General features: G+C 41.8%; 56 protein-coding genes, 2 riboswitches and 1 other annotated feature (1 of these 59 running past the window's edge). Of the genes, 35 read left to right on the forward strand and 21 right to left on the reverse strand.

Going from position 1 to position 57671, the window contains the following annotated elements; all coding sequences use genetic code 11:
- Nucleotides 1–76: 76 nt before the first annotated feature.
- The gene (locus ACFSMW_RS00210) at nt 77–349 is read right to left on the reverse strand and encodes a hypothetical protein (protein WP_390352013.1); all 273 of its coding nucleotides are present in this window, start codon (nt 347–349) and stop codon (nt 77–79) included.
- 152 nt (nt 350–501) lie between these two features.
- Here ACFSMW_RS00210 and hepT point away from each other — a divergent pair, with 152 nt between their 5' ends.
- The 3 genes from hepT (at nt 502) to ACFSMW_RS00225 (ending at nt 2570) form a co-directional block, all read left to right on the forward strand.
- Complete coding sequence (hepT, locus tag ACFSMW_RS00215) at nt 502–942, forward strand: type VII toxin-antitoxin system HepT family RNase toxin (protein WP_390352014.1); 441 nt, start codon at nt 502–504, stop codon at nt 940–942.
- A gap of 14 nt (nt 943–956) precedes the next feature.
- Entirely contained in the window at nt 957–1604 is a 648-nt protein-coding gene (locus tag ACFSMW_RS00220; RefSeq protein ID WP_390352016.1) for a helix-turn-helix transcriptional regulator, read from the forward strand.
- A 195-nt stretch (nt 1605–1799) separates the two neighbouring features.
- Nucleotides 1800–2570: a TIGR01457 family HAD-type hydrolase gene (locus tag ACFSMW_RS00225; protein ID WP_390352018.1), complete on the forward strand. Its 771-nt coding sequence runs from the start codon at nt 1800–1802 to the stop codon at nt 2568–2570.
- 37 nt (nt 2571–2607) lie between these two features.
- Here the strand turns inward: ACFSMW_RS00225 and ACFSMW_RS00230 are convergent, their stop codons facing one another.
- The gene (locus ACFSMW_RS00230; RefSeq protein ID WP_390352020.1) at nt 2608–3126 is read right to left on the reverse strand and encodes a phosphatidylglycerophosphatase A family protein; all 519 of its coding nucleotides are present in this window, start codon (nt 3124–3126) and stop codon (nt 2608–2610) included.
- Nucleotides 3127–3278: 152 nt separating this feature from the next.
- Here ACFSMW_RS00230 and ACFSMW_RS00235 point away from each other — a divergent pair, with 152 nt between their 5' ends.
- Nucleotides 3279–4250 carry a protein kinase family protein gene (locus ACFSMW_RS00235; protein WP_390352022.1) on the forward strand — a complete coding sequence of 324 codons (972 nt, stop codon included), beginning with the start codon at nt 3279–3281 and terminating at the stop codon, nt 4248–4250.
- A gap of 21 nt (nt 4251–4271) precedes the next feature.
- Complete coding sequence (locus tag ACFSMW_RS00240; RefSeq protein ID WP_390352024.1) at nt 4272–5237, forward strand: 2-hydroxyacid dehydrogenase; 966 nt, start codon at nt 4272–4274, stop codon at nt 5235–5237.
- A gap of 161 nt (nt 5238–5398) precedes the next feature.
- Here ACFSMW_RS00240 and ACFSMW_RS00245 read toward each other — a convergent pair whose 3' ends face one another.
- Nucleotides 5399–5623, reverse strand: a complete 225-nt coding sequence (locus tag ACFSMW_RS00245; RefSeq protein WP_390352026.1) for a NifU family protein — start codon at nt 5621–5623, stop codon at nt 5399–5401.
- A gap of 152 nt (nt 5624–5775) precedes the next feature.
- Between ACFSMW_RS00245 and ACFSMW_RS00250 the strand changes: the two genes are divergently transcribed.
- Together ACFSMW_RS00250 and ACFSMW_RS00255 are read left to right on the forward strand one after the other, a co-directional pair.
- On the forward strand, nt 5776–6114 hold the full coding sequence (locus ACFSMW_RS00250; RefSeq protein WP_390352028.1) for a YuzD family protein: 339 nt from the start codon (nt 5776–5778) through the stop codon (nt 6112–6114).
- Between the two features lie 191 nt (nt 6115–6305).
- Nucleotides 6306–6662, forward strand: coding sequence for a HesB/IscA family protein (locus ACFSMW_RS00255; RefSeq protein ID WP_390352029.1), 357 nt, complete (start codon nt 6306–6308; stop codon nt 6660–6662).
- Between the two features lie 79 nt (nt 6663–6741).
- On the opposite strand, the gene ACFSMW_RS00260 is transcribed toward ACFSMW_RS00255, so the two are convergent.
- On the reverse strand, nt 6742–7743 hold the full coding sequence (locus ACFSMW_RS00260) for an NAD(P)/FAD-dependent oxidoreductase (RefSeq protein ID WP_390352100.1): 1002 nt from the start codon (nt 7741–7743) through the stop codon (nt 6742–6744).
- A gap of 364 nt (nt 7744–8107) precedes the next feature.
- Between ACFSMW_RS00260 and ACFSMW_RS00265 the strand changes: the two genes are divergently transcribed.
- From ACFSMW_RS00265 to ACFSMW_RS00275, 3 genes are all read left to right on the forward strand, one after another.
- Nucleotides 8108–9328 (forward strand): NAD(P)/FAD-dependent oxidoreductase, encoded by a 1221-nt coding sequence (locus tag ACFSMW_RS00265; protein ID WP_390352031.1) that lies wholly within the window; start codon nt 8108–8110, stop codon nt 9326–9328.
- 78 nt (nt 9329–9406) lie between these two features.
- Complete coding sequence (locus tag ACFSMW_RS00270; protein ID WP_390352033.1) at nt 9407–9718, forward strand: YuiB family protein; 312 nt, start codon at nt 9407–9409, stop codon at nt 9716–9718.
- A gap of 259 nt (nt 9719–9977) precedes the next feature.
- Nucleotides 9978–10664 carry a 3D domain-containing protein gene (locus tag ACFSMW_RS00275; protein ID WP_390352035.1) on the forward strand — a complete coding sequence of 229 codons (687 nt, stop codon included), beginning with the start codon at nt 9978–9980 and terminating at the stop codon, nt 10662–10664.
- Between the two features lie 103 nt (nt 10665–10767).
- Here ACFSMW_RS00275 and ACFSMW_RS00280 read toward each other — a convergent pair whose 3' ends face one another.
- Entirely contained in the window at nt 10768–11364 is a 597-nt protein-coding gene (locus tag ACFSMW_RS00280) for a biotin transporter BioY (protein ID WP_390352036.1), read from the reverse strand.
- Between the two features lie 226 nt (nt 11365–11590).
- A complete protein-coding gene (deoD, locus tag ACFSMW_RS00285; protein WP_390352037.1) occupies nt 11591–12298 on the reverse strand; it encodes a purine-nucleoside phosphorylase in 708 nt (235 codons plus the stop codon).
- Between the two features lie 205 nt (nt 12299–12503).
- Here deoD and ACFSMW_RS00290 point away from each other — a divergent pair, with 205 nt between their 5' ends.
- The 3 genes from ACFSMW_RS00290 (at nt 12504) to ACFSMW_RS00300 (ending at nt 14625) form a co-directional block, all read left to right on the forward strand.
- The gene (locus ACFSMW_RS00290; protein ID WP_390352039.1) at nt 12504–12767 is read left to right on the forward strand and encodes a phosphocarrier protein HPr; all 264 of its coding nucleotides are present in this window, start codon (nt 12504–12506) and stop codon (nt 12765–12767) included.
- A gap of 172 nt (nt 12768–12939) precedes the next feature.
- On the forward strand, nt 12940–13431 hold the full coding sequence (locus ACFSMW_RS00295) for a cation:proton antiporter regulatory subunit (RefSeq protein WP_390352040.1): 492 nt from the start codon (nt 12940–12942) through the stop codon (nt 13429–13431).
- Between the two features lie 15 nt (nt 13432–13446).
- Nucleotides 13447–14625, forward strand: a complete 1179-nt coding sequence (locus tag ACFSMW_RS00300; RefSeq protein WP_390352042.1) for a cation:proton antiporter — start codon at nt 13447–13449, stop codon at nt 14623–14625.
- Between the two features lie 69 nt (nt 14626–14694).
- Here ACFSMW_RS00300 and kapB read toward each other — a convergent pair whose 3' ends face one another.
- Nucleotides 14695–15090: a kinase-associated lipoprotein KapB gene (kapB, locus tag ACFSMW_RS00305; RefSeq protein WP_390352044.1), complete on the reverse strand. Its 396-nt coding sequence runs from the start codon at nt 15088–15090 to the stop codon at nt 14695–14697.
- A 141-nt stretch (nt 15091–15231) separates the two neighbouring features.
- Between kapB and ACFSMW_RS00310 the strand changes: the two genes are divergently transcribed.
- Both ACFSMW_RS00310 and ACFSMW_RS00315 read left to right on the forward strand, forming a co-directional pair.
- Nucleotides 15232–15432, forward strand: coding sequence for a hypothetical protein (locus ACFSMW_RS00310; protein WP_390352046.1), 201 nt, complete (start codon nt 15232–15234; stop codon nt 15430–15432).
- Nucleotides 15433–15608: 176 nt separating this feature from the next.
- Complete coding sequence (locus tag ACFSMW_RS00315; RefSeq protein WP_390352048.1) at nt 15609–16130, forward strand: superoxide dismutase family protein; 522 nt, start codon at nt 15609–15611, stop codon at nt 16128–16130.
- Between the two features lie 54 nt (nt 16131–16184).
- Here the strand turns inward: ACFSMW_RS00315 and ACFSMW_RS00320 are convergent, their stop codons facing one another.
- The 4 genes from ACFSMW_RS00320 to ACFSMW_RS00335 form a co-directional block, all read right to left on the reverse strand.
- Nucleotides 16185–17369, reverse strand: a complete 1185-nt coding sequence (locus tag ACFSMW_RS00320) for a MalY/PatB family protein (RefSeq protein WP_390352049.1) — start codon at nt 17367–17369, stop codon at nt 16185–16187.
- Nucleotides 17370–17601: 232 nt separating this feature from the next.
- On the reverse strand, nt 17602–18951 hold the full coding sequence (locus ACFSMW_RS00325; protein WP_390352050.1) for a glucose-6-phosphate isomerase: 1350 nt from the start codon (nt 18949–18951) through the stop codon (nt 17602–17604).
- 275 nt (nt 18952–19226) lie between these two features.
- A complete protein-coding gene (yugI, locus tag ACFSMW_RS00330; protein ID WP_390352102.1) occupies nt 19227–19598 on the reverse strand; it encodes a S1 domain-containing post-transcriptional regulator GSP13 in 372 nt (123 codons plus the stop codon).
- An 82-nt stretch (nt 19599–19680) separates the two neighbouring features.
- The gene (locus ACFSMW_RS00335) at nt 19681–20700 is read right to left on the reverse strand and encodes a potassium channel family protein (protein WP_390352052.1); all 1020 of its coding nucleotides are present in this window, start codon (nt 20698–20700) and stop codon (nt 19681–19683) included.
- A 158-nt stretch (nt 20701–20858) separates the two neighbouring features.
- Here ACFSMW_RS00335 and ACFSMW_RS00340 point away from each other — a divergent pair, with 158 nt between their 5' ends.
- The 3 genes from ACFSMW_RS00340 to ACFSMW_RS00350 all read left to right on the forward strand — a co-directional run bounded on the left by ACFSMW_RS00340 (nt 20859) and on the right by ACFSMW_RS00350 (nt 27946).
- Nucleotides 20859–21917 (forward strand): M20/M25/M40 family metallo-hydrolase, encoded by a 1059-nt coding sequence (locus tag ACFSMW_RS00340; RefSeq protein ID WP_390352053.1) that lies wholly within the window; start codon nt 20859–20861, stop codon nt 21915–21917.
- Nucleotides 21918–22525: 608 nt separating this feature from the next.
- Complete coding sequence (locus tag ACFSMW_RS00345; protein ID WP_390352055.1) at nt 22526–26923, forward strand: S8 family serine peptidase; 4398 nt, start codon at nt 22526–22528, stop codon at nt 26921–26923.
- Between the two features lie 127 nt (nt 26924–27050).
- A riboswitch (FMN riboswitch) is annotated at nt 27051–27195 on the forward strand.
- A 163-nt stretch (nt 27196–27358) separates the two neighbouring features.
- Complete coding sequence (locus tag ACFSMW_RS00350; protein WP_390352057.1) at nt 27359–27946, forward strand: ECF transporter S component; 588 nt, start codon at nt 27359–27361, stop codon at nt 27944–27946.
- Between the two features lie 102 nt (nt 27947–28048).
- Here the strand turns inward: ACFSMW_RS00350 and ACFSMW_RS00355 are convergent, their stop codons facing one another.
- Genes ACFSMW_RS00355 through ACFSMW_RS00365 form a run of 3 tightly spaced genes read right to left on the reverse strand, consistent with a single transcriptional unit; the run spans nt 28049 to nt 29779 of the window.
- A complete protein-coding gene (locus ACFSMW_RS00355) occupies nt 28049–28408 on the reverse strand; it encodes a TraR/DksA family transcriptional regulator (RefSeq protein WP_390352058.1) in 360 nt (119 codons plus the stop codon).
- Between the two features lie 35 nt (nt 28409–28443).
- Nucleotides 28444–28830 carry a hotdog fold thioesterase gene (locus tag ACFSMW_RS00360; RefSeq protein WP_390352060.1) on the reverse strand — a complete coding sequence of 129 codons (387 nt, stop codon included), beginning with the start codon at nt 28828–28830 and terminating at the stop codon, nt 28444–28446.
- Nucleotides 28831–28840: 10 nt separating this feature from the next.
- Nucleotides 28841–29779 (reverse strand): 1,4-dihydroxy-2-naphthoate polyprenyltransferase, encoded by a 939-nt coding sequence (locus tag ACFSMW_RS00365; protein ID WP_390352062.1) that lies wholly within the window; start codon nt 29777–29779, stop codon nt 28841–28843.
- A 270-nt stretch (nt 29780–30049) separates the two neighbouring features.
- Between ACFSMW_RS00365 and ACFSMW_RS00370 the strand changes: the two genes are divergently transcribed.
- From ACFSMW_RS00370 to ytkD, 9 genes are all read left to right on the forward strand, one after another.
- Complete coding sequence (locus ACFSMW_RS00370) at nt 30050–31453, forward strand: isochorismate synthase (protein ID WP_390352064.1); 1404 nt, start codon at nt 30050–30052, stop codon at nt 31451–31453.
- Entirely contained in the window at nt 31450–33204 is a 1755-nt protein-coding gene (menD, locus tag ACFSMW_RS00375; RefSeq protein WP_390352066.1) for a 2-succinyl-5-enolpyruvyl-6-hydroxy-3-cyclohexene-1-carboxylic-acid synthase, read from the forward strand. The genes ACFSMW_RS00370 and menD overlap by 4 nt, the downstream gene beginning before the upstream one ends.
- Nucleotides 33201–34013 (forward strand): 2-succinyl-6-hydroxy-2,4-cyclohexadiene-1-carboxylate synthase, encoded by an 813-nt coding sequence (gene menH, locus ACFSMW_RS00380; protein ID WP_390352068.1) that lies wholly within the window; start codon nt 33201–33203, stop codon nt 34011–34013. Before menD ends, menH begins: the two co-directional genes overlap by 4 nt.
- 42 nt (nt 34014–34055) lie before the next feature.
- Nucleotides 34056–34874 carry a 1,4-dihydroxy-2-naphthoyl-CoA synthase gene (gene menB, locus ACFSMW_RS00385; protein ID WP_390352070.1) on the forward strand — a complete coding sequence of 273 codons (819 nt, stop codon included), beginning with the start codon at nt 34056–34058 and terminating at the stop codon, nt 34872–34874.
- 250 nt (nt 34875–35124) lie between these two features.
- Complete coding sequence (locus ACFSMW_RS00390) at nt 35125–36585, forward strand: o-succinylbenzoate--CoA ligase (RefSeq protein ID WP_390352071.1); 1461 nt, start codon at nt 35125–35127, stop codon at nt 36583–36585.
- Nucleotides 36586–36763: 178 nt separating this feature from the next.
- A complete protein-coding gene (locus tag ACFSMW_RS00395; RefSeq protein WP_390352072.1) occupies nt 36764–38335 on the forward strand; it encodes a mechanosensitive ion channel in 1572 nt (523 codons plus the stop codon).
- A gap of 145 nt (nt 38336–38480) precedes the next feature.
- Nucleotides 38481–38801, forward strand: a complete 321-nt coding sequence (locus tag ACFSMW_RS00400) for a hydrolase (protein ID WP_390352074.1) — start codon at nt 38481–38483, stop codon at nt 38799–38801.
- A 141-nt stretch (nt 38802–38942) separates the two neighbouring features.
- Nucleotides 38943–39503 (forward strand): hypothetical protein, encoded by a 561-nt coding sequence (locus tag ACFSMW_RS00405; protein WP_390352076.1) that lies wholly within the window; start codon nt 38943–38945, stop codon nt 39501–39503.
- A gap of 101 nt (nt 39504–39604) precedes the next feature.
- Complete coding sequence (gene ytkD / locus ACFSMW_RS00410; protein WP_390352104.1) at nt 39605–40072, forward strand: RNA deprotection pyrophosphohydrolase; 468 nt, start codon at nt 39605–39607, stop codon at nt 40070–40072.
- A gap of 131 nt (nt 40073–40203) precedes the next feature.
- On the opposite strand, the gene ACFSMW_RS00415 is transcribed toward ytkD, so the two are convergent.
- The 4 genes from ACFSMW_RS00415 to pckA all read right to left on the reverse strand — a co-directional run bounded on the left by ACFSMW_RS00415 (nt 40204) and on the right by pckA (nt 44814).
- Nucleotides 40204–40962: an ABC transporter permease gene (locus ACFSMW_RS00415; RefSeq protein ID WP_390352106.1), complete on the reverse strand. Its 759-nt coding sequence runs from the start codon at nt 40960–40962 to the stop codon at nt 40204–40206.
- 113 nt (nt 40963–41075) lie between these two features.
- Nucleotides 41076–41858, reverse strand: coding sequence for an ABC transporter ATP-binding protein (locus ACFSMW_RS00420; protein ID WP_390352078.1), 783 nt, complete (start codon nt 41856–41858; stop codon nt 41076–41078).
- A gap of 16 nt (nt 41859–41874) precedes the next feature.
- Entirely contained in the window at nt 41875–42894 is a 1020-nt protein-coding gene (locus tag ACFSMW_RS00425) for an ABC transporter substrate-binding protein (RefSeq protein WP_390352080.1), read from the reverse strand.
- Nucleotides 42895–43230: 336 nt separating this feature from the next.
- Nucleotides 43231–44814, reverse strand: coding sequence for a phosphoenolpyruvate carboxykinase (ATP) (pckA, locus tag ACFSMW_RS00430; RefSeq protein ID WP_390352108.1), 1584 nt, complete (start codon nt 44812–44814; stop codon nt 43231–43233).
- Nucleotides 44815–45124: 310 nt separating this feature from the next.
- Nucleotides 45125–45232, forward strand: a riboswitch (SAM riboswitch).
- Nucleotides 45233–45433: 201 nt separating this feature from the next.
- On the opposite strand from pckA, the gene metK reads away from it, so the two are divergent.
- A complete protein-coding gene (gene metK / locus ACFSMW_RS00435; protein WP_390352082.1) occupies nt 45434–46642 on the forward strand; it encodes a methionine adenosyltransferase in 1209 nt (402 codons plus the stop codon).
- Nucleotides 46643–47139: 497 nt separating this feature from the next.
- Complete coding sequence (gene asnB, locus ACFSMW_RS00440) at nt 47140–49050, forward strand: asparagine synthase (glutamine-hydrolyzing) (RefSeq protein WP_390352084.1); 1911 nt, start codon at nt 47140–47142, stop codon at nt 49048–49050.
- Between the two features lie 36 nt (nt 49051–49086).
- On the opposite strand, the gene ACFSMW_RS00445 is transcribed toward asnB, so the two are convergent.
- Both ACFSMW_RS00445 and ACFSMW_RS00450 read right to left on the reverse strand, forming a co-directional pair.
- Nucleotides 49087–49938 (reverse strand): C39 family peptidase, encoded by an 852-nt coding sequence (locus ACFSMW_RS00445; protein WP_390352085.1) that lies wholly within the window; start codon nt 49936–49938, stop codon nt 49087–49089.
- A 356-nt stretch (nt 49939–50294) separates the two neighbouring features.
- A complete protein-coding gene (locus ACFSMW_RS00450; protein WP_390352087.1) occupies nt 50295–50816 on the reverse strand; it encodes a gamma carbonic anhydrase in 522 nt (173 codons plus the stop codon).
- 126 nt (nt 50817–50942) lie between these two features.
- On the opposite strand from ACFSMW_RS00450, the gene ACFSMW_RS00455 reads away from it, so the two are divergent.
- Nucleotides 50943–52007, forward strand: a complete 1065-nt coding sequence (locus ACFSMW_RS00455) for a tetraprenyl-beta-curcumene synthase family protein (RefSeq protein ID WP_390352089.1) — start codon at nt 50943–50945, stop codon at nt 52005–52007.
- Nucleotides 52008–52035: 28 nt separating this feature from the next.
- Here the strand turns inward: ACFSMW_RS00455 and mnmM are convergent, their stop codons facing one another.
- Nucleotides 52036–52638 (reverse strand): tRNA 5-(aminomethyl)-2-thiouridylate-methyltransferase MnmM, encoded by a 603-nt coding sequence (gene mnmM, locus ACFSMW_RS00460; RefSeq protein ID WP_390352091.1) that lies wholly within the window; start codon nt 52636–52638, stop codon nt 52036–52038.
- 78 nt (nt 52639–52716) lie between these two features.
- On the opposite strand from mnmM, the gene ACFSMW_RS00465 reads away from it, so the two are divergent.
- The 5 genes from ACFSMW_RS00465 to leuS form a co-directional block, all read left to right on the forward strand.
- Entirely contained in the window at nt 52717–53442 is a 726-nt protein-coding gene (locus tag ACFSMW_RS00465; RefSeq protein WP_390352093.1) for a hypothetical protein, read from the forward strand.
- Nucleotides 53442–54182, forward strand: coding sequence for a hypothetical protein (locus ACFSMW_RS00470; RefSeq protein WP_390352094.1), 741 nt, complete (start codon nt 53442–53444; stop codon nt 54180–54182). The genes ACFSMW_RS00465 and ACFSMW_RS00470 overlap by 1 nt, the downstream gene beginning before the upstream one ends.
- Nucleotides 54183–54554 carry a GntR family transcriptional regulator gene (locus tag ACFSMW_RS00475; RefSeq protein ID WP_390352096.1) on the forward strand — a complete coding sequence of 124 codons (372 nt, stop codon included), beginning with the start codon at nt 54183–54185 and terminating at the stop codon, nt 54552–54554.
- Nucleotides 54551–55237, forward strand: coding sequence for an ATP-binding cassette domain-containing protein (locus ACFSMW_RS00480; RefSeq protein WP_390352097.1), 687 nt, complete (start codon nt 54551–54553; stop codon nt 55235–55237). Before ACFSMW_RS00475 ends, ACFSMW_RS00480 begins: the two co-directional genes overlap by 4 nt.
- 56 nt (nt 55238–55293) lie before the next feature.
- Nucleotides 55294–55558, forward strand: a binding site (T-box leader).
- Between the two features lie 47 nt (nt 55559–55605).
- Nucleotides 55606–57671, forward strand: partial view of a leucine--tRNA ligase gene (leuS, locus tag ACFSMW_RS00485; RefSeq protein ID WP_390352098.1) — the 5' portion only. It continues 346 nt past the right edge of the window; 2066 of the gene's 2412 nt are visible here — the first part of the coding sequence; the start codon lies at nt 55606–55608; the stop codon falls past the right edge of the window.

Below are 57671 nucleotides of genomic sequence, written 5' to 3' on the forward strand. Positions count from 1 at the left end.
GTCGAATACCGAACTCAATCCAGCCAATCAGCTGCATAATAAAACTCTAACTTTTAGGGGTAACCACCGAGTAGGGCTACTGCTCTTTTTCACTATCTTCATCGTGAATCGGATGCGCTCCAGGTGCTTGACGCGGCAGATCATCGTGTAAATCTTTATTGGGAAATGTAAATGCGCTGTCCCGATATTGGCCTTTCTGCCAAGGAGTTGATTTTCCTTCAACCGGTTTATCATCATTGATCGCTGAGCCAAGGGGACCATCTGGGAATTCTTCGGGAATCAACTGGTGTCTGAGCTTCTCCACATTTGAAAAATCCGCGTATGGTGTTCCGTCATCCTTCCTGTCCAAAGTCATCATCCTTTCTAAAATATACTGTAAATATAGTTTGCCGTATTATACCGGAATAATATAGGAAATTATTGGATGAGACGATTTGCAAACATTCATTTGCAGCTGGGATTATGGTATGATAGCAGAAGAAGCATGGGAGGTTGGAATCATTGTACTTTATTGAGCGAAAGAAGATTGAAGCTATACTTTCATATATGGAAGATCTGTTGTCTGAGTTGAAGAAGCCTGCGCAAGATAGCTTATGGGATAATATGGCTTTGGAGCGTATAACGCAGATGGTAATAGAGTCAATGATCGATACGGGAAATATGATGATAGATGGATTTATTATGCGGGATCCGGGCGGTTACGAAGACATTATCGACATATTGACCGATGAAAAGGTCATTGAAAAGACTCAGTGTGAGAGTTATAAACAGGTGATTGGTTTGCGAAAACTGCTTGTTAAGGATTACCTGGCAATCGATCATGAATATATGTATACCGTGTTGGAGACAAACATGGAAGCACTGAACCAATTCAGCGGAAATATTATTACTTATCTTGATAGTGAATTGGGTGTAGCCAATGCATTTACAAATGAAGCGTAAGAGGTGGGGGAGCCATGCAGCGAAAATCCACTAAACAGAAACTGATGGATGTGTTGAAAAAAGAAGAAAAAGCCTTGACATTAGAAGCAATTATGACACATTTTACCATATCTGATGCTGCTGTCAGAAAGCACCTGCATGAGCTGGAAAATCAGTCCATCGTTCGCAGGAATGCTGTCAAGCAGAAATTAGGGCGGCCCTTTTTCACTTATGAGCTGACAAAAAGAGGACATGGCATGTATCCGAACCAATACGAGCATCTGCCCGTAGAACTGCTTCAGGATTTGGAGGAGCTGCAAGGATCCCAGGCGGTAGATGCTTTATTGAAAAAGCGTATGGAACGTGAAAAAGACTTTTATGACAAAGCAATGACTGCTCACGAAGAAGCAGGCAGAATAGCAGAAATTGCTGAGCTGCTAAGTGAAAAAGGATACATGGTCGAGCTGGAAACAAGACATGGTGGTGAATATATCATGAAAAACTTCCATTGTCCCATTGCCAATCTTGCTGTCAATTACCAGCAGGTTTGCCACAATGAACAGGAAATGTATGCTGCGCTTTTTCCGGATTTCGACATTGTTTCCCATCAATGTATTACAGATGGCGACAGCCAATGTAAATGGATTTTTAAAAAGAAAGCTGCCCCACAGCTGATGCCTTGAGCGAAGACGGTGCAAGAGGCATCTCTTTTTTTGGGCGGTTTTACACTTTAAGTGCGAAGGAAAATCGATTTTATGAAATTTCAATAGTTTTCATGTGCTTTGGGGATATCACCATGGAGCAAGTTAGAAACTAGTCTAAGGAAACTTGAAAAGTACTTTGATGAATAGGTATTTGATAACAAAGGAGTTTTGAAGTTGGAGAAATATGAAGGATATTTAATTGACTTGGATGGGACGATGTTCCGTGGAGAAGAAGTGATTGTTGATGCGCCGCTTTTTATACAAAAGCTGGTTGATGAGCACATTCCATACTTATTCGTAACAAATAATTCTTCGAAAACACCTGCAGAAGTCGCTAAGAAGCTAAATGCGATGAATATCAAGGCGACTGAGGAGCATGTTTTCACAACAAGCATGGCTACAGCCAATTTTGTCAGGGAGCAAAAAGCAGGTGCCAGCTGTTATGTCATCGGGGAAGAGGGAATCAAAACGGCTGTGGAAGAAGCTGGTCTGCGGATGACTGATGAGGATTGTGATTTTGTTATCTTTGGCATAGACAGAGACATTACTTATGAAAAGCTTGCCAAAGGGTGTTTGGCGATACGCAACGGCGCTACCTTCATCTCCACAAACGGAGATGTTTCAATTCCTTCCGAGCGTGGTCTTCTTCCGGGAAATGGTGCTTTGACTGCCGTATTGAGCGTCAGTACGAACCAGCAGCCTATTTTTATTGGGAAACCCGAAAAAATTATTGTGGAACAAGCTCTTAAAGTGTTGGGAACGAAACGGAAAAAAACGCTGATGGTTGGGGATAATTATGATACGGACATTATGGCCGGGATCAATGCTGGTATTGATACGCTAATGGTCTTTACTGGGGTGACACCATTTCATGATTACGCTGTGTTAAAAGAAAAACCTACACATTATGTACATCATTTACAGGAATGGATGGAGCGGATATGAACGGAGGACAGCTGTCCTCCGTTTTTTACTGGTGATTTTAGTCTTCCATCTGAGTCAATGTATCGTCGGCATTGGAATGCGCCAGCCTGCTTGAGGCGGCAGCCGCAATCGCACCGACGATATCGTCCAGAAAGGTGTGTACTTCCCCTGTTGATTTGTCATTCAATTTTTTTAAAATCCCAGGCTTTTGTTTATCGATATATCCGTAATTCGTAAAACCGATCGAACCATACACATTCACAATGGAGAATGCGACGATCTCGTCGATGCCATATAAGCTTTCATCAATCTCGAGTGCTTCCTGAAGCGGCTGGTCCAATAACTTTTGTTCTGCGAGCCTGTCAAGCTGGATGCCTGTCAAAATGGCATTCTGCACTTCTCTCTTTGTCAATACTCGATCGACATTGTAAAGGCATTCTTCGATCGTCAAATTGTCGTGATAGGAAGCCTGCAGATAATAAACGAGCTCAGCAATATCATTCAGGGTCACACCACGTTCTTCCAGCCAATTTCTAGCTGTGATTTCCAACTCGCTCTTTTTGATTACTTTATCCATTATGTCTCACCCGTTTCCTTCAGATATTACTTTTAGAGTGTTGTTCAAAACAAAAAAACATATATCATTTTAGAGGACGTTTGAACATTCTCTTTTAGTTAATTTACACCATTTTATACATATATTAGTAGTAATAGCAAGGAGGGAAAGAAATGGAACATATTTTCCAGACGGAATATGGTATTACTGTAAGAAAAACGGATAGCTGGGATAATAAGGAAACGTTTACGGATGGTACATATCTTTATTTTTTCCTCCCTTCGAGTGGTGAAGGGGCCGTAGACATGGAACAGGCTACATTAGCCTATTATCTGCAGGAAAGACAATACGAGCAAACAGCACTGCCAATCCCGAAACAAGACGGGGGCTGGTATGTCACTATCGCTGGCAGGCAATGCCTTGTGATGCGGGTAAACACTCCAGCGAGAGACGCGATTCAAAAAATGGGGAGCACATTGGCATGTTTTCATCAGGCAAGTGAAGGATATTCTTTTATGCCACAGGAAATTTCCAGTTATGGCCAATGGGGAAATTTATGGACCAATAAACTGACCATGTTTGAACAACATGCAGAGAAGGCCGCACAGCAGTATCCGAGTGATTTTTACAGACTAGTGATGGACATTCTTCCTTATGTGATTGGCAGAAGCGAAAATGCAATTCAATATATGAAGGAGACTGAGTCTGATCCGAGATATCATCAGGGTGATCGTGGTGTAATCGGTTTTCGCCGATTTTCCGCAGATGCTTTTACACCGGTGATATGGCCGCATGAATTGGTATATGATCATCCTTGCCGGGATATTGCTGAATATCTGCGCACAAGCTTTCTTTACAGTTCAAATGACAGGGAATGTAGAGAGTTTTTGGAAGATTATCAGTCTGTTCGACGCTTATCAGTGTTCGGTATGCGGATGCTATATGCAAGATTGATATTTCCCGCTGATTTATTCGACTGCTTGGAAGAAGGATTGGCGGCCAAAGAAGAGAAGCTGTTCCCGTTTCGACAACTGGAATATCTGGTTGAAAAACAGGAGATGTATGAGAGAAAGCTGGCTGGTTTGTTCAGGATACTCGGTATCGATGAAGAACAGTTGCAGATCCCTGTGTTACACTGGTTATAGCTTCATTAGAGGAGGGATTGCATGAACAAACCTGTTATTTACATCAGCAGGAAGCTGCCGAAATCTTTACTTGAACCTTATTCAGATCGTTTCACTTTTCATATGTGGGATCAGGAAGATAAGCCTGTAGACAAGGAAGAGCTTTTAAAAGAAAGTAAAAAGGCCGATGGGTTGATCACGATGTTGACTGAAAAAATCGATGATCGTTTTTTGAGAGAGAATCCACAATTGAAAATCATTGCTAATCTGGCTGTCGGTTTTGATAACATTGACATCATGGCTGCAAAAAAGCATCATATAATTGTGACAAACACGCCGGACGTCTTAACAGAGACTACTGCCGATTTAACATTCGCTTTGCTGATGGCAACCGCAAGGAGAATGGTGGAAGCCAATGATTTGATCAAACAGGATGGCTGGGAGGTTTGGTCGCCATTCTTTTTGGCTGGCAGCGATGTGCATCATAAAACGATCGGCATTGTCGGGATGGGAAGGATTGGCGAAGCTGTTGCGAGAAGAGCGAGAGGTTTTGATATGCGTGTTCTTTATCATAACAGGAGCCGAAAGCCACAAGCGGAAAAAGATTTACCAGCAACCTATGTCAATTTTGATGAACTGCTAACGCAATCAGATTTTGTTGTTTCGCTTATACCGGCGACAGAACAGACCAAGGGTTTGTTCAACCATGACATTTTTTTAAAAATGAAAACAGAGGCTATCTTTATCAATGCATCCAGGGGAGCAGTTGTAAATGAGCTGGATTTGGCAAGCGCTCTTGAAAATGGTGTCATCAAGGGAGCTGGACTGGATGTCTTTTCCCGGGAGCCGATTGGCAGCGATCACACGCTGCTTGCATTGAAGAATGCTGTATGCCTGCCGCATATTGGTTCGGCAACCGTTCAAACGAGGAAGGATATGGTGCGTTTATGCCTGGATAACCTGGATAGCTACTTTTATGGCGACGGGCCGAAAACACCTGTCCAGTGAAGATAAGAAATAGGACAGCTAACGTTGCAAAGTGATTAACCTGCAAGGTAATTAATTGTACGCAAATGAGATGAAGAAAAAGTCCGCGAAATACCTCAAGAGGTTTTCGTGGACTTTTTGAAAAATATCGTCTTCACGGACCATTATTTCATTATGCTATATCAAAATACTTGTTCGATTTCTGTAATGCCAGGAACTTCCGCCATCAAAGCCCGTTCAATGCCCGCTTTCAATGTAATGGTGGAGCTGGGGCAGTTGCCGCAAGCGCCCATTAAGCGAAGCATGACCACACCGTTGTCGTCAACATCGATCAATTCAACGTCTCCGCCATCGCGAAGTAAAAAAGGGCGTAATTTGTTCAATACTTCCTGTACTTGATCCTGCATTTTGCACATTCCCCTTTCTTATATATCATTATAAAACGAAGTGGCAAAAAAATCTATTTTCCATCGCTTTTTTTATTAGCTGATTACTTTCATTTTATCTTTTATCAGCGATTTTGTAAAATGAAAGTAATCAACTAAGGGGGAGAAGCTGATTGAAAAACAATGATATTATCATTACTGTGTATGGTGCGCAACAAATATGTGCAAGCTGTGTTGGTGCACCCGGTTCCAAGGATACTTATGAATGGCTGCAAGCTGCGATTGCCAGAAAGTTTGTAGATGATGACTTTCAATTCGAGTATGTCGATATCGATCATCCGCCAGATAACGATCAGAAACAAAATTTTGTACAAAAGATTTGGGATGATGAATTGCTATATCCTGTTGTACTTGTTAACGAGGAGATAGTTGCTGAAGGGGTTACTATGCTAAAAAAGGTCTATCGGGCATTGGAAAGCCGCGGGGCGGTCATGCGGGAAACAGAAAAATGACCCAAGCGACTGAAGGTGTGGGTTATTCCGAAACATCTCATACTTTTTAAGCGTAAATGATACTTAAATAGACACTCATTATAAGTCTGGCGAATCACAATTCATCAACCTACACAATTCGTAACGGTTGCAAGCTGATTTACGGGTTTGTATACTGAATATGAAGAATAAATATCAAGGGAGGGATTGACGTGGTGATTTCTATTACAGACAATGCAAGCCGACAAATCCAAGAAATGATGAAAGAGGAAGATGGCGATGTCCGACTTCGCTTCGGTATTAAAGGTGGAGGCTGCAGCGGATTGTCCTATTCCCTGGGTTTTGATCAGGAAGTAAATGAAGAACTGGATATGATTGATGAAATAAATGAGGTCCCTGTGGTTATTTTCAAACAGGATATTCCGATTATAGAAGGTACGAAAATAGACTTCAAACAAAACATGATGGGCGGCGGCTTCAGTATCGAAAATCCAAATGCGATCGTTTCATGTGGCTGTGGTTCCTCATTTAGAGCGAAAAACCGTGAAGGCAGCCCGGAAAAATGCTGATAGACTAACCATTACATGAAAAAACCAACATTCCCCTTAGGTTGTTGGTTTTTTTCATGTATTTGAATTATTTTATTCCTTAAAACATACTTGTTGAATGTTTCGGCTGAACGCGGGCTTTCGGGTTGATGTACTGCATTGCATTGTTGATAGCAGTCGGCCCTTCACCAAAACCAGTAGCAATCAGATTCACCTTCCCAGGGTAAGTGCAAATATCACCTGCTGCATAGATACCGGGAATGTTGGTTTCCATTTTCGTATTCACAACAATGCTGTTTTTGTCAATTTCCAAGCCCCATTCCTTGATTGGGCCAAGAGTAGAAACAAATCCGTAATTACAAAGTACAGCATCAACGTCCATATCGATCTTCTTATCCCCTTTTACTTCTTCCAGGATGACTCTTTCAATTTTTTCTGAAGCGATAAAATCCGCAGGGACATATGGGGTCAGCACTTCGACGTTAGAGTTCATCAGCTGTTCCACACTGGACTCGTGTGCTCTAAAAGTGTCCCGGCGATGAACAAGGGATACTTTTTTGGCAATAGGTTCAAGCATCAACGCCCAGTCGACTGCTGAATCGCCGCCGCCAAGCAATACGACACGCTTGTCCCTGAATAAATTCATATCTTTGACATAATAGTGCAGATTGATATCTTCGTACTGATCACAAGTTCCAATTTTCAATCTACGAGGCTGAAACGCGCCATTTCCAGCCGTAATGATCATGGTTCTGGTATAGTGGATTTCCCCAGTATCAGCAGTCAGCTTCAGGATATTGTCTTCGAGCTGTTCCACACTGACAATGGATTGGCCCAAAAGGATTTCCGGATCAAACATTCTTGCCTGTTTTTCCAGGTTGTCCACTAATTCTTGCGCCCGTACTTTCGGAAAACCAGCTACGTCATATATATATTTTTCTGGATACAGCGCAGTCAACTGCCCGCCTGTATGAGGCAGACTTTCTATCACTTTGACACTGGCTTGCCGCAAACCGCCGTAAAAAGCGGTGAACATACCAGTTGGCCCTGCTCCGATAATTGTTACATCAACTATTTCATCAGACAACTTTGCAACCTCCATTTCATTCACACAGAATTAAACCATACCTATCGTATCACAAACCCCTTGCAGTTAGTAATGTTGTGCATATGTTTTATGAACACGCTGGTTTGATTTTATTTCGTTTACTGAAACAATTTATAGAAACAGAATGTTAAGGGTTGAAATTTGTGCCTTAAAACGATAATATAAAAAAGGATTTATATTACATTTTCATTACAAAATTGACTTTAAGAAACATGAAGGATTTAAGCACTCATGGAAAATAACAACCGATCGTCCTGCGGGCGTATAACTTCGTTGAAGGCATCCCAACAGAAGGATGCGTGATTTAATGAAACAATAAGTGAAACACATCACATATACAGAAAATTGGGGGGCCATCATGAATAAACAGCGAATTGTCATTCTGGGCGCCGGTTATGGCGGTCTGATGACAGCGATAGAACTGCAGAGAAATTTGAAAGATAATCCAGCTGAAATAACACTTGTTAACAAGCATCCGTACCATTATCAGACCACTTGGCTTCATGAAACGGCCGCAGGTACCATTCACCATGATCAAACAAGGATTGCAATCCGCGAAGTGATCAATAAACAGAGAATTCAATTCATGGAGGATACAGTCATTGCCATCAACCCGGAAGAAAAAAAGGTAAAGCTGAAGAACGGGGAGATTTGCTATGATACGCTTGTTATCGGCTTGGGATTTGAAGCAGAGACTTTCGGTATTCCAGGGCTGAAAGAAAATGCTTTTATGATAGGGACGTTAAATAAAGCCAGATTGCTTCGTGAGCACCTGGCATATAATTTTGCGCAATATCATAATGAGGAGAAAAAAGATCCTGCCCGTTTGAATATTGTGGTTGGCGGCGGAGGGTTCACAGGGATCGAGTTTCTTGGAGAGCTGGCCAACCGCATTCCTGAGTTATGCGAGGAATACGATATCGATAAGGTGAAAGTTCGTATGATTAGTATAGAATCTTCTCCAACCGTTTTGCCTGGGTTTGATCCGGATTTAGTGGAGTATGCGATGAATTCATTGGAAACCCGGGGGGTAGAGTTTGTAACCGGCGCATCGTTAAGGGAGTGTGGTCCAGACTATATCGTTTATGAAAAAGACGGGAGACCGATACATGTTCCTACCTTGACAACTATTTGGGCAGCGGGAGTCCGTGCCAATGCTATCGTAGAAGCAGCTGGTTTCCAGACAACTCGTGGAAAAATCGAGGTGACGCCTGAGCTGAGAGCACCAGGGTATGAGGACATTTTTGTGGTCGGGGACTGCGCTTCCATTATAAATCCGAAGACCAACCGGCCGTTTCCGCCAACCGCTCAGATGGCTATTCAGCAGGCTAAAATTATTTCAACGAACATTTTGAAAAGAATTGGCGGGGAAGGAAGCCTATCTGCTTTCGTACCGAAAGATCTTGGTACAGTCGCGTCTCTTGGCCACAATGATGCAATTGCCGTTCTGTTCAAAAATTGGAAAATGTTTGGATGGAAAGCAACTTTTATGAAAAAAATGATCGATAACAGATATCTTCTGAAGTTGGGCGGATTAAACTTGCTGTTCAAAAAAGGGAAATTCAATATATTCTATTAATCTTGGAAAAGGTTGCGTTCAATCTGTTTTCGTTTTATGATAAATGCAGGTACAAGCTCGTGAAGGGGAATCGTAAATTTGATACAGTTGGTAGTTTCCATATTATTGTATTTTGTCATTTTCTTCGGTATTGCTTTTATACTGAATATGCTGTTGCGCCAGACTTGGCTGATGGCTTTTCTTTATCCGATCATCATTATCATGATTATCGACGGCATGCCAACTACAGCTTATTTTAAAAATCCAGGAAACGCGTTTTCAAAGCTTGGGAGCGAGTTGCTGCATTTGACTGCAGCGGATATCACCATATTAATCTCCGGGTTTGTGGGCACGATTGTTTCGGGTATTGTGATCAGGCTGCTGCGAAAAAGCGGTTATCAAATGTTTTAAGATTGTTTATACATCAGTGCGTGGTTTTTTCCTGTGGGGGAGAAAGCCGCGTATTTTTATGGCTGGTTTTTCCATATAAGCATGTATCATTTTTAGACAGATGTACCCAACTAAACAAGCTGACGATTCACTTTGCAGCCAATTGCGTGATAGTAAAGTAGAATAAAAATAATCCGAAAAGTTTATTTTTATAAATGAATTGTGCATAAAAAGCTGTTTGATTGGGAATGATGACATCCAGAAAGGATGTTGTTAAGAAATGAGCAGTTTTTTTAAACGTACAAGTATGGTGTTATTATTTTTTTGTGCGATCTACACAACAGTTACCAGCATTTCTAATGTATCATTGGATGATTTTCGCGCATACGCCAAGGAACAGGGAGCGGATGGCTTGACTGATGAAATAGCACATGAACATGTGGATAGTCATGTAGCTTTAAAGAAAAAATCGTTGAATCATCTCGATTCTGGAACATTCTATATATCGAGCGAACAAATACAAGGACCAAAGACATTAGAAGAAGTAGTGAAAAGCGGGGAGCATCCGACGGAAAAAGTTATCGCAACAGGGTATACAGCTGGTGTGGAGTCGACTGGCAAATCACCGTCACATCCGGAATACGGTATCACTTATTCAGGTGTCAAAGTCAAAAGGGATTTGTATTCTACGATTGCGGCAGATTTAAATGTTTATCCGATTGGAACAATATTATTCATTCCAGGATATGGTTATGGCGTAGTTGCTGATAAAGGCGAGGCCATCCAGGGACATAAGATTGATTTGTACTATGATACTGTAGCTGACGTATTCAAAGAATGGGGCAAGAAGGAATTAGATGTGTATGTCATCAAAAAAGGTAATGGCAAATTGACAGAGCAACAGTTGCAAGATTTGAACGAAGATGATGCCATGCAAGTGTTTCGTGAACAGATTCACGGAAAATGATGGATGGGAGCCTTGCGTGGGCTCCCGTTTTACTTGGCAAGAATAATAGCATGATATCTTCCGCAATTTTAGATATCATCTTAGCTTCTAGAACTATAAGGTTTTAATGTTGACTTCTTCCCGGGGGTACAGCCGGGTTTAGTCGTTTGGACAATTGCAGCACGAATAAAGCTGCAAGAATAGCCAAACCGCCATCTTTAATCAGGAATGGGATCATGCCTGTCCAAGCAAGCTGGTAACTGATAGGTAGGTGAAGCCATGTATTCATTCCTATATACATATAAGTCACGCCAATACCATAGTTGAACAAAAGGCCAGCTACAGCACCAGCTATATATGTAGAAACCATTGGAACCTGCTTGATACGAGAAATCCAGCCAGAAAAGAAGGCAATAGCAATAAAAGAAAAAATAAATCCTCCGGTCGGCGAAATTAATGCCATCGGACCGGCGGAAAATCCAGCGAAGACAGGAACGCCTGCAGTACCGATCAGAACATAGGCAATCATGGCGATACTTCCAAGTTTCTTTCCTAGCATCAACCCTGCGGCAATGGCAAAAAAGGTCTGCAATGAAAGTGGTACAGCGGTACCGCCAATAGGAACAGCGAGCATTGGAAACCATGCAGTGATATTCGCACCGATAGCCATCAGACAAACAAAAACAGAACCTATCGTAATTTCATATGTATGTAATTTCATAAGATCCCCCTCTTCAATTTAAGAATAGCGCAAAGATCGATCTATTGTCAACTCGTTATTTTATGAGTTGACAATAAAGGTTCTTATGTAATTATTTGGCAGTTTGTGTGACAAAGCATGCCAGCCTTATTCCGATATTTGTGGAAAAGTACGAGAATTCAAGGGGCTTGAAATAAATATTATTCTTGTAAAAGACCGGCAATACCATGCCGGCCTGAAAAAATATCTATTTGATTGCAGCTTCCAGGGCAACTTCAATCATCTCGTTGAAAGTTGTTTGTCTTTCCTGGGACGATGTTTCTTCGCCAGTCAAAAGGTGATCAGAAACAGTAAGGATGGATAAAGCCTGACGGCCGTGTTTTGCAGCCAATGTATAGAGAGCTGTCGTTTCCATTTCAATAGCCAGTACTTTATACGCAGCAAGGAGTTCATGCACTGCTTCGGCATTATCCCGGTAAAACGTATCACTTGTGAAAACATTGCCGACACGCAAGTGCAGCCCTTTTGCATCTCCAACTTCATAGGCTTTTTTCAATAAGTCGAAATCTGCAAGCGGAGCGTAATCAATCCCATTGAAAATCAATTGATTAGTACGCGAATCTGTTGTCGCTCCCTGGGCCAGGATGACGTCCCGTACTTCGACATCTTTTTGGATGGCACCGCAAGTGCCTACACGGATAAGCTTTTCTACGTCATAGCTTTGCATCAGTTCATTTGCATAAATGGAAATGGAAGGGACGCCCATGCCTGTTCCTTGAACAGAGACGCGTTCACCTTTGTACGTTCCGGTGAAACCGTACATGCCGCGTACTTCGTTATAACATGTTGCGCTTTCAAGGAATGTTTCAGCAATGAATTTCGCCCGAAGCGGATCCCCTGGAAGCAGGATTTTATCAGCTATTTCGCCAGCTTTTGCACCAATATGTACACTCATTATGTTTCCTCCTGTATTGGCAATATGCCAATATATATTTTTAATATACTCCAACTTTAACATGAGATGGATATTTTGTCTTTTTTGGTTCATTTTACACGAATAATAGTATATAATATGTTTATGTTTGAACATAAAACATACATAGTCGATCTGCTCTTGCTGGGCAGTATTACGACTGAATATAATGGAAGGATGAACATACATGACGGAAAAAACTTTTACAATCACTGCAGACACAGGTGTGCACGCACGCCCTGCTACATTGCTGGTAAACAAAGCTGGTCAATTCCAGTCAGAAGTTGAAATTTCTTACAATGGAAAAAAAGTGAATTTGAAATCCATTATGGGTGTCATGTCTCTTGGTATTCCTAAAGGGGCGCAAGTTACTGTCAGTGCTGAAGGCAGTGACGAAGCGGATGCGATCAAAGGTGTCGAAGAAGTCATTAAAGAACATCTTGGTGAATAAGCATATACTGCTGTAACAAGATTTGTTTCCTTACAATATAGGCTGGAGAGTAGTCTCTGGCTTTTTTTATTTTTTCGCAGCAAATAAGGCATGAATATCATCATTGCAATAAAGATGTTTGCTATAGGGTGAGGTGCCAAGTTTTCTAACAATGTTTATTGAGGTGAAATAATTGAAAAAAATTTCTGTATCCCAATTGCCTGGCATTGGTCAGAAAATCTCTATGCATACCTCTGAGGATGATATGCTTGTGATTATCGTACACCATACAGGGAAGAGGGAGATGTACTTTTTCGATGATGCGGATAGTGATGAGGCGGACTTTGCGCTTGATCTGACACCAGATGAAACTAGGGAATTGGCTGCCCAGTTGCTCGGTGCCACATACCAGCCGGCTGATGTGGATAAGCTGCGCATGTTCAAAAAGCAAATCATCATTGATTACATCAAGCTGAAAGAAGGATCATCGCTTGTCGATAAAACCATTGAAGAATCTGATATTAGAAACAAGACAGGTGCGACAATCATCGGTATTGTGCAAGGAGAAGATATCATAGCAATACCTGAGCCGGATACGGTGCTGCAAGCAGGTGATATCTTGATGTCAATTGGAAAAGACGAGCAAATATCAACGTTGACAGATATTTGCCATGGCAAGGAATGATGGGAATGATGTATATTGATTAGTCAATTGCCAATGCTGTTAAGCACAGGTTTGATTTTGTTGGGGATTTTTCTTCTGGGATATTTTTCCTTAAAGACAAAATTCCCCAATGCCATTCTTTACATTTTACTTGGTACTGTACTTGCGAAATTCCTTTCCGGAAATGAAATATTGAGTTTGCTCGGAGAGGTCGCTATCGTCATGCTGTTCTTCCTTATGGGGCTGGAATTCAATGTGAAACGACTTGGACATATCGCTAAAAAGATATGGGGATCCGGACTGCTCGATGTTGTGCTCAATTTGGGAATCACAGCTTTGATCACAGTTTCCTTTGGCCTCAGCTGGTATACAGCCTTTTTGATTGGTGGCATTGTTTTTGCCACAAGTTCATCCATCACTGCAAAACTTCTGAATGAAAAAGGTCGCATGGCCAACGCCGAAACGGAGTTCATCTTAGGTATTTTAATCTTCGAAGACCTTGTCGCCCCTATTTTTGTTGCGATATTAATCGCGCTTGGTTCTGGTTCCGCTTTTACAGGCACCGATTTGCTGTTACTCATTGCGAAAATCTTTGGTTTGGCTGCTGTGGCTATCCTGTTGGGAAAAACCGTATTTAAAAAATTTGAGAACTTATTGGTAAGATTGGAAGACGAGGATATTAAAATCGGCTTACTAGTCGGCATCGCGACAATATTTGGCGGTGTTGCTATTTACCTGGGCTTGTCAGAGGTACTTGGTGCTTTCTTGGCAGGGGTCATGCTTGCTGAAATTGGAAAAGTTGAACGGATTCAAACTACAGTCACTCCAGTACAGGACTTGCTGCTCCCATTGTTTTTCCTTCATTTTGGGACAACCATCGATTTGCTTCATGGCGTTCCTTACGTAGGCTTGCTCATAACATTGCTTATTTGGTCGATTGCTGCTAAACTGCTTGTCGGAATCATTGGCGGGCACTGGTATGGGTTGTCCAAACGTGTGTCTTTTCGGGCAGGGCTTTCCATTTGTGCCAGGGGAGAATTTTCTGTTGTCATTGCAGCGATAGCAGTGGCGGGTATTAAAGTGTTTGCTGGTATTTATGTCATCATTGCTGCATTTATTGGTATGCTGCTGTTCAATTACGCACCAAAAATAACAGTTATGATTTATGGCCAGCCTGTTAAAAAGAAAAGAAATATGCGGCCGCCGATGGTTTAAAGAAGAAACCCTTCAGAGCTTCAAGATTAACTTAGAAAAGGATCAGTTCCCCGATCCCTTTCAGCTTTTTTACTTATCATAAAGATGTACATACTTTTCTTTTTCAAGACCTTCTAATTTTTCCAGTGCCAGACGGTTAAATGGCGTATCCTTTGCAAGCAATTTTTCTTTTAGTTGCTCTACGGCTTTTCTCAGGGAAACGCCATAACGGAGGATTTCTTCATCATATGGGTGGATGGCTGCCTTTTTAATATTTGCTTTTTCATGGAGTGCCAACGCTTTTCTTTCATGGAAAAAGACACCCTCAATTTGATTGTAATTATGAATGTCGCCTTGCAGGGGATGCTTGTCAACCGCCAGTACTTCCACCAGCATGCGTTCGCCGCGGTCTTCCTTGATTTTGCCAATATATGTACCAGAATTATAATGCGCGCGGACAGTTTCGCCGATATCGAATTCCTTCAATGCTATCCTCTCCTTCCCTTATATTGTGCCAAAAAAATGTCTATTTGGCGAACAATAGGCTGACTGCGAGCTCCAGAAGTATATTTTTGTTATAATAGCATGTAATGATATAAGAGCTTGTTAAAAAGGATGTGGTTTGCCATGATGGAATTTCTTTATTTTCCTGAAAATAAGGCAGAATATATACCGGCAGTGATCTCTTTGGTGATTTTCATGGTCGGAGCTGTGATCATGATGTACATTCTCATTAAAAAGTCCAAGAAAGAAGAACAAAAATTTAATCAATCATACATGCAGCAGGGTTATGCTAAAGATAAGGAGACTCCTGCTGAACGAAAGTGATCCTCTAAGAAGAGGATCACTTTTTTCGAGCAGTACAGGGAAGGTAAAGTTTTTATAAAGCACTTCAAAGCAATGGGGCAATAGCTAAGAATGAAAGAACAAACAAGCACCCGGGCGGGGCATAAAAAAACACTCTTGTGCGGATACTATGAAAAAGCACTCGCAGAAGGAGTATCATGATGCGTTTTTTTACAACATTTTTTATAATGATAGTGTTTCTTGCAGCATGTCAGCATCAGTCGCCGACAACAAAAAAAGTACAGCTTTATAACCATTCAGGTGACCAGGTGGGAAGTGCAGAATTGGAGGAAGAATCGAACGGTGTAAAAATAAAGCTTAAAGCAGAGGGTTTATCACCAGGCTTTCATGGCATCCATATCCATGAGCATCCGAAGTGTACGGGTAATGATTTTAAATCAGCGGGGAACCATCTGAACCCTGAAAAAAAACAGCATGGGCCAATGAATCCCAAAGGGCCACATTTGGGAGACTTACCGAATATCCACGCGGATGATGATGGAAAGGTGAAAGAAGAATTGATGTTGTCAGGTGCTACGTTGAAAGAAGGGAAGAAATCCCTATTGTTAAAGGATGGAACCTCCTTGGTTATTACTGCGGGAAAAGATGATGGACTAAGTCAGCCTGCCGGTAACAGCGGCAAAAGAATTATTTGCGGTAAAATCATAGCGGATGAGTGATTAATTTATGAAAAAACACGTATCGTCTCGGATGCGTGTTTTTTCATGGCTAGATTAAGCGTGGACAGATTCATTTGTTTTTATTGCCTCGAGAATGCGTCTGACGCCTTCTTGCAGTGTTTCGCTTGGACAGGCGATATTCATACGCATGAACTGACCTCCTTCCTCTCCATAGGAAATTCCCGGATTCAGACCAACTTTGGCATTCTTAATCATAAATGTTTTCAATTGATCGCTGTTCATATCCATTCCTGTACAATCCATCCACAACAAATAGGTTCCTTCAGGTTTGGTTACTTTTATTTTGTCAGTAGAGCTCTCGAACGCTTTCAAGACATATTCCGTATGGGAGTGTAATAGTGCTTTTAGTTCATCAAGCCATTGGTCTCCATGATTATAAGCTGCTTCCATAGCAAAATTTCCCATGGTATTCAGCGATCCAAGTCCTTGTTTAGAAAGTTGTTCATCAAATTTTTTCTTTAAATGTTCATTTTCAATAATAGTGTAGGAAGCCTGTAAGCCGGCAAGATTGAACGTTTTAGACGGTGCCATACAAGTGATGCACTGATTCGATACCTCTTTGGAAATAGCGGCCATCGGCGTATGTTTCACACTTGGAAAAGTGAGGTCAGCATGTATCTCGTCAGAAATAATTAGTACCTCATTTTTTAGACAGAGACGCGCGATTTCACTAAGTTCTTTTGTTGTCCATACACGTCCGACAGGATTGTGCGGGGAGCATAGGATCATTGCTTTGACACCGGATTGCAACTGTTCTTCCAAATCTTCAAAATCTATTTGGTAATGGTTGTCCCTGCATAACAAAGGGCTTTTAACGAGTGTTCTGCCGTGGTTTTTGATTACATTGTAAAAAGGTGTGTAAACCGGTGTTTGTATCAGCACTTTATCACCAGGATTCGTGAAAGCTTGAATAGCCAAATTCAGACTGGTTACCACTCCTGGCGAAAAAGAGAGCCATTCCTGTTTGACAGACCAATTATTACGACGTTTTTGCCAGCCGATGATGGCGTTTTTTACACTGCTGTCGACGACAGTGTAACCATAAATCCCGTGTTCAGCCCTTTTGATAAGCGATTGATTGACTTCTTCTGGTGCTTTGAAATCCATATCTGCCACCCACATCGGTAATACATCATTTGTTTGGAAGACATCTTCAAGAGCATCCCATTTGACAGAGCGTGAGTGAAATCGATTATAAACTGTATCAAATAAACTCATTTAAACATTTACCCCCTTATTGAACTAATTACAGTATAACGTATCATCACAGAACTTGCAGTTACCACAATTTCGCGAACGAGTATTAAAAAAAAGCAAAAAAAGAGCAAAGCGCCAGACGCTTTGCTTACAGGGGGAATACGAGAAAGTCTTACGCTACTAGTAATTCCCAATTATAGGAAATATAAACCTGTTTTGAAAAAATAATTTAAATTTGTTGCTTACTGGATAATCATAATCTCTTTTCTAGTTTTTCTTTTTCTGTTTCGTAGCCAGGTTTGCCAAGCAGGGCAAACATATTCTTTTTATAAGCTTCTACACCGGGTTGGTCGAATGGATTGACACCAAGCAGGTAGCCGCTTACCGCACAAGCTTTTTCAAAGAAATACACCAGGTAGCCGAATGTATACGCATCTCGCGTTGGTATATCTATGGTGAGGTTTGGTACATCACCATCTGTATGGGCAAGCAGTGTTCCTTGATAAGCTTTATCATTGATTTCATGAATAGTCTTTCCAGCAAGATAGTTGAGACCATCCAGATCGGCTTCGTTTTCAGTAACAGTAATATCTTCATTGCTCGCAGACTGGACATGCAAGACTGTTTCGAAAATGTTTCTTCGTCCTTCCTGAATGTACTGTCCCAAAGAATGTAAATCCGTTGAGAAATTGGCGGAAGAAGGGAAGATACCTTTTTGATCTTTTCCTTCGCTTTCACCAAATAGCTGTTTCCACCATTCGGAGAAATACTGAAGTTGTGGTTCGTAATTGATCAGCATTTCCACTGTTTTGCCTTTGTTATATAAAACGTTGCGAATTGCTGCATATTGATAAGCCTGATTGCTGGCGAGAGCTGGATCAGAGAAATCACTCATGGCGGCTTTCGCTCCTGCCATCATATCCTCAATGGAAGCACCGCTCACAGCAATTGGCAGCAAGCCGACAGCAGTCAGTACAGAGTATCTGCCTCCGACATCGTCCGGAATGACAAATGTTTCATAGCCTTCCTGATCGGCGACGGTTTTCAAAGCTCCTTTAGCTTTATCGGTTGTCGCGTAAATCCGCTTTTTCGCTTCTTCTTTGCCATATTTCTCTTCCAGATATGCTTTGAAAATACGAAAAGCGATGGCTGGTTCGGTTGTTGTTCCGCTCTTGGAAATAACATTGATGGAAATATCTTTGCCTTCGATAATATCAAGTAAATCATGGATATAATCAGAACTCATGTGATTGCCGACAAAAATGATTTGCGGCGCTTTTCTATCATTCTGGGAAAGCAAATTATAGAATGAGTGCTGCAGCATTTCAATCGCCGCACGTGCTCCTAAATAAGAACCGCCAATGCCAATCACAAGCAGGATGTCGGAATCCTGTTGGATTTTCGCTGCGCTCTTTTGAATTCTTGAGAACTCTTCCTTGTCATAGTTTTGCGGAAGATCTATCCAGCCAAGAAAATCGCTGCCTTGGCCAGTTTTGTTGTGCAAGTCGTCGTGTGCCATTTTGACATAATGTGTCAGGTGATCTATTTCATGCTCGCTGAAAAATTTCAGTGCTTTTTGATAAGAAAATTGAATATGTGTCATATCAGTTCCTCCTTGTTTGCAAACTTGTCTCATTAATTACTTTAGCGGACTAAAAACAACAAATCAAGCAACATCGCTTTTTATCACGCTGAATGGGTAAAGGCAGGTCATACTCTCTATATAAGCTATATGAAGAGAGAGACCTCCATCCCTGACAGTAAAAGTTCCATTAAGTTAACGTTTATATTGTTTCGGTTATGATGTATTACTCGAAAGTAACAGAATATAAAAAAGCCGGGCAGCGTATGATATCGCACCCGGTTCATAATAAAGTATTATTTCTTGAAGCTGTCGGATTGATCCATCCATTCTTGCAGCTTATCCTTCAACGTATTGAAGCCAGCGTTACTGTTATCTTGGACAGGAGCTTTTTTTGCAGCTGGTTTGCTCTGTTTTTGCGGTGCTTCCTGTGTAGCACGAATAGACAAAGAAATTTTATTTTTTTCTGCATCGATTTGTAAGATTTTTACAGATACCTCATCGCCAACAGATAAAAATTCATTGATATCTTTTACATATCCGTGAGTAACTTCAGAAATATGGACCAGACCTTGAACTTCATCGTCTAATGCGACAAAAGCGCCATACGGCTGGATTCCAGTTACTTTACCTTGTACAACTTGACCTACTTCATAATTCTCTATCATCATGAACAACTCCTATTACGAAATTCGCTTCTTTTCACACATTTAGACATTATATCACAGTTTATGAATGTCTGCAAAGAAATCATTTGAAATGCTTTATATCGTCCCATGATATTAATGCAATCAATTTATCATTTTCCTGCAAAAGAGTTTGGTGGGGAGGATTAATTGCATAAGCCCCATCCCGAATCAGTCCGAGAAGGAGAGTATTCTCTAATTGATAAAATTGCACCGCCTCTCCAAATGGCTTGTTAAGCAATTCTCCAGCGACATCCATCTGCGAAAATTGCTGTTGTTTGAGCAATGATAATAACGCTTGAAATGGTTTCGCTGACTCTTGACGAAATAGCTCATGATAAAACAAGCTGCCTAAGAAATCATTTGGTCTGATAATTGTGTCAGCTCCCGCACGTTTGGCATTTTCTGCCTGTTTCCGGGAAAGTATTTCAGAAATAATCGGTATAGAAGAATGATTCCCACGCACGGCCAGTGTGGCCAAGACAGTATAATTGTCTGCTTGCTGTTCTTTTTGTAACACATCTGCAGAAATAATGACACTCTTTGCTTCATTGATATTCGTCTTTCGGATAACTGCATCTTCTGTGATGTCACCGCTGATAAAATGAACAGGGTAGTGGTGTATCGGAAGTTTTTTTAATGTGCGGTCGACAAGAACGATATCCAAGTTGGGAAATTTTTTATGCGCCAAATTAACTAGCTCTTTGGTTCTTTCATTCCAGCCAATCAAGATAATGTGGCCTCGTCCCTTGAAGATTGTTTTCCCTTCTGCCAAATGTTGTTCCTGCCGTATTGTTTCCGCTGCAAAGGTAGAAATATAAAATGTCAGCAATCCTGCGCCTGTCAGCATGAGTACGATGCCGACTGATCTCCCCAGGTAACTGACAGGTGCATAATCTCCGTAACCTACTGTTGCCGCCGTAACGAACGCCCACCAGATTCCGTCAAATGAAGTCGGAAATTCTTCGGGTTCTATGACGTGAACAATAATACCGAAGGAGATGATGACGATCAGAACTGTAAGCAAGAGGCGTACCAAAACTGGAATGCGGAAATAAAAATGTTTCATCCGTTCAATGTGCATAATGTCACCTGCAAAGTTTCAGCGTTTTTGATGGTAATTTATATGTATATCATGCAGCCAGCAAGAAAATTTATTCAAACTGAACCATACACAAGCTATTCATGTATCGGATAATTGTGTATTATGGTAGGGTAAAATATACAGATCGGAGGAAAAGTATGGACTTCGCTAATAAAGGATTCTTGATGGATTTATTGACTACACCATCTCCTTCAAGTAATGAAATGGAAATTCAAAAAAAATGGATGAATTATGTCAGTGATTTTGCAGATGAAATCAGAACAGACACTGCTGGCAACGTCATTGGTATCCTGAACCCGGATGCAGATTTTAAAGTGTTGCTGGCTGGGCATTGTGATGAAATTGCCCTCATCATTAATCGGATTGATGACAATGGTTTTCTTCATTTTGAAAAAATGGGTGGGATTAACCCTAAAGCTGCTGTTGGTATGCGCGTGACCGTGCTCGGCTACCAAAATACAATGACTGGGGTCATCGGTGTCAATGCCCAGCACCATGGTGGGATAAAAGATGGTTTTGACCTGGGGGATTTATTCATAGATGTTGGGTGCAAAACAAAAGAAGAAGCTGCCCGATTTGTACAGATCGGTGATTTAGCAGTATATAAGACGGAGCCGGAAATTCTGATGAATCGTTACCTGGCTGGCAGGGGGCTGGATAACAGAACAGGTTCATTCCTTGTTGCGGAAGTTTTACGTCTCCTGAAAGAAAAAGGTGTTCAGGTTGGGGTTTATGCCGCTAGCACTGTAAATGAAGAAACTAATATGGGCGGTGCTTACTTTGCTGCTGCTGGGATCATGCCGACAATGGCATTGGCTTGTGATGTTACTTTTGCTACAGACTACCCTGGAGTGGATAAAAATAAACATGGTGATGTTAAATTAGAGGCTGGCCCTGTGTTGGCCAAAGGTGCGCCAATCAATATCAAAATTAACCGACTGTTGGAGAAAGCTGCCGAAAAGCTGGATATGCAGCTGCAGTATGAACTGACACCAAGAGTTACAGGTACGGATGCCGACAAAATGCGATATACTGGTCGTGGCGTGCCAGTAGCGCTGGTTTCCCTTCCATTAAGATATATGCATTCTCCTGTCGAAACAGTCAGTTTGAAAGACCTGGAAGATGAAATCGAATTGCTCGTAACAATGATTTCCGACTTAACTGGAACGGAAAGTTTGAAACCATTGGAAGATTGACATTATTTATCGCGACATAACGGCCGTTATGTCTTCTCATCAGAAAATAAGAAGAACAAATGACTACAGATAACATCCGGCCGGTGCTGATACTGCAAGTAAAAATTATATATAATGGCATGGAATCTTTGCCTGTAAATGCTTGGGTCAAAAGTCACAGACTTGCACAAGTTATTTGCAGGTTTTTTTGTATTTATCGTGAAAAAGCCTCGCAAAAGAAACTTTATACTGGTTTCACCTTGAATATACTAATTCTTTCGACTCAATTATTATGCATTTTGATGAAAGTGCTCATCTGAGTTATTTGGACTATTTTTTGAAAAAATCTGCTAAATGCATTTGCATCAAAGTATATTGGCACGAATGAAAAAATGAAGAGGGTCTTTTGACCTGGTTCATTTTGTTATAAAAACAGTACAATTTGTTCAATTCCAACTATTCAGTTATTATCCGACCTCATTCGACACATTTTTATTTTATTTTTGATTATAGTGGATGCAACAACGTAGGGTTTCAAACATCTGGGGGTTTTTAAAAAATACGAACGGAGGAGGGCAGATGTGGGGGTAGTCTGATTGACCGTCCAAAAATTGAGGGGAGGAACTAATTTGAAACGTAAAAGACAAAAACAAATGAAAGCATTCAGTATGGTTGCTTCCATGCTAATGGCTGTTTCGCTTATCACTCCAGTCAGTGCACAGTCTCTCAGTAAACAGGATACAACGAACAACAAAATCAGTCGATCATTAGCTGAATCGAAAAATGTATTGAAAGCGAAACTAAGCAGTAATTTGATGGACGAATTCAAGAAAAAAGATAAGGTGACCTTTCTGGTCAAATTCAATGAAAAGGCAGACGTGAAAAAAGCTGCCAAGAATGCACAAGAAACTGCTTCAAAGACAAAACTGTCTGCTCAGAAAACAGAATTTATACAGCGTTCTGCAGTTGTTTCCGAATTGAAGTCGACCTCGTTGGACACACAGCAAAACGTGATGAAGTATGTAAAAGAACAAAAGAAAAAAGGCAGCGTAAAGGAATTTGAAAGCTACTATATTGTCAACGGCATGGCGGTCACTGCAACAAAAGAAGTGGCAGAAAAAATCGCTGCATTCTCTGAAGTGGAAAAGATTTTGCCGAATGAGAATCGCCAATTATTCGCTAAGTCGTCAACAGCCGTCAAGCCAGCTGAAAAAACAGCGAAAAAATCTGCTGTCTCAAAAACAGATAAGCAAAATAAGACCAAGGCTGACGACAATGTAGAATGGAATGTGGACCGTGTCGGTGCACCAGCTGTCTGGAATACAGGGATTGACGGCACTGGTACAGTTGTGGCTAGCATTGATACGGGTGTCCAGTGGGATCACCCCGCTTTAAAAGAAAAATATCGTGGTTATGATACAACGACTGGTGAAATCGATAATGATTTCAACTGGTATGATGCAACAGCTGGGCAAACTGAACCATACGATGATCTCGGACATGGTACACATGTAACGGGAACAATGACAGGAAGTGAGCCTGATGGTTCCAATCAGGTTGGTGTTGCTCCAGGTGCGAAATGGATTGCTGTAAAAGCCTTCACTGATGCTGGAGGAACAGATGCAGATCTGTTGGACGCCGCGCAATGGATCTTGGCACCGACCGATGCAGATGGCAATGAGCGCGTTGACATGGCACCTGACGTTGTCAACAACTCATGGGGCGGTGGACCAGGACTTGATGAATGGTACCGGGATGTTGTAAAAGCATGGAGAGCAGCAAACATTTTCCCGGCTTTCGCTGCCGGTAATGTTGATTTGTTCAATCCTGGCGGCCCTGGATCTGTTGCCAGCCCATCCAACTATCCAGAAAGTTTTGCAGTCGGCGCGACAGATAAAAATGACAAAGTTGCCAGTTTTTCATTACGGGGGCCATCTCCGTACGATGAAATTAAGCCGGACATTGCAGCCCCAGGATCGGGCATTCGCTCTTCCGTACCGGGCAGCGGATACGCGGGCAACAGTGGAACGTCCATGGCAACGCCAGCAGTATCCGGTGTTGTGGCACTACTGCATCAGGCAAACGCCAGCATGACAGTAGACGAAATAGAAGAAGTATTAACAACCACGGCTGCTGCAAAAACAGACAGTGAGTATCCGGATTCCCCAAATAATGGCTATGGTTATGGGTTGGTCAATGCATATGATGCCGTGAATTCCATCACAGAAGGCTTGGGAACAATCCAGGGCAAGGTGGCTAAAGAAGGCGATGATAACGATGCGCCAACATTCGAACATGATGCAGTCAAAGAAAGTTATGCAGGCATGAACCTGGATTTGACAGTCCAAGCAAAAGACAATGTCAGCGTTGAATCTGTCGTCTTGCATTATAAAACGGATAATGAATGGCAATCCGTTGAAGCCACCAGATCATCAGGAGATTACAAGGAAGGTGAATATACGGCATCCATACCTGGTGAAGATATCGCAAAAGGTGAGTTGGTTTATAAGTGGACAATCACCGACTATGGAAACAATGAAGTGACAAGTGATGAATATACGGTGCAGATTCTGTCAGGAATCACCACTGGTTATCAAGAAGATTTTGAATCAAAACCGACCGGATGGAACTCCTATGGGGAAAAAGACAGCTGGGAGTGGGGAGTGCCAACTTCCGGACCAGAAGAAGCGAGTTCCGGTGACAAAGTGTACGCGACGAATCTTGCAGGGATGTATGAAGGAAGTATGAATGCATCTCTTGAGATGCCTCCAATTGATTTGCCTGAAGGGAACGCATATTTGCAGTTCAAACAATGGTTTGAATTTGAGAAATATGATTCTGGAAGTGCATATGATTTTGGTCACGTATTCATTTCGACTGACCAGGAAAACTGGGAACAGCTACTCAGAGTGGAAGGGGCATCAGACGGCTGGGAAAGCGCTGAAGTCAACCTGTCCGAGTACAGTGGACAGCGTGTTTACATTGCTTTCAACGCCACTTCCGACAGCAGTGTGAATAAGCAGGGTTGGTATCTTGACGATGTTGTTTTGTCTGATAAAGCGAATGCTGCCAGCAAATCTAAAACGGCAAATAAAGCATCAGATATCAAAGCATCTTTAGGTGTAGCCAAGCAATCGACGGCCAAAAAGCCTTCGGTGGACCCTGATAAAATCAAACCAAACATGGAAAAAGTGAATAAAAAAGATGAGAAAAAAGATAAAATAGCACCGCTGGAATTGCCGCTTGCAGCAACAGTAAGCGTTTTGGAAAGCGGACGCTCTGTCAATACTGACCCAGCCGATGGATCTTATGCACTGCTTCATGCTGCTGGTGATTTCACTTTGAAAGCAGAGGCGTATGGATATGAATCGGCTGAGAAAAGTATCCAAGTCGTCAACGATGAAACTGCCGAAGCTAATTTCACTTTAAACGAATTGGAAAAAGCGACAGTCTCTGGAAAAATCACAGACGAATCGACTGGGGATGGCATCGAGGGTGCAAAAATCATCGTGAAGGAAGATGCTAACGTCGCTCCTGTCGAATCGGATGCTGATGGCAGTTATGCCATCACAGCTTACCAAGGTGATTATACGCTTCAGATATTGGCAAAGGGCTATAAAAGTAAGGAAGTCAAAGTTGACCTTGCAAAAGATACCTCTGTTAATGTGGAGCTTGAACCATTTTATACCATTCCTGGCGGTGAAATAGGCTATGATGATGGAACAGCAGAAAATGCCAGAGCGTTTTATGATGCCGGCAACGGTTGGGCTGTTAAAATGTCCCTTCCGGAAGGGAAAGAAAAAGCAGTCGTTACAGATGGCGTTTTCCGCTTCTGGGATACCGAGTGGCCAGTTCCTGGCGGGGAGGACTTCGCTGTAGAAGTTTGGGATGCATCTGGCAAAGATGGCACTCCTGGCAAGAAACTGGCAGGACCAATTGACGGTAAAGCATTAAGAAATGGTGAATGGACAGTAATCGACTTAAGTGATCAGGGGATTGTAGTAGACGGCGATTTCTACATGGTCTACATTCAATCAAAAGCAGATCCGAATGCCCCTGGGCTTGCAACAGATGAAGACGGGCCGAATGCAAAAAGAAGCATGCAATATGTAGATGGCACGTGGTCACCTTCACCGGCTGAAGAAGGAAATTATATGATCCGTGCACGTGTCAGCTATGAAGTGGAAAAACCAGAAATCACTTCGCCGGAAAATGGTCAGGTAACTTCTGAAAAAACGGTCTCGGTGGAAGGGAAAGCTTCTCCAACCACAACAGTTGAATTGGTTGGCAAAGATGATGAAACGGTTGGTTCAGCTGAGGTAGGAGATGACGGGAAATTCGCGATCGATGCTGACCTGTCGGAAGGTGAAAATACCTTTAAAGCTATATCCAAGCTGGATGGCAAAAATGTCGGTGAATCGGATACGGTGACGATTATTCGTGATACGCAGGCTCCTGAACTGTCTATAGACAGTCCGAAAAACAATGAAAAAACAAATCGTGAGACTGTTACAGTAGAAGGTACAGTTGCAGACGCGAACCTTGACTTTGTCAAAGTGGACGGTAAAAAAGTAGATGTAAAAGACGGTAAATATTCTAAACGTCTTTTGCTTGATAATGGCATGAATACAATCAAGGTTGTTGCGAAAGATTTGGCGGGCAATAAAACGACGAAAAAAGTGACAATTGATGCAAAATATACTGCACCGGAAATCAACAATGTGACCCCGACAGAAGATAAATATATTGAAGCAGGCGAAACGGTGGAGATTTCTTTTGAAAGTGAAGAAAATTTGAAGGCTTCATTTGCAATCCATATGCCTTTGACCAATGTCAAAAGCAATGTGGCCAATACAACAGAATTACCGGTGATGGAAACTTCCCCCGGGCATTACGTCGGCTATTGGACTGCAACGAAAAGTGTCAAAGCGGATGGTGCAGAAATCGAAGTGAAAGTAAAAGATGCTTATGAAAATCAAGCCACACAAAAAGCAAAAGGCAAGCTATTTATCAATGTTGAAAAGTAATATGACTTGAGATGGAGGAGCAGAATCTGCAGGGGGTGCCCGCAGATTCTGCTTTTAACCAGTAGCAGTTCAAATACTTGCCGAATTGGAGCATTTAAGATATGATAAACATACAATATCATATCGATTCCATCTTCGGGGCAGGGTGCAATTCCCGACCGACGGTAATGGACTGGTAACAGTTCAAAGTCCGTGACCCGCTGCAGGCTGCAGCGGTTGATCTGGTGAAATTCCGGAACCGACAGTTAAAGTCTGGATGGGAGAAGATGTCGAGCCAAAATTACGTGATACGTCTTTTTGTCGTACAAATTTCCCCCGAAGCTTTGTAATTGCTTCGGGTTTTTATATGCGATGAATTGCTGTGAAAACATGTAAGAGAGCTCAATCCTTCATCACAAGATGTGAATCGATAAATAGATGAAGGAGGAAATAAGCATGCAACAAAATGCGTCATCATCCAAATTGTTGAAATTAATTATTTTAGCATTGATGGGTGCAGTATCACTTGTACTATTTTTCTTGAATTTTCCATTGCCTTTTTTACCGCCATATTTGAAAATCGATTTCAGTGAGGTTCCGGCTCTCATTGCCGCCCTGATTTTTTCGCCGCTTGCAGGCGTAGCCGTTGAAGGTATTAAAAATATGCTTTATTTCCTTATCACTGGTGCTGCTGATCCAGTTGGAGTGGCTGCTAATTTTCTGGCAGGTGTATTATTCATCCTGCCGGCGGGCTATCTTTACCATAAATATAAAGGTGTCAAAAGCATTATCTCTGGTATTATTACTGGAACAATCATCATGGCGGTTGCGATGAGCGTATTGAATTATCTGGTCATTCTTCCGGTATATGCTTGGTTCATGGGTATGGAGGATATGAAGTTGGAAAGTGCTAAGCGAGCCGCAGTTTTATTGGGTATTCTACCATTCAATATGATTAAAGGACTAATTGTTGGTCTATTATTTGTACCGCTATTCAACAGGCTTCGAACATGGATTGAACAGAAAAGCACTTATTTCGTGTAACGAGAAATACAATAAAGAAAGCTGCCCAGGCCTGGGCAGCTTTTTGATTACAGCAAGGAAAATACCTTTGTTGTTAGTTCATATGGTTTGGCGAAGTGTTTTTTATCCTTTCTCATCAACCAATGTTTTAGCTGTAGGCTCTGCTTCCAGCCGTTCGATTGGGATCGGTTTTCCCGAAATGATACTATAACCATACGTGCCATCTTCTATTCTATCCAACGAATCATTCACTGCTTGCAACTGATCTCTTTTTATCATATCAAAGCCTGCTGCTCTTTCTTGTTCAAATTGTTCGGTTGCGATATCAGCAGGATGATTGCTATAGTCGGCAGGTTCCTGGACAGCATCGTTGGGGCTTTCTTTATTCTGGCCAAGCTCTTTTTTCAAGCTTGTCTTCATATTGAGCAAACGCTGTTTGAATTTGTTCAATTGCTGTTCGTTTAAATGTGCATCTTTTGGCATATAATCAATCCTTTCAAGAGGGTGTAACAAATCTTTCAGCCTCTCTTAAGTACTACCCCAATTGTACATCTTGAAACACAAATCAACCTGTTTTGCTCATCAGAAATATGGATTTGCCAAACCATGGTGGTTTTTCCGACATGCAATGGCGTTGCACATGCAGTCACTTCCCCATTTCGTTTAGCGTGAATATGGTTAGCATTGATCTCAATACCGAATACATCGTATTTTTCAGGATTCACCTGTAAAACGGCACCAATACTTGCGGCTGTTTCAGCAAGCGCTGCGCTGGCCCCGCCATGAAGGAAACCAGCTGGCTGGCGTGTACGTTGGTCCACAGGCATTTTTACCACGACTTGTTCTTTTTCAGCAGAAATAACTTCAATTCCCAAGGATTCAAGCAGCGTATTATCCCAATTCATGTAAAACCTCCTAATCGATGAAGATGCTGATCAATAAAGACAATCCCAGAAGAAATCCGTAAATCGTATTAGTTTTTCCGGTTGCAGCCATAGCGGGCATCATGTCTAGCGGATTTGTCTTCCCGCGGAATTTTTTGATGACGTCCACTGCTTTAGGTATGCTGAGAAAGGTGATGGATGACCAGACTGGCAGCACACCAGAGAAAATATATACTAGGGTCAGGATATAAATTGCAATGAACATACCGCCTAGAAAACGGATAGCATTTTTCCTGCCAAGCAATATAGCGATGGTATGACGTCCGTTCAGTTTGTCATTGTCCAAATCCCGAATATTGTTGGACATCATGATGGAACCGATAAAGATTGCCACGGGAAGGGAAATGAGTACGATCTGCCAGTTCACTTCAGAAGTCTGAACAAAATAGGAAATGGCGATGATGACTGTTCCCATTAAAAAGCCGGAAAACAATTCTCCGAAAGGCGTATAGGCGATCGGGAGCGGTCCGCCCGTATACAAATAACCGATCAGCATACTTGCCGCACCGATGACAGCAATCCACCAGCTGGAAGCAATAGATATATAGATGCCAAGCAATATGGATATTCCAAAAAACAGCAAAGCGAGGTTCAGTACAGTTTTTGGAGCGATGCCATCGCGTACGATTGTTCCTCCAATGCCGACAGAGTCCTCATTATCCAGTCCGCGTTTGTGATCATAATATTCATTGAACATATTTGTAGCCGCCTGGATAAGAATGCTGGCGACCATCATAGCAATAAAGAGCCATGGATTGATGGAACGGGTCGTCCATGCTGCCATCGTCCCTACAAATACCGGGATAAATGAAGCGGTAAGTGTATGCGGGCGCAGAAGGCGCCACCACACATGAAAACCAGCTTGTTCATTCATGGCGGTTTTAACAGATGTTTTATTAGATGATTGCATTGTTTTTTCCCCCTGCGAAATTGCATTAATCTACTACTCAGTTTATGGAAATAGAGATGAAGTGTCAATATCATCAGGCTTTGTGCGAAAATTTGCCAAGTCGGAATTATGGCGGTACGGGTAGCGGTTAAATTTGGAATATGTGTGCCATTCCTTGAGAATAAAGGAAAAAGAGAATAAAATAGATATGGTTCATTGCGAATAACAATGGAAACAATGATTTGAAAGATACTTGACATACATGTATCTGAATTTGGAGGATGTCATTTCATGATAGAAACAATAGAATCGCAGCAGCTGCAGCTGTTGCTTGCCAAATTAATTCATACATTAAGGGATTCGAACGAAGCATACCACATTCTCAGTATGACGAAGGAGATTCCGGAGCATTGCCCGCTCGATTTTTTCCATGCTGCTGGTGAGATGGACATGCAAAGGATTTTTTGGTCCAGCACAGCAGACCAATTTTCAATGGTGGGAATCGGCGAGGCTTATTGTTTGGATCCAAAGACGACTGATATTGCCAGTTTACAGTATGCTTGGGAAGATGTATTAGCCCATGCGGAGGTTTTCAATTCGTCCAGTCAGGCTGGCACCGGATTGGTTGCTATGGGAGGAATGGCTTTTGATCCATTAAAAGAGAGGACGCAGCTATGGGAAAACTATCCGGATCAGTCGATGAGGATTCCCGAATTTGTGCTGACAAAATCTACAGACGGTTGTTATTTGACATGCAATATAAAAGTAAAACCAGATGATCACAGCCAGCAATTGGCGAATATGATACGAGCAAAAGAAAAAGAACTGCTTTCGGTTAAAAGGTCTTCTTCATCAGACGCCATAACCGTTATTTCCCGAAAGGAAATTAACCCCGAAGCTTGGAAACGGACTGTTGCTCAAGCCACAGAAGCGATTAAAAACGGAGAGGCACAGAAAATTGTTCTAGCCCGCGAAGTGCGGCTGAAGCTTTCAGCAAGAGCAAATATCACAAGCGTGTTGGAGCGGCTGACGGAGAGCCAGCCCAATAGTTATGTTTTTGCGATTGAACATGGAAAAGACTGCTTCGTTGGAGCGACCCCTGAACGGCTGGTAAAATTGGATGAGGGAAAGTTACTGTCAACATGTCTTGCGGGCACAGCTCCAAGAGGAAGCGATATGACCCAGGATGAAGCTATCGGAAAAGCGTTGCTGCAGGATCCGAAAAATCTTCAGGAACATGATTTTGTCGTGCAAATGATCAAAAAAGCGATCGAACCTTATACAAAAAACATGACAGTACCGGAAAAACCGGTATTGTACAAACTAAAAAACCTGCAGCATTTATATACACCTGTAGAAGCTGATTTACTGTGTTCCCATGGTATATTCCCAATCGTAGGTAAATTGCATCCGACTCCTGCACTGGGCGGCACACCACGAGAAGTGTCGTTGCGATTCATCCGTGAGCATGAATCGCTGGACCGTGGCTGGTATGGTGCGCCCATAGGATGGCTGGATGGACAGAATAACGGCGAGTTTGCTGTTGCCATCCGATCAGGACTCATTCAGGGGAATGAAGCTTCACTGTTCGCTGGCTGTGGTGTAGTTGCCGACTCTGATCCTGAAGAAGAATTTGCAGAAACCGATATGAAGTTATTGCCTATGCTGCATGTGCTGGATGGTGAATTGCAATGAATCACACAGAGGATTTGACAAGATATATAGCTGAGTTTGTTGACGAAATGGTGGAAAATGGAATAGATAATGCAGTCATTTCACCTGGCTCCAGATCCACACCGCTGGCGATGACAATGACAGCACATGAGCAGTTGAAAGAGTGGGTCGTCATTGATGAACGTTCCGCTGCTTTTTTTGCCCAAGGACTGGCCAAAAAAACAAAAAAACCCGTAGCATTGGTCTGTTCTTCTGGAACGGCGGCAGCCAACTACTATCCGGCAATTGTGGAGGCTAAGCAAAGCAGGGTGCCATTACTTGTTTTGACAGCCGATCGGCCTCATGAATTACGGGATGTCGGGGCGCCACAAGCAATCAATCAGCTTAAAATGTATGGCGATTATGTGAAATGGTTTCATGAAATGGCTTTGCCTGACAGCTCGGAATTGATGCTAGATTATGCACGCAGCAAAGCTGCACAGGCTGTCGACACTGCTACAAGAGGGAATCCAGGCCCCGTACATTTGAATTTTCCCTTCCGGGAGCCATTGACACCTGACTTTACATTGGACGATGTGTGGGGAAAAGAACGACGTGGAGAGCATTTCTCTTTTGTGAAAGGCAAAAAAATCCTTGCTGAAACAGAATTAGAAATGATTCTGGCAAAACTATCCGGCAAGAAACGAGGGTTGATCGTATGTGGTCCGCAAACGGATGAACAGCTTGCTGATGCAATTTTTGAACTAGCCGAGGCCTGGCGTGTGCCAGTTATCGCGGACCCACTGTCACAGCTGCGAACTGGTCAACAGGAGAAGATCCATATGATTGACAGCTATGATGCATTTTTACGAGATAAAGAAATCAGGGAGATGCTGACAGGGGATTTTATCATTCGTTTTGGGGCTATGCCAGTATCGAAACCTTATCTTTTTTATTTGAATGAACAGCATGATGCTATGCATTTTGTAGTGGAAACAGAAGAAGGGTACCGTGAGCCGACAGGCAAAAATACATTTTTCCTTCATGCTGATCCACAGTCTCTTTGTAATCAATTAGCCTGTTTGGCAGAAAGGGTGGATATAGCAGAAGGTTGGTTGCAAAAATGGCAGGTGATGGATGAAATCGCCGGGAGCTATTTGACTGGGGCCGATCAGAACGTGATTACTGAAGGAACAGCAATCCTTTCGCTTGCTGATAAACTTCCAGATGATGGCGTGCTTTATTCCGGTAATAGTATGGCCATCAGGGATGTGGACAGCTTTCTTTTACAAACGCAAAAGAATGTAGATATCTTGGCAAACAGGGGAGCTAATGGTATTGATGGGGTTGTGTCGAGTGCTGCTGGAGCCGCAGCGGCCGGATCCCCCGTTATGCTCGTACTTGGGGATTTATCATTCTATCACGATATGAACGGCTTGCTTGCTGCAAAACATTATAACTTGAACCTCACTGTCCTGTTGGTCAATAACAATGGTGGGGGCATCTTTTCATTCCTTCCCCAGGCATCGGATGAAAAATATTTTGAAGCCTTATTTGGGACGCCACTGGATATCGATTTTCAGCATGCTGCGGCTTTGTACGGGGCTGATTATAGATTAGCTGAAAATCATGCAACGCTGGAAGAGGCATTGGAACAGTCACGCCAGCAGGCTGGTATTTCTATTATAGAGGTGAAAACCGATCGAGCGCAAAATGCTGCCTGGCACAGGGAAATCTGGGATCACATCATCAAAGCGATCAAGACTCATCATTGGCAGGAAGATAGCTTATGAAATTTTTAATAGACGATGCTGTTTACTCATATGAAATATATGGCAGGGAGCAAGCAACAACCATCGTAATGCTTCATGGGTTCACAGGGAGCTCTGAAACCTGGAAGGAATTTGTTGCCTGCTGGCAAGATATATACCGTATCATCACCGTCGATCTGCCTGGACATGGCAAATCTCATTCAGCCACACCAAGAAGTATGGAAGCATGCTGCGCTGATTTGGATGCCTTGTTCCAACATGTCGGATTGGATGCTTTTCATCTGGTTGGCTATTCAATGGGAGGAAGGACGGCCTTGTCTTATGCTGTCTCATATCCTACTATGCTGAAGTCCCTCATTTTGGAGAGTGCATCGCCCGGTCTGAAGAGTGAGCAAGAAAGGGCTGCACGTATGGCCAGTGATGAAAAACTTGCGGAAAAAATTTTAAAAGAGGGAATCACGTCCTTTGTAGATTACTGGGAAAATATCCCATTATTTGCAACGCAAAAACACTTGCCTGAGGAAAAAAAAGAGTTCATTCGGAGAGAGCGACTGTCTCAACGTGCTGAAGGTCTTCACGATTCATTGATTTTCATGGGAACGGGCAAGCAGCCTAGCTTATGGCATTTACTGCCTGAATTGAAATTGCCGATTTTGCTGCTGGCTGGAGAACATGACCAGAAATTCATCGCCATTAGCCAGCATATGGAGAAACTGTTTTCAGAAGCGGATTTACATATTGTTCTGAAAGCTGGACATGCAATTCACGTGGAAGAAAGCGAAGTTTTTGGTAAAATAGTAAATGGGTTTATTTTGTCCGTATCATCCTAATATGTTACGGATGAGTCTTAAACAATTGACAGGAGGATCATAATGACAGTAACTTGGGAAAAAGTAAAAGAATACAAAGAAATCGTTTATGAAAAAACAGCGGGAATCGCGAAAGTTACGATTAACCGTCCAGAGAAAAGAAACGCCTTCACACCACTCACTGTGAATGAAATGATTGATGCATTCGCAGACGCTCGTGACGATTCCAACATCGGTGTCATCATTTTGGCAGGCGAAGGAGAAAAGGCTTTTTGTTCTGGTGGAGACCAATCAGTCAGAGGAAATGGCGGGTATGTTGGAGAAGATAATATTCCGCGTCTCAATGTGCTGGATCTCCAACGCTTGATCCGTACGATTCCAAAACCGGTTATTGCAATGGTATCCGGCTATGCGATTGGCGGCGGGCATGTACTTCATGTCGTATGTGACTTGACGATTGCGGCGGACAATGCGATTTTCGGTCAAACAGGACCGAAAGTCGGCAGCTTTGACGCAGGGTATGGTGCCGGATTGCTTGCAGAAATGGTCGGCCAGAAACGTGCCCGAGAAATTTGGTACCTCTGCCGTCAATATAATGCAGAAGAAGCTTATGAAATGGGAATGGTCAACAAGGTAGTGCCATTGGACAAACTGGAGGAAGAAACATTGCAGTGGTGCAGTGAAATTCTCGAAAAATCTCCGACTGCACTTCGTTTTCTGAAGGCGTCCTTCAATGCAGCTACTGATGGACTTGCAGGCCTGCAGCAAATGGGTGGAGATGCTACATTGCTTTACTATACGACAGAGGAAGCGAAAGAAGGACGGGATGCTTTCAAAGAAAAAAGAAAACCTGATTTCGATCAATTCCCGCGCTTTCCTTGATACAAAGCCTCAGCTTCAGAAAAACCTTTGCTTTTAGGCAAAGGTTTTTCTTTTGAAATTCAAGAAAACATAAATCTTGAATGCTGTTCATGTCGCTTTAGTGCAACAGGGCTATCAGATACGGTAAACACGATCCGCCAGTTTGCAAACTTTTGCGGTGTGGCGAGTAACGCACGAAGGAAGCTAGTATGTTGTTAAACCGATGCTTATGCTATTTATGAACATATTTTTCGGAAGGTAGGATGAAAAAATGGCTGAAACGATACCACATTGGCTTGATAAACGCGCATCATTGTCACCAAATAAAGTTGCTATGGAATGTGAGGATGGCACAAAAATAACATTTGGGCAATTGAGGCAAGAAGCACAGCAACTAGCCAGGAAGTTGAGGAACATGGATATTGTAAAAGGGGATCATGTTGCAATATTGTCTCCCAATCACACAATGATGGTTAAAGTGATCCATGCCCTGAGTTATCTTGGAGCAGTAGCAGTATTACTTAATACCAGGCTCACGGCGCACGAATTGCAATATCAGCTGGAGGATGCAGATGTTAAGGTGCTCATTTTCCATGAAGGACAAGCAGAAAAAGCTTGCGGGCTGCAGATCAACAAAAAAATCAGCTTTTCTACGGTCATGGATTTGGTTGAAGCAAAAACAGAATTGCACAGAGAATTAACCCTCGATGATCCTTTTACCATTGTCTATACATCTGGGACAACCGGTTTTCCTAAAGGAGTTGTCCATACGTATGGCAACCATTGGTGGAGTGCAGTCAGTTCAGCATTGAATCTTGGCTTGTCCCATGATGATAAATGGCTGGCGGTTCTTCCTTATTTTCATGTCGGCGGCCTATCCATCTTTCTTAAAAGTGTAATATATGGTATGCCAGTCTATGTCATGGAAAAATTTTCTGCAGATCGTGTACATCAAGCCATTATGGAGAAAAGCATTACGATTATTTCTGTTGTCACCGTCATGGTACAAAGTCTGCTGGAAAGGTTGGGCGGTGAAACCTATCCAAAAAGTTTGCGATGCATGCTGCTTGGCGGGGGTCCTGCATCGCGGAGCCTGCTGCAAAAAGCACAGTCAAAGCATGTACCGATTGTCCAGTCCTATGGGATGACAGAAACCTCATCCCAAATTATCACGCTAAGTTTTGAAGATGCACTGGATAAGATTGGTTCTTCAGGTAAATCATTATTTCCCGCACAAGTGAAAATCGCTGCTGCAGAGCAATCGGACGGTGTCGGCGAAATACTTGTCAAAGGCCCGATGGTCAGTAAAGGTTATTATAAAAAGGAGGCTGCAAATAAAGAAACATTTCATGATGGCTGGCTTGCAACAGGAGATGTAGGCTTTTTGGATGATGAGGGATTTTTATATGTCATTGACAGGCGAAGTGATTTGATTATTTCAGGGGGAGAAAATATTTACCCGACTGAAGTAGAAAACGCCATTGCTTTATTAGAAGGGGTACAAGAAGCTGGTGTAGTTGGAAAGGCATCGGCTCAATGGGGTCAAGTACCGGCAGCTTTTGTGGTAAAAGAACAAGGTTCTGATATCACTGTCGAAACAATCCAGCAGCAATTGTCATCACATCTCGCTCCGTATAAAATTCCGAAAGAAATCTATTTCATTGAATCGTTGCCTCGGAATGCTTCTAATAAACTGATGCGCAATAAGTTGAAGGAAATTGCGAAGAATTAGTCCGACTGTGAAAATGTTAAAACAACACGGCAAAACAAACTCGCCACCGACGCGAGGATGTTTTGCAAGCTTTTAAATAGATGGCGATTTTTGTCAATTTTTGGCAGCCCTTGACGTTTAATAGTGATGTAATTACGGGTATGACATTACTAATCAGAACAGAAAGGGGAAGATTTTTTTGGGTTTTTGGGATGACTACTTTGGATCCAGCTTTAGAGCCGGACTCGAGAATTTTGTAATTGCATTGGTTGTTTTAATTGTAGGCTGGCTTATCGCAAAAGGGGTAGCCAGTGCAATTGAAAAAGCGGTCAGAAAAACGAAGCTGGATGAAAAATTCATCAATAAATATCGAGATTCGGAAAAACCGGTAGATTCGGCTAAGATTGTCAACAAAGCAGTGTATTACATATTACTGCTGATTGTATTCATTTTGTTCTTCAACATTTTGAATATGAACATGATAGCCAATCCATTATCTCAGTTGATTGCCACATTCTTCAGCTTCATACCTGCGGTGCTGAAAGCGGCATTGATTTTGCTTCTTGCATGGGCAGTTGCAACAGTCATACAGTGGCTGATTGTAAAAGGAACAAAGAAAATCAATCTGCAGCATTTATTCTTTAAAATGCACATTGCAAAAACAGAAGCTGAAATATTTAGCTTGATGGAGAAAATAGGCAAAGTCGTATTTTATTTGATTTTACTCTTGTTCATTCCCGGTGTATTGGACGCATTGAACATAAGAGGTGTTTCCCAGCCGTTCAGTACAATTTTGGCCAATATATTGGCATTTATACCGAAATTGCTCGCAGCTGCGCTCATTTTAATGATTGGCTGGTTTATTGCAAAAATCATCAAAAATATCATCGTCAATCTGCTTGAAACGGTAGGTTCTGAAAAGCTTGTCAGCCGATTGAAACTGCAAAGTATTTTTGAGGGAACTAGCATAGCAGCATTTGTCGGCAATCTGGTATTTGTATTGATGATGATTCCAATTGTCATTGCTGCGCTTGAAAAACTTGATTTAAACGGCATCACCGGTCCTGCGATCCATATGCTGAATGATGTCATGTATATGATACCGAATATCATCGTTGCTGCAGCACTTGTATTGATCGGTATCTGGCTCGGTAAATTCATAGGGGATTTGGTTCGTAATCTATTACAGCGTTTTGGATTTGATGGCATCACCAGCAAAATGAATATTGGCAATCAAGTAACAGACAGTAAAATGAAACCTTCTTCACTTGTTGGTTATATTGTCCAGGTTTTGATCATATTTTTCATGGTGGTTCAAGCGTTATACCTGATCAAGCTTCAATTTTTGGTCGATATCGCAGCTGTTGTCACTGCCTATTTGCCAAACGTATTGGCAGCAGTGCTGATTCTGGGAGTCGCTTTGATTGTATCCAACATTGTTGAAAAAGTACTTTCCAATATCCTTATGGGTTCCGCAAAAAATATTCTGGCTGTTTTTGCCAAATATGCCATACTTGCATTGGCCGTATTCATGGCGTTAAGCCAGCTTGGTATAGCCAAGTCCATTGTAACATCCGCTTTTGTACTGATTCTGGGAGGTTTGGCACTTGCATTCGGACTTGCATTCGGTTTAGGCGGAAAAGATTTTGCAAGCAAGTATTTACGCAAATTTGATAGAACAATAGAGGAAACCACAGTTGTCGATCAGAATAATGGGAAGAACAATTATTCTGCTGAAAATGGGTTCGATTCCGATTCCCCACTAGAATAAGCATTGTCATCATAAAAATTCTTTGCGGTCTATTGAGGCTGCAAAGGCTTTTTATGATGGAATTAAAGATGGTGGAAATTTTATCTGCTGGTGATGTATGTAAATACTCCTTTTTTGTCATGCTAACATGGAGGAGGTTGTAAATATGGATAAGCAAAAGTATTATGTCAACCTTGCCAGTCAACAGATTTCGACTGTCAGGTTTGAAAACAATGACAGTTATGTGATTTATGCCAGTGAAGAAGAAGTACGGAATTTGCGACAGAAGCTCAACCATATGCATGAGGGGGATATGAATGCATTCTTCCGTGCTCATGTGCCAATCATGCCGTATCACAATGATAGGGGCAACGACCACTACGACTCAGGAATGTCCGAGGCTTTTCAAATCATTTATGATCTTGGAGATGAAAAAACGAAAGAGCATCTGACGGATATAGGTGTATTGGATAAAAAAGGATACTAGCTTTTTTTCGCAAAGCAATTGTACATCTGTGACAGTTGCTTTTTTTGTTGGAACGTTTAAGGAACGCAGGGAAAAGGAATAGTAAGAGTAATAATGAAATGTTTTCATTCATATATCAAGTATTGAAATGGAGGGAAGAAAATGAAACACTTCAAAGGTTATCAGATGATGATGAAAATGTTTATTATAGTGGGTATTATTTTACTTTTTCCTGCGAGTACATACTCGGTATTTGCTGATTCGTTCCGGGGTGGACCAGCCGAAAAGCCCCAGGCAGCTGGAGAAGCGGATCAAGAACAAGATAAACTTCAGCCACATCCGATTTCGGAGAAAGAAATTTCTTATACAACTGATAAGTTCATGGATATACTGGTACAAAAAACGGCTAAAGATTACAAAGTGCTGGGATTGGATAACAAACAGCAATTATTCAAGAAGTTTTCCAAAATCGCGACACAAGAAGCAGCAAAGCAATTTGTTGATTTTTACTATGAAGAAAAACAAGATGGTCTCTATATCAAACCAACGGAAACACCACCGTGGTTCATCGACGCCAACGCTTACAGCCTTAAAAAATTAAATATGGATCATTATAAAGTGAAGCAGCAAAACAAGACATCACTTTATGGAGATTATACCATTCATCTGGACTTCCAGTGGTTGCAAGGGAAATGGAAAATCACAGATGTAAACTATGAATAAGAGAGGCTTTCTGCTTGATTAGGGCGGCAGGAATGAAGATAATAGCAGAGGAGAGTATAAGGAAAAGTAATTTGCAAATTTTAAATAAAGGCGCTGAATTCATGTACACATTCCGGGATTTTTACCATAATGAAGTCAAATTATCGTTTCAAACTGAGCCTTTTTCGAACCGGCCTAAACACGTCTGGGTGATTTGCCGTTGTAATGGCCAATGGCTGTTAACAAAGCACAAGGAACGGGGCTTAGAGTTTCCTGGGGGCAAAGTCGAAAATGGCGAGACAGCCAAAGAGGCTGCCATAAGGGAAGTGCATGAAGAGACTGGCGGCATCGTAGAAGACATTTCTTACATTGGACAATACTTCGTAGCTGGAAAAGGCGGAGATGTGATTAAAAATGTTTACTTCGCAACTGTGGAACGCCTTACTGAACAAGAAACCTATTTTGAGACAGATGGACCTGTGCTGCTTTCTGGTTTGCCGAAGGATATAAGAAAAAATAAAAATTACAGTTTTATTATGAAAGATGATGTACTTGTGCAGTGTATGCAACACATTCAAAAGTTGATTTAATTTCTATTCCACGGCATATGTTTGCGTTTGGATGGGGAAAAAACCAGAATTCAAATATACGGATTTTGTGCTCTATGCTGTCTAATGCAAGGAAAAGGCGCCCTAAGGGTGCCTTTTTTCGTTGGAAGTTTTTACGTTGCTTTTTTAATGAGCCATGATTCGATTTTTTCTACGATTTTGTACATAAATGCTGCGAAAACAGCTATCACTACCAGACTTGCCATAACGAGAGTGAAATCGAATACCTGGAATCCATAGACGATTAAATATCCAAGTCCTTCTTTCGAGACAAGGAATTCCCCGACAATTACTCCCACCCAGGATAAACCGACATTTACTTTGAGTGTGGAAATCATCACAGGAAGTGTTGCTGGAAAAACAGCTTCTTTAAAACATTGCCATCTAGTTGCGCCAAAGCTTTTCAAAACCTTTTCATAGTTCGGATCCACTTCTCGAAAACCGGAATAGATGACGATTGTAGTGATGATAACTGAAATAATAGCTCCCATAGCGATAATGGCAACATATCCAGGTCCGAGAGCAACAATGATGATCGGACCAAGCGCCACCTTTGGCATGGCATTCATGATGACTAAATACGGGTCCATTACATTGGAAATTCTCTTGGAAGTCCATAAAGAAGAAGCAAGCAGAATGCCGAGTACCGTTCCAATGATAAATCCCAGCAGCGTTTCCATGACGGTGACACCAATGTGGCGAATAATTGTGCCATTGGCGAATTTATCCATAAGCAATTGGACAATGTGTGTTGGTGAGCTGAATAATAATGGATCTATCCACTCAAGACGGCTGGCCAACTCCCATATGCCTATAAAAACGACTAAGATGAGACATTGCCAGAATAAAACAATTTTTCTTTCCCGATTCATTTGTTGTAAGTACTGATGATGAAGCTGTTGTTCATCTTTGTCTGTTTGCAAGCCGTTTCAACCCCTTTCTATATATAACAGAACGATACCGGCCGTTGCTGGTGTGCAATCTGTCAGCCAGTGCCATGCTTGACGTGTTGACCATTCAAGGCTGCCCATACTTTATCGAATAACGGTTGGTATTTTGGATGCCTTCGTACAAGGAAGGGGACCTCGTTGCGCAATTCAAGCGGGACTTCGAATGTCTTTAAAATTCTTCCGGGTTTTGCTTCCATTACCAGTATCCTGTCGCTCATGGATATGGCTTCACCAATATCATGTGTCACAAGGACCGCTGTTTTATGGTATTGACGAAGGAGTTTGTGAACAAGATCTTCCAGATTCAGTTTTGTTTGATAGTCCAGTGCTGAGAAAGGTTCATCAAGCAGCAGGACTTTTGGATCGGAAACGAGCGTTCTTACTAGTGCAGCCCGTTGTCGCATTCCGCCGGACAACGATTCTGGATAGGCTTCTTCTACATTTACGAGACCAACCTCTGCAAGGAATTCGGATGCTTTTTGCCGTATGTCCGGGGTAATATCATTTTGTATTTTCGGACCTAAAAGTATATTGTCAATAATTGTTTTCCACGGGAAAAGATAATCCTGCTGCAGCATGTACCCGATGGCGTCGTTGAATTCATTGACGGGTTTACCGTTTAAAAGCACCTTCCCTTGCGTTTGTGCCATAATCCCTGAAATGATGGATAAGATCGTCGATTTCCCACAGCCGCTCGGACCGACCAGGGAAAGGAATTCCCCCTCATTCAAGGAAAAAGAAATATCGTCAAGCGCTTTTGTCAGGCTTTTTTTTGTAAAATAATGATGTGATACGTTCTCTAATGTTAAGAATGACAAATGATCGCCCCTCCATTTACTTATTCATAACGTCTTTAGCAATATTGGTGTCGACAAGTTTTTCATATGGTGCATCACCTGGCAATTCACCAGCTTCGTCCATGATGTTTTTCAGATTTTCCCATCCTTCTTTTTCAAGAAGGGGATCTGTCGCATAGGATCCCTGGGCTTTATAGCGCTCCACGGAAGACGTCAGAATATCCAATTCTGTATCATCAAAGTAAGGCTGAATGACATTCGCTATTTCTTCAGCGGAGTGTTTATCGACCCACTGCTGTGCTCTGAAGATCGCTTTGGTGAATTTCTCTACAGAAGTTTTATCTTTCTTCATATAGCTTTGTTTTGCCATGAAAACGGTGTAAGGAACTGTACCGGATTCTTCTCCAAAGGAAGCGACAACATGGCCTTTTCCTTCTTTTTCAAAAACACTGGCTGTCGGCTCGAATAACTGTACGTATTGATAGTCGCCTGTACCAAACGCGCCGGGAATATTAGCGAATTCTATATTTTGCGATAGATGAAGGTCCTGGTGTGGATCAATATCATGCTGTTTCAAGACATATTCGCCAACCATTTGTGGCATACCGCCTTTTCGCTGCCCCAAAAAGTTTGAATCCCGTACATCCTGCCATTTGAAATCAGGCTGCTCATCTTTGGAAACTAGGAAGGTACCATCCGTTTGGGTCAATTGTGCGAAGTTTACGGCGTAGTCCTTGGAACCTTGCGAATAGACATAAATAGATGTCTCCGATCCGACTAGTGCAATATCAATACCATTTGAAAGCAGGGCAGTCATCGTTTTATCACCGCCCCATGTCGTCTGCAAATTGACATCGAGGCCCTCTTCTTTAAAAAATCCCTTTTCCAATGCGACATATTGCGGGGCGTAAAAGATCGAGCGCGTAACTTCCCCCAGCTTCACCTTTGCGATGGTATCCTTGGCGTTTCCGTTACCGCAAGCCGCAAGAGCTACAAGCAATATACAGAAGAGACCAGCTATATATTTGCTGAATTTCAAATGTATCCCTCTTTTCATGGATAAATTATTTTGTCAGCACAGTGTATGCAGGGTGAGAAAATGTGTGAACGCCTATAAAGCAGTCAAGCACCACTTTTGGAAAAGCAATAAGAGCCGCCGCTTCAGTTCTGAATGTTGCAGTGAAGATGATAGAGACTATGTTTGGACATAACAAAAAAACCGGCCCATATTTTATGGCGCCGGCTCATTTACGGACGAATGTCCTTATTTCCTTTCCAGGTTCATGAATCTGGAAATATATAATAAATCCTCTTGGGATGAGGTAACAATAAATGAAACTGTTAAAGCTGCTATCAGAATTTGGGTGGACTGAAATCCACGACTGTTATGAGTTCACCCTTGATAAACAGGGCCAGCCATCATGATTTCACGGTTGACATGTGTGAATTTTTTGAAATTCTTATGGAACTTGTTTGCCAGTTCTTTTGCTGCAGCATCATATCGGTCTGTATCTTTCCAAGCTTCACGCGGAACCAATACTTCATCTGGAACACCGGGCACGTGAAGCGGCACAGCTAATCCGAAAATGTCATCTTTTATGGTTTCGGTTTTATTCAATTCACCCTCCAAGGCAGCATGAACCATTGCTCGTGTATAAGAAAGCTTCATGCGTTTACCCTCACCGAATGAGCCACCGGTCCAACCAGTATTGACGAGAAACACATTTGCTTGATGCTGGTCGATTTTCTCCCCAAGCATCTTTGCGTAAGTTGCGGGCGGGAGCGGCAAAAACGGAGAACCGAAGCACGCAGAAAAAGTACTTTCAGGTTTCGTTACACCGCGTTCAGTGCCGGCTAGTTTACTAGTGTAGCCACTTAGGAAATGATACATTGCCTGTTCCTTGCTCAATTTGGAAATGGGCGGCAGAGTACCGGATGCATCTGCAGTTAAGAATATGATTGTATTTGGATGTCCGGCAACGCTTGGTTCAACAATATTGTCCATATTATCTAATTGATAAGCTGCTCTTGTATTTTCAGTCAAAGATGTATCGCTATAATCTGGTACGCGCGTATCCTCATCGAGTACCACATTTTCCAGAACAGTGCCAAAGCGGATAGCATTATAAATTTGCGGTTCCTTTTCAGCAGACAGATTGATACATTTTGCATAACATCCGCCTTCAATATTGAATACACCGTGTGGACTCCAAGCATGTTCATCATCACCGATGAGTTTTCGGTATGGGTCAGCAGACAGCGTTGTTTTACCTGTGCCTGATAACCCGAAGAACAAAGCGACATCACCTTCCTGGCCGACATTGGCGGAGCAATGCATTGTTAGGATGTCATTTTGCGGCAGAAGAAAATTCATGACAGAAAAAATGGATTTTTTGATTTCCCCGGCATATTCTGTTCCGCCGATCAATATAATGCGATGTTTGAATGATACACAGACAAATGCTTCCGAATTAGTCCCATCCACTTCCGGATTTGCTTTGAAGGTCGGTGCGGAAATCACGGTGAACTCCGCCTCGTGATCTATTAGTTCCTTTTCATCAGGCCTAATGAAAAGCTGTTTGGCAAATAGGTTGTGCCAGGCAAATTCATTGATTACCTGGATGGGCAAGCGATAGTCAGGGTCGGCTCCTGCAAAGCCCTTGAAACGAAAGAGCTCACTTTTTCCTTCTAAATGTGCAACAACTTTATGAAGTAATTTTACAAATACTGATTCGTCAAGTGACTGGTTTACAAGCCCCCAGTCAACCAGATTACTGGTCAATTCATCTCGGATGATGAACTTGTCTTTTGGTGAGCGTCCAGTGTATTTGCCGGTAGTGGCCCTTATTGCGCCGGTGGAGGTCAGAACCCCCTCATTCGTAGAAGTGATTTTTTCAACAAGTCGGGCTGTGCTCAAATTTTCATGCAAATTTGGATGATTGCACAGTTTGTTCACTAAAGACGTTCTTTCCATCATGTTCATCATTCAGATAACCTGCCTTTTTAGTAGTGTAGAAATTCATTCGATAAGTAATAATCAGGATCAGACACAGAATGTGTTGCTGTTGCAACAGATTAGGTTAAAATGGTATTACAAGTCCGCAAACGATAGAATAAGAAATATGCTCTCTTTCCTGTTTATGGCAAATGTAATGTTTCTGCATATTAGTATAACACATTGAAATTAATAATCCATACTAATAAATTATTTTTTTATCTATATATGTAGAAGTCGTAAAAAGTTGACAGCTCTTGCTCATTTCGTTAACATTAGTACCGAGCGGATACTCTTATTCAGAGCTGGTGGAGGGACAGTCCCGATGAAACCCGGCAACCATCACCTACGTGAATTGGTGCTAACCTGTTGCAAGGGCTAACTCCTTGAACAATAAGAGCGAAAGGCTTTTCCTTTCCTCTGGCATGGCAGGAAGGGTTTTTTATTTGCCTTAAAGCACGTCATGAATCTTCTATAAAAAAGCTGCCTGCACATACAAAAGAGTGAATGAAGCTTTTATTGAAAACATGAAAAAAGTAATTTAAATCTCTTGATACTAAGGGGAGTTCCGTACCATATATTAAAGGGAGGATTTAGCCTTATGGCTAAAAATCGTCGTTTGTTTACATCTGAATCGGTTACCGAAGGGCATCCTGATAAAATATGTGACCAGATTTCAGATGCTATTTTAGATGAAATTATCAGTAAAGATCCTAATGCAAGAGTGGCATGTGAAACTACAGTAACTACTGGTCTTGTACTTGTTTCTGGAGAAATCACTACGAGTACGTATGTCGATATACCAGCAATTGTCAGACAAACAATCAAAGAAATCGGTTATACGAGAGCCAAATATGGTTTTGATGCGGAAACTTGTGCGGTATTGACTGCAATCGATGAACAGTCTCCGGATATTGCCAGTGGTGTAGATACAGCGTACGAAGCACGCCAGGGAAAACAAACTGAAGAAGAAATAGCTGCAATCGGTGCAGGTGATCAGGGGCTTATGTTCGGCTTTGCCTGCGATGAAACGCCAGAACTGATGCCTTTACCGATTTCTTTGGCGCATAAGCTTGCCAAAAAGCTCTCTGATGTACGTAAAGAACATGTGTTGGATTATTTGCGCCCAGATGGAAAAACACAAGTAACCGTTGAATATGATGAAAATGATAAACCAATGCGTATCGATACTATCGTTATTTCGACACAACACCATCCTGACATCGAAACGGAACAGATTGAAAGAGACTTGAAAGAAAAGGTGATCAATCCAATAGTTCCTGTTGAATTATTGGATGAAGATACCAAATATTTCATTAATCCTACCGGCCGATTCGTCATAGGTGGACCGCAGGGGGATGCAGGTCTGACGGGACGTAAGATCATCGTGGACACGTATGGCGGTTATGCACGGCATGGGGGCGGCGCTTTCAGTGGTAAAGATGCTACGAAAGTTGACCGTTCAGCCGCCTATGCTGCACGTTATGTAGCGAAAAACATCGTATCCGCCGGACTTGCAAAATCCTGCGAAGTTCAACTGGCATATGCGATCGGTGTTGCTGAGCCGGTTTCCATCGCAATCAATACTTTTGAAACTGGAAAAGTAAGTGAAGAAGCATTAGTATCCGCTGTGAGGGACATTTTTGACTTGCGCCCGGCGGGCATTATTCAGATGTTACAGCTTAAACAGCCTATTTTTAGAAAGACGGCTGCATACGGGCATTTCGGGAGAACTGACGTGTTATTCCCTTGGGAAAAAACAGATAAAATCTCAGAACTGAAGGCTGTTACTGAAAAAGTTTCACAGTAAAACGGCCAGGCTCATCGTTACGAGCGGATAGGTTCACTATCATCCGTTTAAAAAAGGTTATTTCCATTTCGCTTAGAGAAGATGGGAATGATCTTTTTTTCTTTGTTTAATTGATGCATGTTTCCCGCCATATTGTTAAAAAATAGGGAAAAGGAAATTGTCAGCTCTTGAATGGTCTTGCGTGAAATGGCGGAAAATAATTGTGATTAATTGAACCAAAGAGCTATCGAAAAGATAATTGTTTTATGATATACTTTCTAAAGTGTGTGTTCAAAAAATGGAAATGACCAACGGTGTTCAAGCTGATCTTTATCGAGTGAAGGCTTGTATAGTATTGCTGATGTCGGTTGCCCTTGCGTCACGGGATTGCTGACGAAGCTTCCTTTACAACCAGAACAAAAATACCGAGCTGTTGGAGTATGGGGAGGGCCATTTCAAAGTGTTTTTTGAGCATCCTCTTAGAGTATAAATACAGTGCAGGAAAGAGGAAAAAGAATATGTGCGGATTTATCGGAATGATTCGTAACAAACCAACCAGGCCGACTAAAGAGCAAATTACGCAATTTGAAAATCAAAACAATATCATTACACATAGAGGACCGGATGATGAAGGATATTATTATGATGAGTTCGTATCGTTCGGATTCCGCCGTTTGAGCATTATCGATTTGGACAGTGGGAAACAACCCCTTAGCTACGACGATGAAAAAATATGGCTCATTTTTAATGGTGAAATTTACAATTACATCGAATTGAGAGAAGAGTTGCTGAAGGAAGGATATACGTTTGCGACTGATTCGGATACAGAAGTCATTGCTGCATTGTTTGCGAAACATAAGCAGCATGCATTTCAATATTTGCGTGGGATGTTTTCTATTTTAGTGTGGGATAAAGAAAACGAGACACTTTATGGCGCACGTGATCCTTTTGGAATCAAGCCAATGTTTTTCCATGAGGCTGCTGATGGCACTTATTTCGCATCTGAGAAAAAGAGCATAGCAATGATGCTTGAAGAAGAAAATGTGAATTTGGACGCCCTGCAGCAGTATTTAAGTTTCCAGTTCGTTCCAGAGCCAATGTCTATGACAAGCGGTATTAAAAAGGTTGAACCAGGGCATTATTTTGTTAAAAAATCAGGTGAATCGATTACGTTCCATCGCTTTTTCCATGCAGAATTCCGTCCAGTGCTGATGGATAAAAAAGGATGGATAAAACGAATTCAAGATGTAATGTATGATAGTGTCAATGTGCATATGCGCAGTGATGTACCAGTGGGTTCATTTTTGTCCGGGGGCATCGATTCGACGCTGATCGTTGCAATGGCAAAAAAATTTAATCCGAACATAAAAACTTTTTCGGTTGGATTTGCCCGTGAAGGTTTTTCCGAGATTGATGTTGCTAAAGAAACCGCAGATAAGCTTGATGTAGAAAACATCTCTTATGTTATCTCGCCAGAAGAATATGTGGAAAAATTGCCGAAAATCATGTGGCATATGGATGATCCATTAGCAGATCCCGCTTGCGTACCACTTTATTTTGTTGCGAGAGAAGCTCGCAAGCATGTAACTGTGGTACTTTCAGGAGAAGGATCGGATGAGTTATTCGGCGGGTATAATATCTACCGCGAGCCGGAATCACTGAAAGTATTTGACTCTATTCCGTCTCCTGCGAAAAACCTGCTTGCCAAAGTGGCTGAGGTGCTGCCGGAAGGAGTCAGAGGGAAAAGTTTTCTGCAGCGCGGAACGACTCCTTTGCGTGAACGTTACATCGGCAATGCAAAAATGTTCGAAAACGACGAGAAAAAACGTTTGCTTAAAACATATAAAGAAGGCGTCGATTACCAACAAATTACAGGCCACCTGTTTGATCATGTTGCCGGATATCCGTTGGTCAATCAGATGCAATACGTCGATATTCATACATGGATGCGAGGAGATATCCTGTTGAAAGCCGATCGTACCACAATGGCCAATTCACTTGAATTACGGGTACCATTTTTGGATAAAGAAGTGTTTCGCGTAGCGAGTGAAATCCCTGTGGATTTGAAGATTGCCAATGGGACAACTAAAAGCATCTTGCGTGAAGCATCGAGAGGAATCATACCGGACCATATACTTGATCGGAAAAAGCTCGGCTTCCCGGTCCCGATACGCCACTGGCTCAAACGTGAATTGAATGGCTGGGCCAAGCAGCTGATTCATGAAAGTGATACCGATCATTTGCTTCATAAAGATTATGTGCTTGATTTGCTTGAAGCACATTGCCAGGGCAAAGGTGACTACAGCAGAAAGATATGGACGGTACTGATGTTCATGCTTTGGCATCAAATTTTTGTTGAAAAAAAATTTGATGCCAAAGAGTTAAGTCAATTGGAAAACGATATTCCATCAGTCTATCAGACTATATGATTTGAGAACAGCGGCAAACCAAAACAGGCGATAGCATTATAATGCTATCGCCTGTTTTCCCATTTGTTCCCAAGCAGCGATGAAGTCTTTAATCGGTGCTTTTTCTTGTTTGTTCAGTGGATCATTAAAATAGATGAATTGATCATCATAACCGGTAATAAGCACTGAATGTTCCCTCATTGTGATACTGACTTTCCCGGATGTTGTATGCCAAGTGGTGAATTGATTTTTTGGCAGCTTTTGATATGTAGCGTTGATAATCACCCATACTGGCTGGTGATCGTTCAGAACTTCGATGATTGATGTGAAATCCTTTCCTGTCATATCGTTAACCTGATCACCAGCGTATTTTCGGGCAAGTTCTGCGACAGGGCGATGGTAAACGCCATAGCCAGGTTCAGAGAAGCTGTACATGTCACCGACAAAACCTGTATTAGGGTCTCCGAATCGCACACCTTTTTTTGTTTCTTTGTAGACAGCAGGATTTTTGGTGATTTCTTCGGCAAGCTTCATTTTATCTACAGAAATATCATGATAGGCGAGCAGCATCGAAAGACTGGTGACTTCACAACCTCTTGGCAGCTCGGGAAGTTGTTGAATCATTGGAGCTTCCAATTTTACGGTTGCTTTGATCTGATGCTGTGAAATCAATTCGTTTTTCGGAGTTTCAGTTTTGTTTCTTGCGGCAGGAAAAGTGGTTGCCATAGCATTGTAAATTTCTGTTTTATTTTCCTTGAAGAATGAAATACCCGAGAAAACAGCAGCAATGAAAAATACTAAACCATAAATGATGAAGGATTTCTTAATCCATTTAGAAGTCATTTGCTTGCTGCCGAATATGAACAATAATGCCAGCACCATGGAAAAAAGAAATATATATTGTTCCATTATCGCATGCACTCCAAATTGAGAGTTTAATATATATATAATATCGGCAATTATCGCGAAAAAGTAAAGAGAAGATGGTGCTTTCAACAAAATCTGTTGCAAATCTTGTCAAGAAAATGTCACATCAAACATAGGAGGCAAGCCGAGGCAAGCAATCAATGACATCAATGTGATGGTTTCATCGGCCATTTTTGGTTAAAATGGCCGATAACTAGTCGAAACAACAGAGGTGGTATTCGAAAATTTCACTTGATGACCTCGGGAATGAAATACTTCCCTGCGCCTTGGAATAACAATATACGATGTACTTCATTTTTGGGCTTGAGCTTATGATGATGATACCTTTTCGATTCATTTCATCTGCCTAAGTTTGTCTCATTCTTATAATAGGTACCTTTTTCTATATAGGATTTACGGATTCTTTCCATATCTTTATAATCCTCTTCTGTCAGTTTACGCACGACTTTGGCTGGTCTGCCGAATGCCAATGTGTGAGGCGGGATTTTTTTACCGGGAGGAACAAGACTTCCTGCACCTAAAAAGGCATTTTCTCCTATTTCGGCTCCATCCAATACAAGCGTTCCCATGCCGATTAACGCTTTTTTTCGGACAATGGCTGAATGCAGTGTAACTTGGTGGCCGATGGTGACATCGTCTTCGATGATGACAGGATTGTCTGGGCTTTGATGAATCATCGTCAAATCCTGGACACTAACTCTTTTGCCAATAAACGTAGGTGCCACATCTCCGCGGATAACCGTTTGAAACCACACTGTCGAGTGTTCATCAATGGTTACATCACCAACTATAGTGGCGTTTCCAGCTATAAAAACCGAGTCATGAATTTGCGGTGTTTTTCCTTTATATGCTTCGTACATATGGTTTACCTCCTTGAATTTTGGCGACAATATTATATATCATATAATGAGAAAACAATACAATGATTCTAAGTATAACAAAAATCATTCGGAAATAGGCATGTAAAGTAATGGAGTGAGATATCGATGAAAAAAGTACCAGGAAATGCAGTGACCCTAATGGTCAAAACATATGTGCGGATTTTTCCTGAAGTGTCAAAGCAGCTTGCATATTGGAAGAATAGAGCATTGGAAATTCCAGACGGGGAACTGCGAAATCAGGCACTTGCCAGCCTGGAAACGAAAAGATTTCATTGTCAGGGAGGCGCAGTGTATGCATTGATCGCGGGAGAAAGGTATAAAGAAGCTATTCAATTCATTGTAGCTTATCAAACAATCAGTGATTATCTGGATAACTTATGTGATCGAAGCACTTCTTTGGATGCGCAAGATTTTCAATTACTGCATGAGGCGATGCGGGATGCTTTGAGTCCTGAAAATCCTGTGAAGAATTATTATGAAAAACGCAAGGAGCATGAAGATGGTGGATATCTGGCGGAGCTTGTGAAAACGTGCCAAGCTATATTAACGCATATTCCCGAATACAGTCAGTTTCAGCATCAGCTGCTATGGCTGGAGGGTTTGTATGCAGATTTACAGGTGCATAAGCATGTGCGGGTTGTTGAAAGGGTTCCTCGATTAAAACAGTGGTACGAGCAACATGAAGATATTGCAAAATATCTGCAATGGCAAGAGTTTTCTGCTGCAGCCGGCTCAACGCTGGGAATTTTTTGTGTTGTCAGCTATAGCTTAGGCTATTATGTGACAGCTGCGTTCGCAACTGACATTGTCCGAAGCTACTTTCCGTATATGCAAGGTTTGCATATTTTGCTGGATTACTATATTGACCAGCAGGAGGATGATATGGAAGGCGACTTAAATTTCTGCAGCTTTTATAAAAATTCATCAGAGATGAATGAACGGCTGCAATTTTTCGCAGATATGGCTGACAGATATCTAGGAAAGCTGCCGGACACAGAATTTCACTTGTTGGTGAGGAAAGGTCTGGTAGGACTTTATTTGGGAGATCCAAAAGCAAGAATGATACCAGACCAAACGGGTTTAAAAAAGAATCTCTTGGTTAAAAACGGAATAGCTTCGCGCTTTTTTCATTGGAATACAAGGACCTATTATCATTTGAAACAAAAATAAAATTGAACAGTCCGTTTTTTGTATATTGCTATATCTTTTGAATGGCAAGTACAAATGGCGGGTTGTTTTTTTGATTAATGAAATCATATTTCAAGACGTGGTACCGTTTTTGGTCCAGCTGTCTTGAAAAATCAAGCAAAGCAATCATTTCTTCTTTACCGCCAGGGTGCCCATGATAAACGACAAGGACGACATATCCGCTATGTTTCAACTGCTTCAAAATATTTTCTATAGCAGGGATTGTAGTCTCTTGTTTGGTAATAAGTTTCTTATCTCCCTTTGGCAGGTAACCAAGGTTAAATATGGCTCCTGCGATCTCTGCACTGGAGATATGCTTAGAAATATTGACATGATCATCCATGATGAGCTGTGTATTTTTGCGTTGGTTGGCCTGCAAAAGCTGTTCTGTTGATTCAATGGCTTGTTTCTGAATATCAAAAGCATAGACCGTCCCATTTTCTCCAACCAAATTACTAAGGAAAAGGGTATCATGTCCATTTCCGCACGTTGCATCAATGACGGACTCTCCCTGTTTTACAGATTCCGCAAGCAAGGCATGTGAAAATTGCAAGACTGATTGCACCATATTTGGTTCACTCCTATTACGATCATTTTGCTGTAAGTGTAACATAGAAAAATTAAATGATGTTGACGGTTTATTTTCCTATAGTGTAATATGTAACTATTACACTATGACGGATGTGAGAATATGAGTGATTATTGGTTGGGATTATTTATGAAGGAATGGAAGATGATGAAGGGAATTTTGATAACTATTTTTATTTTAGCTATGCTAATGTTACTATTTTTAGATGGTGTCACAGCTGAGGGTTTGATGGATTTCGGGTTGGTCATTACACCATTTTATGTCATATATAGCTTGAATACAGAAACGAATCAAATCCATCTGTTTTTGCATCAGCCTAACCGAGCAAACAAGATATTTCTGGTGAAAATTTTGACGGGGTTATCTTTTACAGCTATATTTCAACTGGTGCTTATCACAATTATTTTAATAAGGCTGATGCTGCAAAAAATAGATATTTCACATGGAGCAGACACCATGGTGCTATACCTTATGTATTGCGTTTTAAGCATGCTTGTAATCTCCCTCTTCCCAACTGTGGTATTGCTCTTTGCATGGAATACATATCATTGGCTTAAAGGTATGGTAGGAAAATTGGCATTTTTAATAGTGGTTGCATTAACAATACTTGGTTCTACCAGCTTTATTTATATATGGGATACTAATTGGTATGTGAAACTGACTCACTGGGGAGAAACTTCTTTTTCAGCAGATAAATTTAAAGGGGTGTTAAACGGGTTAGATGTCTATGGCAATTTTAATATTGGTGTCGTTTTATTCCATGGAGTTTTGGTGATGACTTTGTATGTGATGTCTTGCTGGTTGCTGGATAGAAAGGTGGGGGTGTAGTGAGGCGATGGAACGGATTATTTTTTAAAGAATGGAAGCTGATGCGTGGATTTATCTTTACAGCAGGACTAATAGGATTAGCCTCTGGTGTCCTTGCTTCAACAACTCCTAGGTTGGATATAATTTCGGCAGCAGTCATATTGGGTTTTACAATACCTCCATTTTATGTATTATACAGTTTGAATTCAGAAGCAAATCAATTAGATGGATTTTTACATCAGCCTGTTCCGGCTCGCAGGTTGCTGCTTGTTAAGATAGGAATGGGGCTGCTGCTTAGTGTGGTGTACGTGTTGATCACTTCTTCTTACATGATGCTTCTATCTATACTTCGCTTGGGGGATCCTTTTGATTCGATCTCCTTTATGAGGAACATAACCGAGTTTTCATTGTCCGCATGGGTGGTTTCACTATATCCAACTGGAATTATATTGTTTTTATGGACTGTGTATCGGTTATGGAGAGCCCAATTGGGAAATATTGCCATTGGGATGATTATTGGATTACTTATCTTGGGAAATGCAATCATGAATTTAATTAGAGATTCATTTTTTTATCAAGTAATAACACATTGGGGTGAATACTCCATTCGAACTGGAGCGGCAAAAGAAGCAGCTGATTTCGTCTCTGAATTGCACGTGTCAGGCACTTTCTATTTTGGAGCCTACATTTGTTATGGCGTACTTGTTATTATTTATTTCTGGATATCATGCTGGCTGCTGGACAGGAAGGTGGGCGTGTAGATGGATGGGTTTGATTTTAATGACACTCAACCGATTTATTTGCAGATTATGGATCGAATCTGTGCAGAAATTGTTAGGGGAAAACGTAGCCCAGCTGATAAGCTGCCCGCTGTACGAGAGTATGCCTTGGAGGCAGGTGTGAATGTAAATACGATCCAACGGGTGTATCGGGAACTGGAATCGAACGGTATTGCAGAGATGCGACGCGGGCAAGGAACATTTGTAACCAGTAATGAAGAGCGGCTTATACAGCTTCGAGAGGAAATGCGAAAGCGATATGTGGCCGATTTTTTCAGACAGATGACTGAAATGGGTTTTGACAGAACTGAAATTATACAAAGTGTAGAGGAAGAAAGGTGGGAGCGAGAATGATGGAAATGGAGAAAGTATCAAAGCGGTTTATCACCAAACAAGTATTGTATGATTGTAATTTAATCATAAAGAAAGGAAAGATTATCGGATTGGTTGGAGAAAACGGTGCTGGTAAAACGACATTAATGAAAATGTTGGCGGGTCTCCTGAAACAGAGCAGTGGGGATATCAGGCTCTTTTCGAAGCCTGTGAATCGTATGAGCAGCGAAAATATAGCATTTGCAATGGATGGGGACTATTATTTTCCTTACTTTCGCGTGGGTGAGCTGTTGCATTATTTGAAAACACAATTTGCTGACTTCGATGCAGAAAAAGCAACTTACATATTAAAGTTCATGGAGATCAACAGTGGAGAGAAAATAAAATATCTATCGAAGGGGAACTTAAATCGTTTAAAAATCGCTATGACATTATCACGTAATGCGCCGCTTATTTTGTTGGACGAACCATTTTCAGGACTTGACCCTATGGTACGTAAAGCGATTATGAAAAGCATTATCCGTTTTGTTGACCTGGAAAAGCAGACACTCTTATTAAGTACACATGAGGTAGCAGAAGTAGAGCCGATGTTGGATGAAGTGATACTTGTGAAGAACAACACTATTTTTGCTCATGAAACAATTGACAAACTACGTGAAAAAAAACAAACGACTCTGCTTGATTGGATGGAACGACTACATTAGAAACAGCATAAACTTGACAAAGCAGATCGCTTTCATTACAATGCTATTAAAATGATGTAAAGACCATGAGAAGGAACAGTAATAAATTACGCGGCTTAAAAGAGAGGCAGTGGCTGGTGAGAACTGCTAACGCTGATTTATGAACTCGCCTTCGAGTTGCAGAGATGAATTATAGAGAAGGTTCATAAGAGTTTGGTGAAATTCTTTGGGACATATCACTATATTAGTTTCTGACGTGATCCGCGTTAAGGATTTCAAGTGAACACGGCGATCGTGTTAATTCGGGTGGTACCGCGGGAATTACAGCTTCTCGTCCCTTAACAAGGGATGGGGGGCTTTTTTAGTTTGAAATATCAGGAGGAAAAGCTATGAGTTTTAATCATCAGGAAATTGAAAAGAAATGGCAGGAATACTGGCAAGATAATAAAACGTTCCATGCTGACATTAATTCTGAAAAAGCGAAGTTTTATGCGCTGGATATGTTTCCTTATCCTTCCGGGGCTGGGCTTCATGTAGGACATCCCGAAGGATACACTGCAACAGATATACTTTCGCGCATGAAACGTATGCAGGGGTATGAAGTACTTCATCCAATGGGGTGGGATGCTTTTGGATTGCCAGCAGAACAATACGCAATTGACACCGGTAATAGTCCTGCAGCATTCACGCAGAAAAATATCGCAACTTTTAAGCGTCAAATGCAGGAACTTGGATTTTCTTATGATTGGGACAGAGAGGTCAGTACAATTGATCCGGCCTATTATAAATGGACACAGTGGATTTTTACAAAATTATATGAAAAAGGGCTGGCTTATATGGCGGAAGTGCCGGTCAACTGGTGCCCAGCTCTTGGAACCGTTCTGGCGAATGAAGAAGTTATTGATGGCAAGAGCGAACGCGGCGGTCATCCGGTAGTACGTAAGCCAATGCGGCAATGGATGCTGAAAATCACCGATTATGCAGATCGGCTGCTGGAAGACTTGGAGGAACTGGACTGGCCAGAAAGCATCAAGGATATGCAGCGAAACTGGATTGGTAAATCCGAAGGGGCAGAAGTCACTTTCTCTATTGCAGATACAAGTGAAACGTTCACTGTATTCACTACCAGGCCTGATACATTGTTTGGAGCGACATATGCAGTACTGGCTCCCGAACATTCGCTTGTTAAAAAGATTGTCAGTGAGGCGCAGCGAAAAGAAGTGGAGGCATATCTTCACAAAATCGAAACCAAATCTGATTTGGAACGCACAGACCTTTCGAAAGATAAAACAGGGGTTTTCACTGGTGCATATGCGATTAACCCAGTAAACAACAAAAAAATGCCAATCTGGATAGCGGACTATGTATTGATGTCCTATGGTTCGGGAGCTATTATGGCTGTACCAGCTCATGATGAGCGTGACTACGAATTTGCAGAGAAATTCAAACTGCCTATTGTGGAAGTTGTGGCAGGCGGGGACGTTTCGAAGGAAGCATACACCGGAGATGGCAAACACGTCAATTCGGAATTCCTTAATGGTCTTCAAAAAGATGAGGCAATAAAGAAAATGATTACCTGGTTGGAAGAACAAGGAATTGGTGCTAGAAAAGTGACCTATCGTTTGCGCGATTGGCTGTTTTCCCGCCAGCGATACTGGGGTGAACCGATTCCAATTATTCATTGGGAAGACGGTAGCATGACGACTGTTCCTGAAGAAGAATTACCGTTGGAACTTCCTGAAATGGAACATATCAAACCCTCTGGCACAGGGGAATCACCATTGGCGAACAGCGACTGGATCCATGTTACAGATCCGGATACAGGGATGAAAGGCAGACGTGAAACAAATACGATGCCGCAATGGGCAGGCAGCAGCTGGTATTTTCTGCGCTTCATTGATCCACATAACTCAGAACGGCTTGCTGACCCGGAGGCGTTGCAGAAATGGCTTCCAGTAGATATTTATATCGGCGGAGTGGAGCATGCTGTTTTGCATTTATTGTATGCGCGTTTTTGGCATAAATTTTTATATGATATTGGAGTAGTTCCAACAAAAGAACCTTTCGCTAAGCTGTACAATCAAGGAATGATCCTGGGTGAAGGAAATGAAAAGATGAGCAAATCGAAGGGGAATGTTGTCAATCCAGATGATATCGTCCATTCGCACGGAGCTGATTCTCTCCGCTTGTATGAAATGTTTATGGGACCTCTTGATGCAGCGATTGCCTGGTCCACCAATGGACTTGATGGGTCGAGGCGTTTTCTTGACAGAATTTGGCGTCTCCTCATTTCCGAAAGTGGCGAGGTAACAGAAAAAGTTATCGACAAATCGAATGTTAATTTGGAAAAGGTATATCATGAAACCGTCAAAAAAGTTACGGAAGATTATTCTCAACTGCATTTCAATACAGCTATTTCACAAATGATGGTATTTATTAATGAATGCTATAAAAC

The sequence above is a fragment of the Tigheibacillus halophilus genome (genome assembly GCF_042683165.1).
Taxonomy (GTDB): domain Bacteria; phylum Bacillota; class Bacilli; order Bacillales; family Amphibacillaceae; genus Tigheibacillus; species Tigheibacillus halophilus.

What these genes read in the sequence shown, in the direction of transcription:
- ACFSMW_RS00220 (WP_390352016.1), top strand. Translation starts at nt 957, where the DNA reads ATGCAGCGAAAATCCACTAAACAGAAACTGATGGATGTGTTGAAAAAA.
- ACFSMW_RS00230 (WP_390352020.1), bottom strand. Translation starts at nt 3,126, where the DNA reads ATGGATAAAGTAATCAAAAAGAGCGAGTTGGAAATCACAGCTAGAAAT.
- ACFSMW_RS00235 (WP_390352022.1), top strand. Translation starts at nt 3,279, where the DNA reads ATGGAACATATTTTCCAGACGGAATATGGTATTACTGTAAGAAAAACG.
- ACFSMW_RS00240 (WP_390352024.1), top strand. Translation starts at nt 4,272, where the DNA reads ATGAACAAACCTGTTATTTACATCAGCAGGAAGCTGCCGAAATCTTTA.
- ACFSMW_RS00245 (WP_390352026.1), bottom strand. Translation starts at nt 5,623, where the DNA reads ATGCAGGATCAAGTACAGGAAGTATTGAACAAATTACGCCCTTTTTTA.
- ACFSMW_RS00260 (WP_390352100.1), bottom strand. Translation starts at nt 7,743, where the DNA reads ATGGAGGTTGCAAAGTTGTCTGATGAAATAGTTGATGTAACAATTATC.
- ACFSMW_RS00265 (WP_390352031.1), top strand. Translation starts at nt 8,108, where the DNA reads ATGAATAAACAGCGAATTGTCATTCTGGGCGCCGGTTATGGCGGTCTG.
- ACFSMW_RS00275 (WP_390352035.1), top strand. Translation starts at nt 9,978, where the DNA reads ATGAGCAGTTTTTTTAAACGTACAAGTATGGTGTTATTATTTTTTTGT.
- ACFSMW_RS00280 (WP_390352036.1), bottom strand. Translation starts at nt 11,364, where the DNA reads ATGAAATTACATACATATGAAATTACGATAGGTTCTGTTTTTGTTTGT.
- deoD (WP_390352037.1), bottom strand. Translation starts at nt 12,298, where the DNA reads ATGAGTGTACATATTGGTGCAAAAGCTGGCGAAATAGCTGATAAAATC.
- ACFSMW_RS00290 (WP_390352039.1), top strand. Translation starts at nt 12,504, where the DNA reads ATGACGGAAAAAACTTTTACAATCACTGCAGACACAGGTGTGCACGCA.
- ACFSMW_RS00310 (WP_390352046.1), top strand. Translation starts at nt 15,232, where the DNA reads ATGATGGAATTTCTTTATTTTCCTGAAAATAAGGCAGAATATATACCG.
- ACFSMW_RS00315 (WP_390352048.1), top strand. Translation starts at nt 15,609, where the DNA reads ATGATGCGTTTTTTTACAACATTTTTTATAATGATAGTGTTTCTTGCA.
- ACFSMW_RS00320 (WP_390352049.1), bottom strand. Translation starts at nt 17,369, where the DNA reads ATGAGTTTATTTGATACAGTTTATAATCGATTTCACTCACGCTCTGTC.
- ACFSMW_RS00325 (WP_390352050.1), bottom strand. Translation starts at nt 18,951, where the DNA reads ATGACACATATTCAATTTTCTTATCAAAAAGCACTGAAATTTTTCAGC.
- yugI (WP_390352102.1), bottom strand. Translation starts at nt 19,598, where the DNA reads ATGATAGAGAATTATGAAGTAGGTCAAGTTGTACAAGGTAAAGTAACT.
- ACFSMW_RS00335 (WP_390352052.1), bottom strand. Translation starts at nt 20,700, where the DNA reads ATGCACATTGAACGGATGAAACATTTTTATTTCCGCATTCCAGTTTTG.
- ACFSMW_RS00340 (WP_390352053.1), top strand. Translation starts at nt 20,859, where the DNA reads ATGGACTTCGCTAATAAAGGATTCTTGATGGATTTATTGACTACACCA.
- ACFSMW_RS00350 (WP_390352057.1), top strand. Translation starts at nt 27,359, where the DNA reads ATGCAACAAAATGCGTCATCATCCAAATTGTTGAAATTAATTATTTTA.
- ACFSMW_RS00355 (WP_390352058.1), bottom strand. Translation starts at nt 28,408, where the DNA reads ATGCCAAAAGATGCACATTTAAACGAACAGCAATTGAACAAATTCAAA.
- ACFSMW_RS00360 (WP_390352060.1), bottom strand. Translation starts at nt 28,830, where the DNA reads ATGAATTGGGATAATACGCTGCTTGAATCCTTGGGAATTGAAGTTATT.
- ACFSMW_RS00365 (WP_390352062.1), bottom strand. Translation starts at nt 29,779, where the DNA reads ATGCAATCATCTAATAAAACATCTGTTAAAACCGCCATGAATGAACAA.
- ACFSMW_RS00370 (WP_390352064.1), top strand. Translation starts at nt 30,050, where the DNA reads ATGATAGAAACAATAGAATCGCAGCAGCTGCAGCTGTTGCTTGCCAAA.
- menD (WP_390352066.1), top strand. Translation starts at nt 31,450, where the DNA reads ATGAATCACACAGAGGATTTGACAAGATATATAGCTGAGTTTGTTGAC.
- menH (WP_390352068.1), top strand. Translation starts at nt 33,201, where the DNA reads ATGAAATTTTTAATAGACGATGCTGTTTACTCATATGAAATATATGGC.
- menB (WP_390352070.1), top strand. Translation starts at nt 34,056, where the DNA reads ATGACAGTAACTTGGGAAAAAGTAAAAGAATACAAAGAAATCGTTTAT.
- ACFSMW_RS00390 (WP_390352071.1), top strand. Translation starts at nt 35,125, where the DNA reads ATGGCTGAAACGATACCACATTGGCTTGATAAACGCGCATCATTGTCA.
- ACFSMW_RS00400 (WP_390352074.1), top strand. Translation starts at nt 38,481, where the DNA reads ATGGATAAGCAAAAGTATTATGTCAACCTTGCCAGTCAACAGATTTCG.
- ACFSMW_RS00405 (WP_390352076.1), top strand. Translation starts at nt 38,943, where the DNA reads ATGAAACACTTCAAAGGTTATCAGATGATGATGAAAATGTTTATTATA.
- ytkD (WP_390352104.1), top strand. Translation starts at nt 39,605, where the DNA reads ATGTACACATTCCGGGATTTTTACCATAATGAAGTCAAATTATCGTTT.
- ACFSMW_RS00415 (WP_390352106.1), bottom strand. Translation starts at nt 40,962, where the DNA reads ATGAATCGGGAAAGAAAAATTGTTTTATTCTGGCAATGTCTCATCTTA.
- ACFSMW_RS00425 (WP_390352080.1), bottom strand. Translation starts at nt 42,894, where the DNA reads ATGAAAAGAGGGATACATTTGAAATTCAGCAAATATATAGCTGGTCTC.
- pckA (WP_390352108.1), bottom strand. Translation starts at nt 44,814, where the DNA reads ATGATGGAAAGAACGTCTTTAGTGAACAAACTGTGCAATCATCCAAAT.
- metK (WP_390352082.1), top strand. Translation starts at nt 45,434, where the DNA reads ATGGCTAAAAATCGTCGTTTGTTTACATCTGAATCGGTTACCGAAGGG.
- asnB (WP_390352084.1), top strand. Translation starts at nt 47,140, where the DNA reads ATGTGCGGATTTATCGGAATGATTCGTAACAAACCAACCAGGCCGACT.
- ACFSMW_RS00445 (WP_390352085.1), bottom strand. Translation starts at nt 49,938, where the DNA reads ATGGAACAATATATATTTCTTTTTTCCATGGTGCTGGCATTATTGTTC.
- ACFSMW_RS00450 (WP_390352087.1), bottom strand. Translation starts at nt 50,816, where the DNA reads ATGTACGAAGCATATAAAGGAAAAACACCGCAAATTCATGACTCGGTT.
- ACFSMW_RS00455 (WP_390352089.1), top strand. Translation starts at nt 50,943, where the DNA reads ATGAAAAAAGTACCAGGAAATGCAGTGACCCTAATGGTCAAAACATAT.
- mnmM (WP_390352091.1), bottom strand. Translation starts at nt 52,638, where the DNA reads ATGTTACACTTACAGCAAAATGATCGTAATAGGAGTGAACCAAATATG.
- ACFSMW_RS00465 (WP_390352093.1), top strand. Translation starts at nt 52,717, where the DNA reads ATGAGTGATTATTGGTTGGGATTATTTATGAAGGAATGGAAGATGATG.
- ACFSMW_RS00475 (WP_390352096.1), top strand. Translation starts at nt 54,183, where the DNA reads ATGGATGGGTTTGATTTTAATGACACTCAACCGATTTATTTGCAGATT.
- ACFSMW_RS00480 (WP_390352097.1), top strand. Translation starts at nt 54,551, where the DNA reads ATGATGGAAATGGAGAAAGTATCAAAGCGGTTTATCACCAAACAAGTA.